We start from the raw sequence: 51,130 nt of genomic DNA, 5'->3' as shown, positions 1-51,130 counted from the left end.
CTCTCCCACTCGGGTGCTGACACACCAGTGCTGGCTACGGCCTTTGCCCCGCACGCGTTCTATAACCTTACGATGAACCAGTTTGATGCGCGACAGCGCTACGTCGAAGATGTAGTGGGGCCTCCCACATTTTCTACCGCATTTATTCAGTTACAGCTGACCGTCGCGATCGCGGAAGCCCAGCAGATACAACACCCCATCCAACCCCAGGGTCGAAATCGCCTGCTTCGCCGACTGCTTCACCAACGGCTTGGCGCGGAACGCCACACCTAACCCGGCAATCGCCAGCATCGGCAAGTCATTCGCCCCATCGCCCACCGCAATGGTCTGCTCCAGACGCAAACCTTCCTTGTGAGCCAGCTCCTTCAGCAGATCTGCCTTGCGCTGTGCGTCGACAATCGGCTCCACGGCCACGCCAGTCACCTTGCCATCCACCACTTCCAACTCGTTGGCGAACACGTAGTCGATGCCCAGCTTGGCCTGCAATTGCTTGGCGAAGTAAGTGAAGCCACCCGACAGGATGGCGGTCTTGTAGCCCAGGCGCTTGAGTTCGGCGAACAGGGTTTCTGCGCCTTCGGTCAGGCGCAGGGACGCACCGATGGAGTCCAGCACGCTGACGTCCAGACCTTTGAGCAGCGCCAAGCGCTCCTTGAAGCTGGCGCGGAAGTCGAGTTCACCGGCCATGGCGCGCTCGGTAATTTCCGACACCTGCTCGCCGACGCCAGCAGCCTTGGCCAACTCGTCGATAACTTCGGCTTCGATCAGCGTGGAATCCATGTCGAACACCGCCAGGCGACGGTTGCGGCGGAACAATGAGTCTTCCTGGAAAGCGATATCCACGTTCAGTTCCTGCGCCACGCTGAGAAACTCGGCGCGCAGAGCTTGCGGGTCGGCTGGCTCACCGCGTACGGAGAACTCGATGCAGCCCTTGCCCTTGTCAGCGGGCGTGTCCAGCGGCATGCGACCCGACAAACGGTCGATATGGTCGATATTCAAACCATACTGCGCAGTGATCGAGCTGACACGCTGCAATTGCTCAGCGGTGACCTTGCGGGTCAACAGGGTCACGATGTGGCGCTTTTTGCCCTGGCCGGCCACCCACTGCTGGTAATCGGCTTCGGACACTGGGGTGAAACGCACCTGTTGATCCAGCTTGTACGCCGTAAACAGGATGTCCTTGAGTACCGATGACGCCTGTTCAGTGCTCGGGATCTCAACCAGAATGCCGAACGACAAGGTGTCGTGGATGACCGCTTGGCCGATGTCGAGAATGTTCACACCACCCTGGGCCAGCACACCGGTAATGGCTGCGGTCAGACCTGGGCGGTCTTCCCCCGTGATGTTAATCAGGACAATTTCGCGCAAGGCGCACCCCCAGGCTGGAAAAAAACCGCATTCTACCCACTTTCAGTGACCATCGGGCACAGCCAGCGCTTTGCCGGTCCTAGGGCTGTCGCTATACTGCGCGTCAACTTCACGGACCAAGAGCCGAGCGCAAGTGAACCGGCCCACGCCAGTAAAACCCGATAACTTCTTCCTGCTGATCTTCCGGGCACTGCGCCACCGCCGTGTACCGATCGCATTACGCATCGCCAGCCATAACGTGATCCTGGTCGCCCTGGCCCTGGTGATCTACGCCTGCGTGATGGGTTTGCAGTTCAAACAGGCCATGCACGAGCAAGCCGACGCCCTGGGCGAGAGCCTGACCACCCAGACCGCGACCTCGGCGACTGAGCTGCTGGTGTCCAACGACATCCTCAGCCTCAACGTGCTGCTCAACAACCTGACCAAAAACCCGCTGGTGGCCCATGCGGCCATCTATAGCGTGGACAACCGGATCATGGCCGAAGCGGGGCAACGCCCGAAAAACGGCCTGCTGGGTGAAGCCGAAGGGCTCTACCAGAGCAATATCACGTTTCAGGATGTAAAGGCCGGCCAACTGCGCATCAGCCTGGACATGCAGCAATTCCAGCAGCCGATGACCATCAGCCTGCAAAGCATGGGCATCCTCAGCGCGATCCTGCTGGCATTGGCCCTGGCGTTGAGCCTGCGCCTGGGCCGGCACATCTCTACGCCGCTGATGCAACTGCGCATCTGGCTGCGGGACATCGATGAAAACACCCCGGCCACTGATCGCCAGGATGAAATCGGCGACCTGGCCCGCCAACTGCACGCCAGCTTCGCCCCGGAACCGATAGTGCGTGAGGTTGAACCTGAGCCTGAGTTCGACGATACGGACTACGACGACGAGCCCGAATTTGAAGTGCAAGACGCTCCGGTAGCTGGCTTGAAGCCTGCCACCCGCCGCGCGTTCAAAGCTGAAGAAGACGATCTGGACGACGAAGACCCGTTCGCCGACCTGCGCGACACCTCGGCAAGCGCCCCGGCCATGGCGCCAAAACCGGCCCCGATCAAGAGCAAGGAACCCCAGTACAGCGCCGTACTGGCTGTGCAACTGGGTGCGCAGGACCAACTGCGTCGCCTGCCCCGTGCGCGCCTGACCGAATTGCTGGAACGCTACCGTGACTGTCTCGACCAGGCCGCTTCGCTGTACCAGAGCGAACTGCACACCCTGAACGATGGCAGCACGCTGATGTTGTTCCACAGCGAAGACAGCGGCGAGGACTACCTGACCAACGCTATCTGCTGCGGTGAACTGCTGCGCGCCCTGGGCCACGCCCTGCAAATCGAAGTGGCTGACAGCGGCATTACCCTGCAATTGCAACTGGGCCTGACCGTAGGCGACGACCTGTTCGGCATGAGCCAGATCGACCTGTTGCTGACCGAGATCGCCCAGGACGCCTTGGCCTTGTCGCAACATAGCCGCAATTTGCTGCTGGTGGAGCGCAAGATCAGCGAAGACACGCTGATCCGCCAACGCGCACGCATCCGCCCGATTGCCAGCCCAGAGGGCGCCAGCTGCGTGGAGCGGTTGATGGAGCCGTATCCGTCGATGCTGGAGCGGCAGTTGGCGCGGATGCACGAGACCCGCACCAAGAACTAACGCGCTCAGTCAAATCGTGTACAAACAAAAGGCCCGCTGAGTCAGCGGGCCTTTTGTTTGTGCGCGATTCAGATCAGAACCTGAACACTTCCATATCTGTACGAATCGGCACCGCCATCGGCATCTTCGGCTTCTGCGGCTCTGCCGGTTTGGCCTGTGCAGGGGCACTTTGCTTGCGGGGTGCCTCGGCGATCGGCGGCTGGTTGGCCAACGGCTTGAGCGCCACCGACAATTGCTGCGCCAGATGCTGCAGCAGCACACCCTGGGCCTGGACCTGGGACGCAGTGGTGCCGGCGTGTTCTTCCTGCAGATGCACGATGCGGTTATCGCGCACCTGGCCACGACGGTCGATCAAGCGCCATTGCGCATCGAGGATCGCCGGTTGCGATGTACCAGAGTCAAGCCGGGTAATCGTCAGCAACACCTGCACATCCGGGCTAAAACCGGTGGGCGCAGGCGCGAGTACAACACGCTGGCTATCCAAATGCCCCGCCACCTGGCGCAGCATCAATTGGCTGATGTCGGAGGACAAACTGCCCGCCCAGCGACCATCGGTGGAACCTCGCAGGCTGCCGTCGTTTTGACGTTGCAGCAGTGTTTCGCGTTGCAGGTAGTCGGCTACGACCACCGGCCCCAACAAAACGGCCAGGCCAGCGCTCTGTGCTGGCTGAGCCGGACTTCCGCTGTCCAGTTGGTACAGCGACACAGGCTGATGTGTGCTGCAACCCGCCAACCCCAAAAGGCCAGCGAGCACGAAAATAAAAGGAAGGCGTGGAGCAGTCATCATCCCATCCAGGTGGCTGCCACAAGGCGAACCACAATGTAATACTAAAAATAACCTAAACACGCTCGGCCACGCCGGCGCTGGAAAGGCCATATCATCCGTGAATATGCGCCATGACTCCAGCGCCAAAGCGTCGATCTACGCTTTAAATCGTAGATCGAGGGCTCTAAACCGCCTTAAACAGGCGTTTCCACCAATAAAGCATCCACTCGCTGGAAGCCACGTGGCAATTTGTTACCACGACGACCGCGCTCGCCCTTGTAATGTTCAAGGTCGTCAGGGCGCAGCGACAGGGTGCGTTTACCGGCTTGCAGCACCAGCGTGGAGCCTTCTGGTATGACAGCAATGTCGGTCACGTACTCTTCGCGGCTGGCAACCCGCTCGCCGGGGATACCAATAATCTTGTTGCCCTTGCCTTTACCCAGTTGCGGCAGGTCGCTGATCTTGAACACCAGCAAGCGCCCTTCGGTAGTGACCGACGCCAGCCAGTTGCTCTCGCGGTCGTCCACCGGCCGCGGGAGGATCACCTTGGCGTTGTTCGGCAGGTTCAGCAGGGCCTTGCCCGCCTTGTTCTTGGCCTGCAGGTCTTCACCCTTGACCACAAAACCGTAACCCGCGTCAGACGCAATCACGTATAGCGCATCGTCGTCCGGCAGCAGCACGCACTCGAAATTCGCCCCAGGCGGCGGTGTAAGGCGCCCAGTCAACGGCTCGCCCTGCCCCCGTGCGGATGGCAAGGTGTGGGCCGGCACCGAATAACTGCGCCCGGTGGAATCGATAAACACCGCAAACTGGTTGGAACGCCCGGCCGCAGCGGTCTTGAACCCGTCGCCAGCCTTGTACGACAAACCAGTGGCGTCGATATCATGCCCCTTGGCAGAGCGAACCCAACCCTTTTCCGACAGAACGACGGTGATTTTCTCGTTCGGCAGCAGCTCGGTCTCTGTCAGAGCCTTCGCTTCGGCGCGTTGCACGATCGGCGAACGGCGGTCGTCGCCATAGGTTTCGGCGTCTTTGATCAGCTCGCTGCGCACCAGTTTCTTCAGCTTGGCTTCACTGCCAAGCAGCGCTTGCAGCTTGGCTTGTTCCTTGAGCAGCGCGTCTTGTTCGTCGCGCAGCTTCATTTCTTCCAGTCGCGCCAACTGGCGCAAGCGGGTGTCGAGGATGTAGTCAGCCTGGATCTCGCTCAGCTCGAAACGCGCGATCAACTCGGCTTTCGGGTGCTCGGCGGTGCGGATGATGTGGATCACTTCATCCAGGTTGAGGTAGGCGATCAGCAAGCCGTCCAACAAGTGCAGGCGGCGCTCGACCTTATCCAGGCGGAATTGCAGGCGGCGGCGCACAGTGTTGACGCGGAATTCCAGCCATTCCACCAGCAGATTGCGCAGGTTTTTCAGCTGCGGCTTGCCATCCAGGCCAATGATGTTGACGTTGACCCGATAGCTCGACTCCAGGTCCGTGCTGGCGAACAGGTGCTGCATCAGCACTTCGTGGTCGACCCGGCTATTGGTCGGGATGATCACGATGCGGCATGGGTTTTCGTGGTCAGACTCGTCACGCAGGTCGGCAACCTGCGGCAGTTTCGACGGTTTCGCCTGCATCAACGCGGCGATCTGCTCCAGCACCTTGGCGCCCGACACCTGGTGCGGCAGCGCGGTGACAATAATGTCGCCGTCTTCAATGTGGTACACGGCGCGCATGCGCACCGAGCCTTTGCCGGTTTCGTACATCTTCAGCAGGTCGGCACGCGGCGTGATGATTTCCGCTTCGGTCGGGTAGTCCGGGCCCTGGATATGCTCGCAGAGCTGTTCGACCGTGGCTTTCGGCTCATCGAGCAAACGCACGCAGGCCGTGGCAACTTCGCGCAGGTTGTGCGGCGGCACATCGGTCGCCATGCCGACCGCAATACCGGTGGTGCCGTTGAGCAGGATATTCGGCAAACGTGCCGGCAACACCAGCGGTTCGTCGAGGGTACCGTCAAAGTTCGGACCCCAGTCTGCAGTGCCCTGGCCCAGCTCGCTGAGCAACACTTGCGAATAACGCGACAGGCGCGCCTCGGTGTAACGCATGGCGGCAAAGGACTTGGGATCATCCGGCGCACCCCAGTTACCCTGGCCGTCCACCAGGGTGTAGCGGTAGCTGAACGGCTGGGCCATCAGCACCATGGCTTCGTAGCACGCCGAATCGCCGTGGGGGTGGAACTTACCGAGCACGTCACCGACGGTACGCGCCGACTTCTTGTGCTTGGAATCGGCATCCAGGCCCAACTCACTCATGGCGTAGATGATGCGCCGTTGGACGGGCTTCAGGCCGTCGCCGATATGCGGCAAGGCACGGTCCATGATCACGTACATGGAGTAGTTGAGGTAGGCATTTTCGGTGAAGTCAGCCAGCGACCGGCGTTCTACGCCATCTAAGCTGTCTGCGAGGATGTCACTCATGCGGGCCTCATCATTGTCGGGTAAGGCGCAGCGGAACTGCCGCTGCGCCGGGTCAATTCAAAAAAACAGCGGTTCATGGCTGGGCGCTCCAACCACCGGCAGGGGCGGCGAAACGATAGACCACGGGGCGCTTTTCACCATCGGCACGCGGGCCGAAATTGTTGTCGATGCCCAGCCAGGCACCTTCTGCGTCCACCACCAGGGCTTCAGCCAGGCCGTAAGGCTGGGGATAACGCCGCTCGGGCGTCAGGGTTTCGTCGGCAAACGACCAGCACCGCTCGACCTTGGCCGTGACCGCATCACGCCGGCAAATCTGGAACGCATTGCGCTCCAGCGTGAACAGCTTGCCGTTGAACAGCGCCAGGTCGGCGAAATCCTTGGACACCGCCTTGGCGTTAGGGAACTGCGCCGGTTGTACTTCCTGGCCGGCCTGGCTCAACAATACACAGGGGCCGTCACAGTCCCATAAGCTTTGCGGACGCTTGATCGAAATCAGGCCGCGTCTTTCACGCTCGGCTGCCAGCCAAACCTGATTGCCCTCGGGATTGATCGCCAACCCCTCGAATAACGCATTAAAGTGCAACAACATGCCGCTGGCTCGCGCTTCACGCACCATGCCCGGCGCGATCTTCAACCACTCAGGCGCGCCCGTCACTGGCACTTGCAGCACCGCCGCATGGGCTTCACTGACAATGTAACGATTACCCACGGCATCGCAGGCAATGCCTTCAAAATCCAGGTCGCCGCCACGAATGAACGAGGCGGCCTTGGTGCGCGAACGCAACCCCCACGGCAACCCGGATTCCGGCACCGGTGGCACGTCGATCTTCACAACCTCGGCTTGCCAGGTCGGTGCGCTGATGTCCAGGCGGTAGATCTGGTCGTCATCGCGGTCGGAAACTGCCCACAGCTCGTGACCGCAGATGGCCAGGCCCGACAGGTTACCGCCGCGCATGCCGTCCACTGGGTGTTCGGAGAGAAGCTTGAGCTCTGCAACGGGCGCGGCGACCACCTTGGTGGCCGCCAGCCCGCTCAACATCAGGATCGCCAGGGCGAAACCTGTGCGCATCAGCCCAGCACCTCGGCCAGGTTGCCTTTGGATTCCAGCCAGGACTTGCGGTCCGGCGCGCGCTTCTTCGCCAGCAGCATGTCCATCATTTCGGACGTGGCGGCATAGTCTTCCAGGGTCAACTGCACCAGGCGCCGAGTGTTCGGGTCCATGGTGGTTTCGCGCAGTTGCGGTGGGTTCATTTCACCCAGGCCTTTGAATCGCGTGACCTGCGGCTTGCCGCGCTTCTTCTCGGCCACCAGGCGGTCGAGGATGCCATCGCGCTCGGCTTCGTCCAGGGCGTAGTAAATCTCCTTGCCCAAGTCGATACGGTACAGCGGCGGCATGGCGACGTAGACGTGGCCGGCATCCACCAACGGGCGGAAGTGCTGGACGAACAGCGCGCACAGCAACGTGGCGATGTGCAAGCCGTCGGAGTCGGCGTCGGCGAGGATGCAGATCTTGCCGTAGCGCAGCTGGCTGATATCGGCCGCGCCCGGGTCGACACCGATGGCCACGGCGATGTTATGCACTTCCTGGCTGGCCAGGACTTCGCTGCCATCGACTTCCCAGGTATTAAGGATCTTGCCGCGCAACGGCAGGATCGCCTGGAACTCCTTGTCCCGCGCTTGCTTGGCGGAACCACCGGCGGAGTCACCTTCCACCAGGAACAGCTCGGAGCGCATCGGGTCCTGCCCCGCGCAATCGGCCAGCTTGCCCGGCAGTGCCGGGCCCGCCGTGACGCGCTTGCGCTCGACCTTTTTACTGGCCTTGAGACGACGGCCGGCGTTGTTGATCGCCAGTTCCGCCAGGGCCAGGCCCAGCTCAGGGTGCTCGTTGAGCCACAGGCTGAATGCATCCTTGACCACACCGGAGACAAACGCTGCCGCCTCACGGGATGACAGACGCTCTTTGGTCTGGCCGGAGAATTGCGGCTCCTGCATCTTCATCGACAGTACGAACGCAATGCGCTCCCACACGTCTTCCGGCGCCAGCTTCACGCCGCGTGGCAGCAGGCTGCGGTACTCGCAGAATTCGCGCATGGCATCCAGCAGGCCTTGGCGCAAACCGTTGACGTGGGTACCGCCCTGGGCCGTCGGGATCAGGTTGACGTAGCTTTCCTGCACGCTGTCGCCACCTTCCGGCAGCCACAGCAGCGCCCAGTCGACGGCTTCTTTATTACCGGCCAGGCTGCCGCAGAACGGCTCGTTAGGCAGGCGCTCGAAATCGCTGACGGAATCTTCCAAGTAGGAGCGCAGGCCGTCTTCGTAGTGCCACTCGACCTTCTCGCCGGTGCCTTTGTCTTCAAAGGTCACCAGCAGGCCTGGGCACAGAACAGCCTTGGCTTTAAGTACGTGCTTGAGGCGGCTGATGGAGAACTTCGGCGAATCAAAGTATTTCGGGTCCGGCGCGAAGTACACGCTGGTGCCGGTGTTGCGCTTGCCAACGGTGCCGATCACCTGCAGGTCGGTGGCTTTGTAGCCATCGGCGAAGGTCATCTCGTACTCGTTGCCGTCGCGCTTGACCTTGACCCGGACGTGGTTCGACAGGGCGTTGACCACCGAAATACCCACACCGTGCAGGCCACCGGAGAATTGGTAGTTCTTGTTGGAGAACTTGCCGCCAGCATGCAGCTTGGTGAGGATCAGCTCGACGCCCGACACGCCTTCTTCAGGGTGAATGTCCACCGGCATGCCGCGACCATCGTCGGACACTTCCAGGGAGTGGTCAGCGTGGAGAATGACGTGCACCGACTTGGCGTGCCCCGCCAAGGCTTCGTCGACGCTGTTGTCGATAACTTCCTGGGCAAGGTGGTTCGGCCGACTGGTGTCGGTGTACATGCCGGGGCGTTTGCGCACCGGGTCGAGGCCCGAGAGGACTTCGATGGCGTCGGCGTTATAAGAGCTAGCGCTGGGAGTGGCCATGGGGTCTCGTCGTGAGTCGTTCGATTAAAAAATGACCTGCGACTTTACAGTGCTGCAAAGTCGAAGGATTGATACTGATCTGCGCCAATCCCGGCAAAGCTCAGCAGCGCCGGTAATTGCTGGGCGAACCCCTGGTAACCATGGTCGCCACCGGCCTGGATGCGCAAGGCACAGGCCCGGTAATACTGTTGGGCGAGGCGATAGTCCAGGGTTTCGTCCCCGGTCTGCAACCACACCTGATAACGCGCGGCGTCCTGGGGCGCCGGGACTTCCAGCTCCGCCAGCGCCGTCACGTGGTCGTGGGTCAGTTCCCAGGTTTCGTCGGTGTAGAGGTTCTTTTGGGTGCCCAAATAACCGTCGAACATCCGATGGGGGCTGACCGCAGGGTTCACCAGCAGCGCCTTGAGGCCATGGCGTTCGGCAAGATGGGTTGCATAGTAGCCGCCGAGTGAGCTGCCGACCAGCAGTGGCCGCCCCAGCTCAGCGATAGCGGTTTCCAACTGGGGAATCGCCTGACGGGGATGGTGATGCAGCGCCGGAACCCGCAACTGGCCGGAAAGGCCGATGGCCTCCATCACGGTGATCAACTGGCTGGCCTTGTTGGACGCCGGCGCGCTGTTGAAGCCGTGGATATACAGGATCGAAGCGGACATGCCGGGCTCTCCGTGACGTGGCCAAAGAGGCGCAGTTTACAGGGATCGGGGTGGTGTGTGAGTCCCCTATCGTCCAGCCGCTGCAGAACCAATGTGAGAGCGGGCTTGCTCGCGAAGGCGCTGGGTCAGCAAATACAGATGTCGACTGTTACACCGCATTCGCGAGCAAGCCCGCACACATTTTTGATCAGCGTTTACCGCTTTTAATAGCCGTTGCTGCCGTAGTCCACGGTAAATGCAAAATCCTGGACCCGCTCCACCCCCGTTTCCAACCGTCCGTCGGCATGCAAGCGCAACCAGCGATACCCCGGCGCCTGCTCGCTGACCTTGAAATCCTCGCTGCCCGGCGCGAACTGGATGCAAGTGGACGGCGACGCCAACAGCCGCACGCCGTTGCGATCGCGGTCGATCTCCTGGTGCACATGGCCCCAGAGCACCGCCCGTACCTGTGGAAAACGGTCGAGCACGGCAAATAAAGCATCGGGATTGCGCAGGCCAATGGGCTCCATCCAGGCGCAACCGATAGGCACCGGATGATGGTGAAAGCACACCAGATGATGCCGATTCGGCGCTTCGCTCAGGGCCTGGGCGAGCAATTGCAGTTGCTGGTCTTGCAGATAGCCCGGTACCGAACCGGGTACCGCCGAGTCCAGCAAGGTAACGCGCCAGTTACCGATATCCACCACCGGCTCCAGCAAGTCGCTGTGCATGGCGGCGTCGGCCATGATCTGCGGCTCGTCGTGATTACCGGGAATCCAGCGGGCCGGGGCACCGATGGGCGCGGTCATGTCGCGAAATTGCTGGTACGACTGCAATGTGCCGTCCTGGGACAAATCCCCCGTGGCCAACACCAAATCAATCCGGGGCTGCTGCGTTTGCACCAGCTCGATCACCCGTTGCAGGCTTTCACGGGTATTCATGCCCAGCAGCGTGCCATCGGCCTCGGCAAACAAATGGCTGTCGGACAGTTGCACCAGCAAGGCTGGCGCATCAGGACTCACAGTGGATACGCTCGGCAAGGCGCTCTCCCAAGGCAATCACAGGAATGGACGTTTGGCGTGATTATGCTGGGGCAGGACACAAAGAGGAAACCCATGAAGCGGACGCAGTTCACATCTACCGCACAGCTTCGAACTCATGGCCCAGGGCCAGGCAGTGGCTCAACCATTCACCGAGGAACACATTGAGCTGTGCTTTCTCATCGGGCTGGTGCATGAACACGTTGGGGTAAGGATAGATGCTGCGAAAGCGTCGCGCATGTTCGGCGCTGATCACTTCGGCCATGCGCGCATCATGGTAGACCTGCACTTCCAGCTGCGGCACCGGCAGCCATGGCAGGCTGTGTTCCTGGCGCACGCGCAGGGTGGTGGTGTACGGGCAGTTGACGATGACGTCCAGGGCCAGCACGCCAAGCATCTGGTCGCCATGGGTCACGCCGATGCGCCGAGCCGCAGGGGCGTGGCGCATGTCGGGGAGCAAGCGCATCAGCCGCGCATAGTTGGCCTCGCAGGCGGCTTGCAGCCCGATCAGGTCGACTCGATAACGTTCCCGTGCCTTTACTGCCATAACCCCCTCACTTCCGCGCGATTAAGCGCAAGCCATTGCAGGGCGATGATGCTGGCTGCGTTGGAAATTTTGCCGTCACGCACCGCTTGCAGGGCATCTTCGAAAGCCCATACGGTGACGCGGATATCTTCAGCTTCTTCTTCCAATCCATGGACGCCGCCTACACCGGCGCTGTCGCAACGGCCCAGGTACAAGTGCACATATTCAGTACTGCCGCCGGGCGAAGGGAAATATTTGGTGATCGGCCACAACGCAGAGAACGTCAGCCCAGCTTCCTCTTCGGCTTCGCGGTGTGCAACCTCCTCCGGTTGCTCGTCCTTGTCGATCAGGCCGGCGACCATTTCGATCAGCCAGGGGTTGCCGGTACGGCCCATGGCGCCGACGCGAAACTGTTCGTTCAACACCACTTCGTCGCGCTGCGGGTCGTAGGGCAATACGCACACGGCATCATGGCGCACAAAGACCTCGCGATTGATCACTCGGCTCATGCCACCATCAAATTTCTCGTGACGCAGCTGCAGGCGGTCGAGCTGGTAGAAGCCCTTGAAAGCATTGTCGCGCTGAACAATTTCAATCTTGCTCGGCGTCGATTTCGCAATGTCCGTCATATCCTTCCTCATTAGCCTGTGCAATTCGCGCCATCCTAACGCGCTCACGCCGGTTGGTGCAGCCCCTTTCCAGTTGCCGGGATAGACGGCGAGCGTCAAACTCAGGGGGGCGTTCTCAATTAGTTTCCCCGTCGCGCCGGGGAAACTAACTGAGAGCGCCCCCCTGATCAGCTTAGTGGCGAACTGACTGCCTTGCCGGTAGTCGAAGCTCCACAAATTTCGCTCTTATCGTTAGACGAAGGACATCCATGTCGCTTTTAAAAATCGCCTCCGTGGCCTGCATAGCATTGACCCTGGGTGCCTGCCAAAGCCTGTTCCAACCGAGCTTTAGCACACCGCTGGAAGCCACCCGCGACGCTACCGAGCAGAGCAAGCCGGGCTGCGCCAGCACCGATTGCCCGCTGGTGAATATCGACACCGTGCACTTTGCCAAGGAACCCAAGCTGGACGCTTTGATTGAACAGCGCCTGCTGGAAATGACCCAAACCGACCCGCTGCCGACGAGCCTTGCGACGTACAGCGAGCAGTTCCTGCGTACCGCTGCACCGCGCAATAGCATGTATTTGCAGGCCAAGGTACGGGAGCAGCATGACGGTCTGGTGATCATCGAGCTGTCCAGCTACCTGGACCAGGGTGCTACCCACGGCGAACCAGGCCGTGCGTTCATCAACTATTCGCGCCAGCAGCAAAAGGTGCTGACCCTGACCGACATGCTGTTGCCGGGCAAGGAGGACGCGTTCTGGAAAGCGGCCCAGGTGGCCCACAACAGCTGGCTGATCAGCACCCGCCTGAGCCTGGAGCCGGAGTTTGTGAAAACCTACCCCTTCCAGAAGACCCCGAACGTGGCGCTGACCTATGGTGGCGTGATCCTCAAGTACCCGACCACCACGATCGCCCCCTATGCCCTGGGCCATGTCGAGCTGCAGATCCCCTACTCGCGCCTGGACGGCATCCTCAGGCCTGAGCTGGTGCCCGCACGCCGCTGAAGATCCGACTCAGGATCAACTGCAACAGCCCTGCCAGCACCAGTGCCGGCAGGGTCGCGCCGATGTCCGGATACAGATTGGCCAGCAGGTGGTAAGTCGCGATGCCACCCAGCCAAGCCAATAACGCCGACCAGCGCAGGTTGGCGATTGCGCCCTGGCCACGGCGGCGCAGGATAAAGTGATCCACCAGCACCACGCCAAACAGCGGCGCAAACACCGAGCCGATCAATAGCAGGAAATTCTGGTACTGAGCCAACGGTGCAAAGCAGGCGATCAGGGTGCAGATGACGCCAATGGCCAATGCCAGGTGCTCGACCTTCAAGCGCAACAATATCCCGCTGGAGACTGCCGCCGAGTGAATATCGGCAAAGGCGTTTTCCGACTCATCCAACAGAATCAATAAAAGCGGAATGCCCAGGCCCGCCCCGGCCAAGGCCAGCAATAGCGCATTCACTTCACCGCTCGGCGCAAATGCCAGGGTGTACGCCACGCCCAGGCTCATCAGCCATAAATTACCGATAAAGAATCCAAGCGCAGTGCCGCCGAACACGCTTTTTGCGCGTTTGCCGAAGCGTGAGTAATCGGCGATCAGCGCCAGCCATGAGAGTGGCATGGCGATGGCGATATCGAAGCCCACGGCAAACGGCATCGAGCCGTCTCCAGCCTGGGCCCAGAGTGCAGCGAGGTCGGCTTTGGCGAACAGGTTCCAGGTGAGCCACACGCAGGCGGCAAGCAACAGCCAAATGCCCCATTTGCGCAGGATTTGCCGCACAAAAGTCAGTGGGCCGCTGACGGCCAGCAGGGTCGCCAAGCCGCCGAAAAACAGGGTCCATAACAAAGGACTGGCTAGCAGGTTGCCGTCGCTGAACGCCCGCGCGCCCAACAGGCTGGCAGCGTCGCGCATCACAATGATTTCAAACGAGCCCCAGCCGATCAGTTGCAGCAGGTTGAGCAGCGCCGGTAGGCTGGCGCCTTTGGTGCCGAGGCTGAGCTTGAGGGCGGCCATGGCGGACAGGCCGGTGTCACTGCCGATCACGCCGACGGCGGCCAGCAACAGCACACCGACCAAAGTGCCGAGGAAGATCGCCACCAAAGAGCCCGACAAGCCCAGGCCAGGCGCAAGCAATGCGCCGGTTTGCAGGACCATCAGGCCGATGCCAAGGGAGAACCAGAGGGAGAACAGGTCGCGGGCGCCGAAGACGCGCTTGTCAGCGGGGACTGCGATGTCCGGGGAGTAGGTGCTGGGTTGAATGCTCAAGGGGGTTATCTCTGAGGGACACTTTGTTGTTTGGGAGATCGCTATCGCGGGCAAGTCGAATCATCGCACCCACACTGGAATGCATTCCAAATGTGGGAGCCGGTCTTGCCCGCGATGGCGGCGGCACAGTCACCGCCGCCTCTGGATCAGACCTTCTTGTACAACTGACTGCCTTCCTGCTTGAACCGCTCCGCCTGCTCCGCCAACCCCTTGGCTACATCGACATCCACCGCTTCAATGCGCTGGTTGGCCGCGTACTCACGCACTTCCTGAGTGATTTTCATCGAGCAGAACTTCGGCCCGCACATCGAGCAGAAATGCGCGACCTTGGCCGAGTCCTTCGGCAGCGTTTCATCGTGATACGAACGCGCGGTGTCCGGGTCCAGGCCGAGGTTGAACTGGTCTTCCCAGCGGAACTCGAAGCGCGCCTTGCTCAAGGCGTTATCGCGGATCTGCGCACCTGGATGGCCTTTGGCGAGGTCAGCCGCGTGCGCAGCGATCTTGTAGGTGATGATCCCGGTCTTCACGTCATCCTTGTTTGGCAACCCCAGGTGCTCCTTGGGCGTGACATAGCAGAGCATCGCGCAACCGAACCAACCGATCATCGCCGCACCGATGCCGGAGGTGATGTGGTCGTAACCCGGCGCGATGTCAGTGGTCAGCGGGCCAAGGGTGTAGAACGGCGCCTCGTCGCAGCACTCGAGTTGCTTGTCCATGTTTTCCTTGATCAACTGCATCGGCACATGGCCAGGGCCTTCGATCATGGTCTGCACGTCGTGCTTCCAGGCGGTCTTGGTCAGTTCGCCAAGGGTTTCCAGCTCGCCGAATTGCGCGGCGTCGTTGGCGTCGGCAATCGAACCGGGACGCAGGCCATCGCCAAGGGAGAAGCTGACGTCATAGGCCTTCATGATTTCGCAGATTTCGTCGAAATGCGTGTAGGTGAAGTTCTCTTTGTGGTGGGCCAGGCACCACTTGGCCATGATCGAGCCGCCACGGGACACAATGCCGGTGACGCGCTTGGCGGTCAGCGGCACGTAGCGCAGCAACACGCCGGCGTGAATGGTGAAGTAATCGACGCCCTGCTCGGCCTGCTCGATCAGGGTGTCGCGGAACAGCTCCCAGGTCAGGTCTTCGGCGGCGCCGCCGACTTTTTCCAGGGCCTGGTAAATCGGCACTGTACCGATCGGCACCGGCGAGTTGCGGATGATCCACTCGCGGGTTTCGTGGATGTGCTTGCCGGTGGACAGGTCCATCACGGTGTCCGAGCCCCAGCGAATGCCCCAGGTCAGTTTCGCCACTTCTTCTTCGATGGACGAACCCAGGGCGCTGTTGCCGATGTTGCCGTTGATCTTCACCAGGAAGTTACGGCCGATAATCATCGGTTCCAGCTCGGTGTGGTTGATGTTGGCCGGGATAATTGCACGGCCACGGGCGATCTCTTCACGCACGAATTCGGGGGTGATGATCTTCGGCACGCTAGCGCCAAAGCTGTAGCCGGCGTGTTGCTGGTCGAGCAGGCCACTGGCGCGGGCTTCTTCAAGCTTCATGTTTTCGCGGATGGCGACGTATTCCATCTCAGCGGTGATGATGCCTTTGCGCGCGTAGTGCATCTGCGTGACGTTGGCGCCGGCCTTGGCGCGGCGCGGGTTCTTCACGTGGGCGAAGCGCAGCGCGGTCAACTCGGCATCGCTGAGGCGCTGTTGGCCGAAGTGCGAGCTCAGGCCGGGCAGGCGCTCGGTGTCGCCACGCACTTCGATCCACGGCGAACGTACATCGCCCAGGCCTTTGCGCACATCAATGATCACGTTAGGGTCGGTGTAGGGGCCGGAGGTGTCGTAGACGACGACGGGCGCGTTGATTTCACCGCCGAAATCGGTGGGGGTCACGTCCAGGCTGACTTCGCGCATCGGCACGCGGATGTCCGGGCGAGTGCCCTGCACGTAAATTTTTTGCGAGCGGGTAAAAGGTTGCACGGAGCCGGAGTCGACCTTGGCCGATTCACTCAGGTGCACGGTGTTTTTCAGTTTTGTACTTTTTTGTTCTGTGCTCATCACGGGCTCTCCAACTTATCCAGGCGGTGGATTTTTGTCGGAGCGAACCTGTGACGGATGGACGCACTGAAACCAGTGCTGTGCTTGGCGCACGAGGGCTGTTCGATTGTCGAACAACATCCCGGACGAAGCACAAGAGGACTCGCCGGGTGACGAGAAATCTTGTTCCCTACGCAGGCGCTAACCTGATCAGGTTCAACGGGATCCGGTATTTACCGATCTCAGCCTTCCAACAAGGCACCCCGACAAGAACGCAGCCAGTCTAGACCATGCCGTGGGCAAATTGCCAACACCCGAGCATTCAGCGTGATGAATGGCGCAATTACAGGATTGTTGTGCAGTGACAGCGCTACTACACTCGGCAACTGCCTCAAGGCTTGACGCTAGGGATTACTCGTCTTAGCTTTGAGCACCAAATTATAATCGTAATATTCAATCTAGGGATTGCCCATGCTGCGCAAACTTTCACTGGCGCTCGCCGTGTCTTGTGCAACCAACGGAATGGTCTGGGCAGCTGAAGCGCCCCTGTCGACCAAAACCGACTTGGTCAGCGTCTACCAGGAAGCTGTAGACAACAACGCCGACTTGGCCGCCGCCCGTGCTCAATATGGCGCACAAAAGGAAGTGGTGCCCCAGGCCCGCGCCGGGCTGCTGCCTAACCTGTCGGCTGGCGCCGATTCCAATAATGTGCGCAATGAATTTGATCAACCCGCCGCCAAGATCGACCGTGACGCTCATTCCTGGCGCGCGACCTTGAGCCAACCGATATTCCGTGCCGACCGCTGGTTTCAATTGCAAGCCGCTGAAGCCGTCAACGAACAGGCCGCGCTGCAACTCTCAGCCACCGAACAGAACTTGATCCTGCAAAGCGCCGAAAGCTACTTCAGTGTGCTGCGAGCCCAGGACAATCTGGCGACGACCAAAGCAGAAGAAGCAGCGTTCAAGCGCCAATTGGACCAATCCAACGAACGTTTCGACGTGGGTCTGTCGGATAAGACTGACGTACTGCAATCCCAGGCCAGCTATGACACGGCGCGCGCCAATCGCATTGTCGCCCAGCGCCAGGTGGATGATGCTTTCGAAGCGTTGATTACCCTGACAAACCGTCAGTACAACTCGATCCAGGGCATTGTCCACACGTTGCCGGTGCTGCCGCCGGCACCGAACGACGCCAAAAGCTGGGTCGAAACGGCAGGTCGCCAGAACCTCAACCTCCTCGCCAGCAACTACGCCGTCACCGCCGCCGAAGAAACCCTCAAGCAACGCAAGGCCGGGCATGCTCCAACCCTTGATGCGGTGGCGCAATACCAAAAGGGTGACAACGATGCCCTCGGCGCCAGCAACCCCAACGCTTTCGGCCCGGACTATCATGGCGACGCCTCGCGCCGGACCATCGGCTTGCAGTTGACTATCCCGATCTACAGCGGCGGCCTGACCAGCTCGCAGGTGCGTGAATCCTACTCGCGCCTGGGCCAGACCGAGCAGCAACGCGAAGGCCTGCGCCGCCAGGTGGTGGAAAACACCCGCAATCTGCACCGTGCGGTAAACACCGATGTGGAACAAGTACAGGCGCGCCGCCAGTCGATCATCTCCAACCAGAGCGCGGTGGAAGCCACGGAAATCGGCTATCAGGTGGGTACGCGCAACATCGTCGACGTGCTGGAATCACAGCGCCAGCTCTACGCCTCGGTGCGCAACTACAACAACAGCCGCTACGACTACATTCTCGACAACCTGCGTTTGAAGCAGGCAGCGGGCACCTTGAACCCAGGGGATCTGCAGGACCTGGCGCGCTACCTCAAGGTTGACTACAACCCGGATAAAGACTTCCTGCCACCAGACCTGGCCAAGGCCGCAGCCGAACAGCTCAAGGCCCGCCCGAATAATTAAGCACACCGCATGACCCATTTGCGAGCTGGCTTGCCTGCGATGCAGACGCCTCGGTACTTCTGGTACACCGAGGCGATGCTATCGCAGCCAAGCCAGCGCCCACATTTGATTGGTGTTGTCAGCGGGCAAGCAGTTTGTCCAAACCATCCAGCAAACGCTTGAGCGCGCCCTGATTGGCCTGCATCACCTTAAGGCCAGCCTGGGCCATCTTGCGTGCATCCTGCGGTAGCTCGAACAGCTGGCGCACGGCTTCGGCCAGTCCTTGGGCATCATCCACCTCTAGCAACGCCCCGGCTTCCCGCATCATCGCGGTGATTTCGAGGAAGTTGAACACGTGCGGCCCCATGATCACGGGTTTGGCCAACGCTGCCGGCTCCAAAGGGTTGTGCCCACCGGTCGCCACCAGGCTGCCGCCAACAAACGCGCTGTCGGCCAACGCATAGAGAAACAGCAGCTCACCCATGGTATCGCCGAGCAACACTGACGTTTGCGCGGTAACCGGTTCGCCGCTGGAACGGCGCACGGTAGCAAAGCCTTGCTGCTCGCACAGTTCAAACATCGGACCGAAGCGTTCCTGATGGCGCGGCACCAGAATCAGCAACGCGTTGGGATAGCTGTCGAGCAGCTGGCGATGGGCAGCCAGCACCACCTCATCTTCACCTTCGTGGGTGCTGGCGGCGATCCACACCGGACGCTCGCTGGCGCCCCATTGTTCGCGCAACGCAGCAGCTCGCACCGGCAACTGGGGGTCGATGGTCAGGTCGAATTTGATCGAGCCGGTGACGTCGACGGTTTCCGGACGAGCCCCCAGGCTAAGGAAACGCTGGGCTTCGGTTTGCGTCTGCACGGCGAACAGGCTCAGCTCAGACAGCATCGGCGCCGTCAGCTTGGCGAAGCGCCCGTAACCCTTGGCCGAACGCGCCGACAATCGCGCGTTCGCCAACGCCACCGGGATCCCGCGCTGGGCGCAAGCGTGGATATGGTTGGGCCACAACTCGGTTTCCATGATCACCGCGAGTTTCGGCTGCACACGATCAAGAAAACGCTTGGCCGCATACGGCAAGTCATACGGCAAGTAGCAGTGCTGAATGCGCGGCTCGTTGGCGAACAGCGCCTGGAGGCGCTCGGAACCGGTGGGCGTCATGCAGGTGACGGTGATTGGCAGCTCTGGATAACGCGCAAGCAACCCCCGAACCATCGGCGCAGCAGCGATGCTTTCGCCCACCGACACCGCATGCACCCAGATCCCGCCCGGTTGCATCACCGGCAAGCCATAGGAAAAGCGCTCGCCGACGCGTTTGGCATAGGCCGGCGCCTTGCGCGCACGCAACCACAGACGTAAAGCCACCAACGGCAGCGCCAGGTAAAACAGACAGCTGTAGAGAGTTCTATTCATGGCGCCGGAGTTTATCGGCTTTTTCAGTCGATCGCCTGCAAGCACTCAGCAAAACGTTTGGCCAGGAAGCGCGCGGCGGGCCCCAAGTGCTCGTCGCGGCGCCACACCAATTCCACCACCAGGGCCGGCGGCGTCCATTCGCTGTCCAATTCGACCATTTGTTGCTGATAAGTCGGGTACTGCACGATATGCCGGGGCAGCCAGGCCCAGCCAAGGCCACTCATCAGCCATTCGGCCAGCACGTAGAAGCTGTCGGCGCGCCACACCAGCGGGCTGGCGGCTTCACTGCCGGGGTAAACGCTGGTCTGGGTCGACATCAGCAGTTGGCGAAATTGCGCAAGGCGCTGGCAATCCACGTACTTTTCCTTGGCCAGCGGGTGATTGACACCGCATACCGTGACCATCTCCACACTGCCGACTACTCGCCGCTCGAGTGCTTCGGGGATCTGGTCGTGATAGAACAACAGGCCCAGGTCCGCCTTGCGCTCCACCAACTTGCGCGCGACATCACCCTGGGCGGCGCTGGACAGTTGCACTTCCAGGAGCGGGTACTGCCCCGCCAGCGCCTCAAGGCTATCGAGGACCGGCTGGAACAACATGGCTTCATCCTGAGCCAGGCGCAAGCAAGCCTCCTCGCCGCGCGTCAATGACAGCGCCCGGCCATTGAGCCGCTCGCATTGGCGCAGCACTTCGCGTGCTTCTTCCAGCAACACGCTGCCGGCTTCAGTCAGCCGCGGTTGGCGGCCACTGCTGCGCTCGAACAGGCTGACGCCCAGGTCCGCCTCCAGCATGGCAATCGCGTTGCTGACTGCCGATTGGGCCTTGCGCTGCTCACGCGCCACCGCCGAAAACGAACGCTGCTCGGCGACGCTGACAAATAGGCGCATCTGCTCCAGATCCCACTGCACGCTCATGGCTCAACCCATCTCTAATTCGGATAGGTAATGACTTTACCCCATCTGATAAAACTCTAAAATGCCAGCCTTATCTGATTGCTTTACCCCGAGGATTGACCCATGAACGCCGCCTACTATTACTTGGCAATCGCCATTTGCTCGGAAGTGATCGCCACCGTTTCGATGAAGGCCATCAAGGGCTGGAGCACGCCAATTCCCCTGCTGCTGGTGATCGTCGGTTACGGCGTGGCATTCTGGATGCTGACGTTGGTGGTGCGCACGGTACCGGTCGGCGTGGCCTACGCGGTGTGGGCCGGGATGGGCATTGTGATGGTGAGCATCGCGGCGCTGTTTATTTATGGGCAGAAGCTGGATATCCCGTCGGTGCTGGGAATGGGCCTGATTGTGCTTGGGGTTGTGGTGATACAACTCTTTTCGAAAACAGCAGGGCATTGAGGCGATAGCCAGCGGCAAGTTTCAAGCTACAAGCGGCAAGAAAAAGCAACGCGGTTCGCTTCTAACTTGCCGCTTGCAGCTGATAACTACCAGCTGCGCGCTATACTAGCGCTCCTTTTTCTACGCCAGAGGTCCCGCGCGCATGCCTATTTCCACCGACGTTCTGATTGTCGGCGCCGGGGTTGCCGGCCTCTGGCTGAATGCGCGCCTGCGCCGCCAGGGCTTTTCCACGGTGGTCGTGGAAAGCGCCACCCTGGGTGGCGGGCAAAGCGTGAAGTCCCAGGGGATCATTCACGGGGGTGCGAAATACGCCCTGCACGGTGCCCTTACCGGCGCTTCTGAAGCGATTGCCGATATGCCGCGCCGCTGGCGTGAAGCGCTGGCAGGTAACGGTGAGCTGGATTTGTCCGGCGTACGCTTGCTGTCCGAGGCCCATTACCTGTGGTCCCCCGGCACGCTCGCTGGCAACCTCACCAGTTTCTTCGCCAGCAAAGCAGTGCGCGGCCGTGTCGACCAGGTCAAGGGCGATGACCTGCCACCCGCCCTGCAAGACCGCCGCTTCAAAGGCAAGGTCTATCGCTTGGCCGAACTGGTGGTGGATGTACCGAGCCTGATCGAACGCCTGGCACAACTGGCCGGCGACGGGTTGCTCGCCGGGCAACAGATTGAACCGTTGCTGGAAGGCGACGCGCTGGTGGGTTTGAAGGTCGACGGTCGCGACATTCGCGCCCAACGCATCGTGTTGAGCGCCGGCGCCGGCACGGCAGATTTGCTGACCGCGCTGGGCATCAGCCAGCCAGCCATGCAAAAACGTCCATTGCACATGATCATCGCCAAAGGGCCCGGCCTGAAGCCGTTGTACGCCCACTGCCTCGGCGGCGGCACCAAGCCACGCATCACCGTCACCACTCACCCGGCGGCTGATGGCAATTGGGTGTGGTACATGGGCGGCGACATTGCCGAAGCCGATGGCGTGGCGCGCACCCCACAAGAACAGATCGCCACCGCGCAGAAAGAGCTTGCTCAGCTGTTGCCATGGATCGACATGAGCCAGACCCAGTGGACCACCCTGCGCGTCGACCGTGCCGAACCATTGCAATCAGGCTTATCCCGCCCCGACAACGCCTTCATCGCCGAGCAAGGCCGGCTGCTAGTGGGCTGGCCGACCAAGCTGGCGTTGGCGCCTGACTTCGCTGATCGGGTGATCGACAGCCTGGCGCGTGATGGCATCCGCCCAAGCGCCAGCGAGCCACTGCCCGCGCTGCCAAAACCCGCCATCGGCGTACCTGCCTGGGAGCAACTGTTGCCATGAGCCTGCCAACCCTGCACGACCTGCATCGCCCCTTGGGCAGCACCGGCCTGCTGGTCTCGCCGCTGGGCCTGGGCACCGTCAAGCTGGGTCGCGATCAAGGGGTGAAATACCCCAGCGGTTTCCAGATTCCCGGTGACGACGAGGCCCGTATGCTGTTGCGTCAGGCCCGTGAACTGGGCATCAACCTGATCGATACCGCACCGGCTTATGGCATGAGTGAAGAACGCCTGGGGCCGCTGCTGCGGGATCAGCGCAAGGACTGGGTGATTGTCAGCAAGGTCGGTGAAGAGTTCGAGAATGGCGCGTCCAGCCACGACTTCAGCGCGGTTCATACGCGGATGTCGATTGAACGCAGCCTGAAACGCCTTGAAACTGATTTTATCGACCTTGTGCTGGTGCATTCTGACGGTAATGACCTGCATATCCTCAACGACTGTGAGGTCTACCAGACCCTGGCCGATCTGAAAAAGGAAGGCAAGATTCGCGGTTTCGGGTTTTCCGGCAAAACCGCCGAAGGCGGTGTGAAGGCTCTGGAACAGGGCGATTGCGCGATGGTCACCTACAATTTGAACGAACAGGCCGAGAAAGCCGTCATTGAGTATGCGGCGGCACACGGCAAGGGCATCCTGGTGAAAAAGGCCCTGGCCAGTGGTCACGTATGCCTTGCGCCTGGAGTGGATCCAATTCGCGCCAGTTTCACGTTGTTGTTTGCGCAAACCGGCGTCGCCAGTGCTATTGTCGGGACCATTAATCCGCTGCACCTGGCCCATAACGTGGCGACCGCTGCCCAAGTCATTCGTCAACTCTGATGCCGCCGACGCGGCCGACCCCGTCGCAAGAAGGAGCCGACATGGCGCGTACGCTCATAAGAAAAAACCCCAGCAACTTCAAAACACTGCCGCTGCACGTCGAAGCTACCCCCGAAGGCCTGAGCTACCAGAGCGTCGGCATGCCGCTCAACTTTGCCCAGACCCTGCAGCGGCGCAAGCCGGTGGAGGTGGCAGACCCCGAGCGCTTCGCGCTCGAACTGGCCAACCTGGGGGTTTCGGTACGCCTGACCCTGCATTGGCAGAACCGCGATTACTGGGTGCTGGTACGCCAACGCCGGCAGGACCGTGGCGATGTGGTGCTCAAGCTGATTTCCGGCTACGTGCCCGCCCATGAACTGAACCTGCCGCTGCACACTGCCATCCAGGAAATTGCCGAAGAGTGCCTGCTGGAGACGCCGGAAGGCTGGCTCAGCGGGCGCTTCAATGACACCTGGCTGCCGGCGCCCTACTCGGCCGCGCTGCGTTACCGCGAAGCGCTGCCGTTTCGCCTGAGCCCCTTGTCCGGCGCTGCCCGCCCGGTGCGTTGTGCCACAACCCAGTTGATCGAACGCCCGCGTGCCTACGTGCACTTGCCCACCGCATCGCTGCAATTGATTTACGACCTGCGCCTGGAAGTGCCCAAGGAAGCCAAATCCCTGAGCCTGTTCCATGTGGACGAGCGCCTGGAAGGTGATCAACTGGTCGCGCGCCTGGACCGCAAGCGGCCGGACCTGTACCTGATGCCACTCAAAGACGGCCAACCCTTGGCCGAGCTGTACACCGTCAAGAAGGACCAGCTGTATCCAGCGAGCACCCGGGGGTTGTACCTCGCAGAAAGCTTCGCCCAGCAGGAAGGCTGGGTGGTGCGTGAGGAGCGGATTCGCTGGAAGGATTGGCTGCGCCAGCAAGGGCTCGCGGTGCCGGAGAAAGAATCGAAATTGAAGCGCTTGGCAAAGCGGGTGCTGCGCAAAATCGTGCCGAAGAAAAAAGCCAAGGCTTAACACGAACCAAATGTGAAAGCGGGCTCGCCTGCGATACACACCTCGGTGCATCAGGTAGACCGAGCTGATGCCATCGCAGGCAAGCCAGCTCCCACAATTGGTTGCCTTCAGCCTTTGAGCAAGCGCTCCAGACCGACCTTCAACGGGGTAGGCTCCGGCAGTGTGAAGCTCGCCAACAACCGCTGGTTGTTCGCCCGCGAATGCCGGATATCCCCGGACCGCGCCGGCCCGTAAGTCACCGCCGGCAAGTTGCCGACTATTTCTTCCAGGGCGTGCAGCACTTGGCTGAGGGTGGTGGTGCGGTTCCAGCCCACGTTGATTGCGCCCAAAGGTGCGGCGGGCGCTTCTACGGCCTGGACCAATACGTCCACCAGGTCTTCCACGTACAGGAAGTCACGGGTTTGCTCGCCATCGCCAAACACGGCAATCGGCACGCCTTGCTGCACGCGCTCGCTGAAGATACTGATCACGCCCGAATACGGCGATGACGGATCCTGGCGCGGCCCGAAGATATTGAAGAAGCGCAAGACCACCGGCTCCAGGCCATGCTGGCGGCGGTAGAAGTCGAGGTAATACTCACCGGCCAATTTGTCGGACGCATAAGGCGTCAACGGCGCCTTGGTGGTTTCTTCGTCAACCGAAGCGCCCTCGCCATTGTTGCCGTAGACGGCAGCGCTGGAGGCATACACCACACGCTTGACGCCAGCCTTGCGCATGGCTTCGCAGACATTCAAGGTGCCGACGAAGTTGCTCTGGTGCGTGCTGACCGGATCATCCACCGATGCCTGCACCGAGGCCACCGCCGCCAGGTGCACCACCGCTGCCGCGCCGACAGCGGCACGCGCCACCAGCTCGGCATCGGCCACATTACCTTCCAGCAGTTCGACGCGCGGATCGTCCAACGGCAGGTTGCTGCGCTTGCCGGTGGAGAGGTTATCCAGCACCCGCACGCTGTAGCCTTTAGCGAGCAGCCCATCGACCAGGTGCGAGCCGATAAAGCCTGCACCACCGGTGATCAGTACCCGTTTACTCATTGTTGCGTATCTTCTCGACGATAGCCGTAGTCGAGCTGTTCTCAACCAGGCCCAGCACTTTGACCGTGCCGCCGTAGGCGCTGACGATATCCGCCCCCACGACCTGGTCGACGGAGTAGTCGCCCCCCTTGACCAGCACGTCCGGCTTGACCTGGGCCAGCAGGTTTTCAGGGGTCGCTTCAGGGAAGCTGATCACCCAGTCCACCGCGCCCAAGCCTGCCAGCACCGCCATGCGACGGTCGACACTGTTGATCGGGCGGCCAGGGCCTTTGAGGCGGCTGACCGACGCGTCGTCGTTGACCGCGACGATCAGGCGATCGCCTTGGGCGCTCGCCTGCTCAAGGTACGTCACATGACCAGCGTGGAGGATGTCGAAGCAGCCGTTGGTGAACACAATGCTTTCGCCGTGGGCACGGGCATCGTCGATCGCCAGCAGCAATTGCTCAATCGTCAGCACACCGCGTTCCGAGCCTTCGGAGCGCTGGATCGCGCGACGCAATTCCGGTGCACTGATAGCTGCCGTACCCAACTTGCCGACCACGATGCCCGCTGCCAGGTTGGCCAGGGCCACCGCATGGGGCAGTTCTTCACCGGCCGCAATCGAGGCGGCCAGGGTGGAAATCACTGTATCGCCGGCGCCGGTGACGTCGAACACTTCACGCGCTCGCGCCGGCAGGTGCATCGCCGGGTGGCCCGGACGCAGCAAGGTCATGCCGTGCTCGCCACGGGTCACCAGCAAGGCGCCCAGGTCGAGATCGGCCATCAGCGCTGCGCCCTTGGTCACTAGGTCGTGCTCGTCGGCGCAACCACCGACGATGGCTTCGAACTCGCTGAGATTCGGCGTGATCAGGCTGGCTCCACGATAAATCGAAAAGTCCTTGCCCTTGGGATCGGCCAGCACCGGGATGCCTTTGGCCTTGGCGGCCTGGATCAATACCTGGTGATTCTTCAAGGCGCCTTTGCCGTAGTCCGACAACACCAGCACCTTGATGCCTTCGAGCAGCTCGTCAACCTGGCCACTGAGGGCCAGGGCGTCGGTGGTGAAGGGTTCTTCGAAATCAATACGCAGCAATTGCTGGTGACGGCTCATGACCCGCAGCTTGACGATGGTCGGCTGATGGGCAATGCGCTGGAACAGCGCGCGCACGCCAGCACCGCGCAGGCTGTTGGCCAGGCTGTCGGCGGCTTCATCGTCACCGGTCACACCCACCAGGGAGGCCGGGGCGCCGAGGGCGGCAATATTGAGGGCAACGTTGGCAGCGCCGCCTGGGCGGTCTTCGATTTGCTCGACCTTGACTACCGGTACCGGCGCCTCAGGGGAAATCCGTGAGGTACCGCCATGCCAGTAACGGTCGAGCATGACATCGCCGACCACCAAGACAGGGGCTTGATCGAATCGCGGCATGGACAACTTCATGGAGCAACCCACATACAAAATGAACAGGGGCGCGATATTAGCACAGGGTGAGCGCCGCCTAGTTCGAGAGCTTTATCCGGGAGGCATCACAGGCTACATCTGCTCATTTTTTAAACAAAGCAGCCAAGATGTGGTCCACCGCATCGGCCAGTTCGACCTCATCGGTGTTGACTTCGCAGTCGGCTGCAAGCGGCGCTTCGTAAGGGCTGTCCAGCCCAGTGAAGGCCTTGATGCGCCCGTCCAGCGCCGCACGGTACAACCCCTTGGGATCGCGCCGCGCGCACACGTCAAACGGCGTGCTGATGTAGACCTCGAAAAACTGCCCCGGGCCGAACAGTGCCTTGGCAGTCGCGCGATCGGCGCTGAACGGAGAAATCGCCGAGACGATCACGATCAATCCCGCGTCAACCATCAGTCGCGCCACCTCGCCAATGCGCCGGATGTTTTCCTTACGCGCCGCATCACTCATGCCCAAGTCATTGCACAACCCCGTGCGCAAGTTGTCGCCATCGAGCACAAAGGTATGCCGCCCTTGCTCATTGAGCTGCACTTCCAGGGCGTTGGCCAGGGTCGACTTGCCGGACCCGGACAACCCCGTCAGCCACAGGCAGCAAGGCTGCTGGTGCTTGAGCGCGGCGCGCGCGGCGACCGACAACGACAAGGCAAAGGGGCGAATGGAGGCAGAACCACGGGAGAGCGACGGACTATTCATAACCCAGGACCTCGTAGTCACGTTGATAAGCACGCCGGACCAAGCGGCGCGTACGCAGGGTGCAGAAGTCCCTGACCGGCTCGCTGCGCCGCCCGAGTGAAACATTGAGATGGGGCAGCGAAGACGTTACGCCGAGGCGGTCGCACAACTGCTGGAAGTCTTGCTCCAGGGACTCTTGGCGACCCAGAAAATCCATGGCCATTTGCCCCATGTGATCGACCAGGAAGTCGGTCTGGGGAGCAAAGTGCAGCTGGCGGCGCAGGTTTTCCGAGCACAGCCAGTGGGCGACGAAATGGTCAAAGTCGCGGTAGCTGCATATCAGTGCCTGTGCCTGCAGGTCGCGGCGGCCCAAGTGGTTGCTGCGCAAGTAGGTGTAGGCCGAGTAGGCGCGCTCCAGCGGGTCACGCACAAAGGCAAATTTGAAACTGCGTTGGCAATGTTCGGGGAATTGTTGCTGATACCAGTAATACGGCAAATGCCCTGGCCAGCGCCCATCGAGCAACGCCGAACAGACGCTGCTGCCGGCGCATTTGGGTACATGGATAAACACGCAGTTGTGTCGTTCGAAAGCAGGCGGAAGTGCCGTCACCCCAGACAACGATTTGTTCACCGCCTGGCGATCCACCACTGACAAACGTCCCAGCAAAAACACCCGTTGGGGTTTGGGAAGCAGTTTCCAGAACAGACGTTGCAACATTCCATTACCCACGCAAGAAGGTTAGCCCTCTCGTTCGTCATTCGAATCGAGAAGGCCAACATAACAAACGATAGGCTGCGAATTATTTGGCTTTGGTCAAGCCGTGTAAGGGGCTTGATACAAACGCCGGGGCGCATTGCGCGCCCCGGCACATCAGGTGATGTTAGCCGTGACGGGCTCATCCAGGCCCATGGCGTGCAGCCGCGAGTAATAGCCGCCCAGGGCCAGCAGTTCCACATGTGTACCACGCTCGACAATTTCACCGTGGTCCATCACCAGAATCTTGTCGGCTTTCTCGATGGTGGACAGTCGGTGCGCGATAACCAGGGTGGTACGGCCCTTCATGACTTTGTCCAGCGCAGCCTGAATGTGGCGTTCGGACTCGGTGTCGAGCGCCGAAGTCGCTTCGTCCAGGATCAGCAACGGGGCATTTTTCAGCAGGGCGCGGGCGATGGCCAAGCGCTGACGCTGGCCGCCGGAGAGCAGCACGCCGTTTTCACCGACTTCGGTGTCCAGGCCTTTGGGCAGTTCGGCGATGAAGTCCATGGCATAGGCATCGGCGGCGGCTTTTTCGATGTCGGCACGCGGTGCATCCGCCAGGTCGCCGTAGGCGATGTTATTGGCCACGGTATCGTTGAACAGGGTCACGTGCTGGGTCACTTGGGCCACATGCCGGCGCAGGTTGCGCAGGCGGTAGTCTTCGATCTCCACCTCATCCAGCAGGATTTCGCCGGTTTCGTGGTGGTAGAACCGCGGAATCAGGCTGGCCAGCGTGGACTTGCCACTGCCTGAGCGCCCTACCAGCGCAATCATCTGCCCAGGTTCCGCCGTGAAGCTGATGTTCTTCAGCACTTCGCGCTCAGCACCCGGATAGGTGAAGCTCAGGTTGCGCACGTCCAGGCGACCGCTGACGCGATCACGCTCCACGGTACCGCTGTCGACTTCCGGCTCTTCATCCAGCTGTTCGAAGATGCTTTCGGCACCGGCGACGCCTTTCTGGATCGTCGAGCTGACTTCCGACAACTGACGGATCGGCTTGGGCAGCAGGCCCGCAGCGGTGATGTACGCCACTAGATCACCCGCGGTGGCGTCGCCGCGCAGCAACAGCACCAGGAACATTAAGGTGGCCATGGCCGTGTAGATCACCAGTTGCAGCATGGGCGTGTAGACCGCACCGGTCTTGTTCATGCGCAGCTGTTTGTCGGTGTTGCTTTGGCTGGCGGCGGCAAAACGGCGTTCCTCGTAGCTTTCACCACCGAAGCTGCGCACCACGCGGTAACCCTGGATGGTCTCCGAGGCCACGTGGGTGACATCGCCCATTGCCACTTGGATCTTCTTGCTCTGCTTGCGGAATTTCTTGCTGGTGCTGCCGACCATGATGGCGATCAGCGGCAGGATCGCCAGCATCACCAGGGTCAGCTTCCAGTTCATCCACAGCAGGTAACCGAACAGGAACACCACCGTCAGACCTTCGCGGATCACGACCTTGATCGCATCCGTGGCGGCGCCGGTGACCATGGTCACGTTAAAGGTGATGCGGGAAATCAGGTGCCCTGAGTTATGCGTATCAAAATAGCGATTCGGCAGTACCAGCAGTTTGTTGAACAGCTGGACCCGCAGGTCATGCACCAGGCCAAGGGAGACCTTGGCCAAGTAGTAGTTGCCGAGGAAAGAGCCGAGGCCTTGCCACGCGGCGATCAGGATGATCAGCAGCGGCACGGCCATCAGCAGCTTGAGGTCCTTGAACAGCGGGATCTTGGGCAGGAACACCACGTCGGGATTGCTCAAGCCATCCACAAAGTACTTGAGGATCCCGGCGAGCATCGGCTGGGTGGAAGCAAAGATCACGAAGCCCAAGATACTCAGCATGAACATGCCGATGTACGGTTTCACATAGCCCAGCAGCCTGAGATAAATTTTCAGGCTGGATTCCTGGTCCGCTTTGGGCGGTGCGTCACTCATGTGTCGAGCTCACTGATTGGGTAGGACGCGAACTTTATCACATGCATCGGGGTTGGCCCGAGCCCAGACCAAGACACTGGCCAGCGCAATCGGCAGCCACGAGATAAACCACTCGGCGCGCGGGGTGCCCGTTAGGCTGGCCGCATCGAACTGCATGGCCAGGAACGAAAACATCCACATACCGATGATGCCTTTGCCATAGAGCGTGTCGCGGGCCTTCCAGGCTTGCCAAAACACGCCAAACCACAGCCCGCACCACAACAGCAGGCCGGGCAGGCCCAGTTCGATCGCGACGTGGGAGAACAGGTTGTGGGCGTGATCGAAATAAAGACCGTCGGCAAATACCTTGTAGTCGCCACCCAGGCCCAAACCGGTCCACGGGCGCTCGGAAATCATCTGGACGGCCGCCATGAAGATCTGCGGCCGGTAGGACACACCACGGTCCAGCATCAGCGACTTCAGGGCGAAGAAAATCGCCAGCGCCGCCACGACTGCCGCAATTGCGGTCACCGTTGTCCGTCGGTCGCGGCACCAAGCCGGCATCGCCACGACGGTCAGCAGCAAGGCCAGTGCGGCACCGCGGCTTTGGCTGAGCACCACAAAGAGCCCGAGCAGCGCAATGGACACCGCCCACGCCACCTGCATCCAGCGCCCACGCGGCAACCAGTGCAGCAACCAGATGGCGGCCAGGCCAATCACATAGGCGCCCAGGATCGGATGGGACAACTGCCCCAAGCCCTCGATGCGCGCACTCCAGGCGTTATGCTCAAGGCCATAGAACTTGATGATCGTCACCAGCGAAGACAGGGCCAGGCCGAAACCACCCCACTGCATCACGCGAATGACTCGCTCGGTCTGCCCGCAGGCAAACACCGGGAAAAACAGCAGGAACACGCCGATGTATAGCAAGCGCTTGGCCTCGCGCGAAGGGTCTTCGGCATTGGTCCACGACAAACTGACTGCACCCCAGACGGCAAGCGCCGCAATCATCAGGCACATCCAGCGCTGTTCACGCCAGACGTCCTTGAGGCGCTCACGCGCCGACCAGGCAAACACCATGGCGGGCAACCAGAGAAACAACGTCAAACCTTGTTGATAGATCTTGTTGGTCGGCGCGAAAGCAATCGCCAGCAAAAACCAAAGTAACCCGAAAATCATCCATACCTGCGCCCAACGACTTACTTGCATCACCCGCTCCTGAATACGTACAACCCGCCAACCTGGCATGGTTAAAACCCAAAACTTTCGGCATTATTACCGATCACTGTGCCCGCGACTCCCACAAGGCTTTCCGACGATGCAATGTTCAAGGCTTCCCCAAGCCGATTTAAACGCGATGATTGAAGGTGCCCGAATCCTCGAACAGGACAGCTACGGCCCCAAAGTCTACCTGTTGGCCGACGGGAATATCCTAAAACTGTTTCGCCGCAAGCGTCTGCTTTCGTCAGCGCTGTTGCGCCCCTACTCCAAGCGGTTCATTGACAACGTGGCGCAATTGCAACAGCGTGGCATCCCCACCTTGACCGTACTCGCGTTCTTTCAACTGGCCGCGCCCGGCATGACCGCCGTGCTGTATCGCCCGCTGCCGGGTGAAACGCTGCGTCAGATTTCCAACAAGGAAGGCTATGACTGGCAATCGAACCTCGATCCGCTGGTGGCGCTGATCCGCCGCTTGCACGGTACGGGGATTTACTTCCGCTCCCTGCACCTGGGCAATATTGTTGTCACACCGGATAACGAAATGGGGCTCATCGATGTGGCGGATATGCGCTTTTTGCGCGCGCCGCTGAGCCCGGAACTCGCACGGCGCAACTTGCAGCACTTTGCACGTTATATTGCACGCGAGAAGCTGAACGAACGCTTTCCAATGCAGGCACTGGAGCAGGCGTTGCTAGCGGCATGAAAACAGGCGCTGGGAGGTTTCACTGAAATCTTTCCAGGCTTGGTCCGGGGCCAGCGCTTGCGCCTGAGCCTCCAGTACTTCCTGGATTGATGTGGCGAACGCACGCTCCATCAGACTGCCCCAGGCCTGCACATCGTCTGACGGCGCGTACCAGCCCGCATTCGCCAGTTGCTCGCGAAACACGGCCAATTCGCTGGTCAGAACGGGCACGCCCGCCATCACCGACTCTTGCAGGATCAACCCCAAGCCTTCTTGCGTCGACGGAATGGCGACCCAGTCGAAGGCCCGGTAAAGCGTCGCGGCGTCCGGCAGATGGCCCGGCAACGAAACCTTGCCCTGCAAGCCGAGCTGTTCGATACGCGCTTCCAGGGTCTGCCTCGCAGCGCCCTCGCCGATAATCACCAGCCGCGCATCCGGCTGCTGGGCCGACACGCCGGCAAACGCGTCCAGCAAACAGCCAAAACCCTTGCCGTCTACCAGCCGGCCTACCGCCCCCAACACGGGCGAGGCGTCCAAAGACAGGCCCAGGCGAGACCGCGCCTGCGCTCGAGAAAGCGCAGCCGCACGGAAAGCCACCGGATCGAAGGCGCTGCGCAGCACTGTCACGGGCCGCTGCAGGTAACGCTCAAGCGAGTGAGCCAGGGTTTGCGAAACAGCCGCCAGGGTTAGTTGCGTAGCCGGAAACTGTTCGAAGAGCTTCTGATCCGCCCGGCGCATGCGCGTGACGCCATGGAACACGACGACGGCGCGCACATGTGGCAAGTGCTTGAGCACCGGCAACATCACACGGGCCACACCAACCCCGTCCAGCAGCACAACTTCCAGATCGTCAGGCAGCGCCTTCTGAAAACGCGCGCGCATCCAGGGTGCCAGCAACTTCCACAGGTGCCGGCCCTTGAGCTGGGCTGAGGAGAAGTTCCATTCCAATGCCGGCGCGCTCTCGTCCGAACCGCCTTGAAGCAACCAGGTAGCGATCGGTGCCCGGCAAATGGCGTGGGAAAGTATCTGTTGGTGAACCTTCTGCACCGAAGCGAATGCAGAACCACCGGCCCACATGATGTTAAGGATACTCATCTGAAAAATGACCTTTTGCGGCGTTGTGGTGGCTTGCTGCATGTACTTAATGGACCAACCAGCCGATACCGACACCCAATACCAACATGACTGCCAGCTTAATCCGCTCTCGCCGCTTGCGCCGCGCCTTGGTCAAGCGCTCTTCTGCCGTCGCCACATGCAAACCGAAACCCGTGTGCAAAACCGCATCGCCTTCCAGTGTCACGGCCGCCAGGTTCAGCTGCGCGTAACGCTTGGATAACCCCTTCTCACCCTCGAATCCGGCGTAGGGCGCGCACAAGCGATATTCCTTGATACGCCGCAACCCGGGATTCAGCGAAAAACCCTGCCACTCAGGCTTGTCGGACAGCAGGGGATAACACGGCACCCCGCCAATAACCTCACGTGGCCCCAGATGGATATAAGGGCTGTGCACCTGCAAGTCATAAACGTAGTTACGCAACCACACCTGCAAAATATCGGGTCGCTGCTCCAGTACCGCCTTGGAGTCTTCGACAAAGCCTGGTCGATAAAACGCCCAATCATCCTCGCAATGGAATATGTAGGGGGTCTTGACCGACGCGTAGGCCAAGTCGACGGATGCCAACTGCCCAAGCTTCGGGCGGTTGATCAGGAAATGGCAATGGCAGTGCCAGTGCGGCGGCACCGCAAGGCGCACGGCTTCATCGCCAGAGTCTTCGGTAATGAAAACTTCGCGGATATCCGCCGTATTGAACAGATCGAAGCTCTCGAGCGTCCGCTTCAATAAATCGAAGCGACCACAACTGGTCACCACGAGCGTTATGTCGCTTTGATCGGAGAACTGCATTCAAGCCTCGATAATATCATATAGCCACTATTTGCGGCCATATCTGACCGATATTAAACGCCCACCTTCAGACGCAACCTTTCCAGCACATTCAATGGCGCACGAGGCCGCAAGGGCGGCTCGAGGACTTCGACAATACGCTGGCCGATACGGGCGAAACCGAACTGGCCGACGGCCAAGTCCTGCCCACTGCGCGCGATGTCTGCCGCCAACTGCGGGTTGGCCCGCAGCACGGCCAGTTTTTCCTGCAACTGCGGGATGTCCTTGTAGAACACCACATTGACCATGTCTTCGAACCCGAGGGCCGCGTTTTCCTCGGCTCCCTGATCGAAGGCCAGCAACACGCAACCACAGGCCATGGCTTCGAAGTTCTTGATCATGTACTCGCCCATGCCCACATCGGCACTGACGAAAAAACGAATCCGGTTGAGGGTCGCGCAGTATTCCTCACCCGATTTGGTGCGCGTCACCACCAAAGGTTCAACCCGCGCCAGTTCATCGAGCAGAGCCTTGCGACCACTATAGGCCACGCTGTTGGTACTACCGACAAACGCCAGTTCGATATCTCGTTCACGATCCTGGGGCTGTAGCAGTGCCTGGTCATAGCCCTTGGGCACGAACACCGCATCGAAACCTTCGGCGCGCAGGCGCTCGGTCACCATGTAGCCTGAACTGATCACGCGAACCCACGGCAAGCGACGGTAGTGGGCGCTGAATTTGCCGGTGTACTTGCAGGGAATGTAGTTCTGGTAAGCGTCGTGCTCGAGGATCACCAGGTTTGGGATCGTACGGATAAACCCGGCCTGGCGGATTTCCTGCTTGAAGCGCAGGAAGAACACAATACGGTCGTAACGGGTCACGTCGACTTCGCGCCGAAAGTAACCGCGCAGGTTGCGCTGCTCATCGCTGCTCAACCAGCGGATATCACATTCGCAGTGCTCGGCCACACCTTCGTACAAGCGGTCGAGGATGGCGCGCTGCTCTTTCTGCACCAGAAACAAGACTTTCATTACTTATCCTTTCCCAAACGCCAGAACAACTCATGCCGTCGTACGGCCTTACGGAAAAATTCGTTCTCACCGTAGGGCGATTTCGCGCGACCTGCCAACACCCGCTGCAACCAGCGTCGCACACGGCGCTTGAACGGCGGTGCCGGCTGCAAGTCATGCATCATGCCCAGCGCCATGGCCTTATCACGCTGCTGCGCCAACGTCAGCGGCAGGTTGCACGGCAGCAACTCCACGGTCGCGTCGAACAACGGTGGCAACGCAATACCGGCTCCGGAGGCGCCCATTGGCCAACGATCATTGTCATGCAAGTGGTTGGCATAGCCCAGCACAGTGGTCGGCTGCCACTCCAGCCCTTGCAGCGCCTCCATCACGGCTTGCTGCGCACAGACATGGTCTGGATGCGGGTCCAATACCGGATGCGGCAACACGATCACTTCCGGGCGCGCCATTAACAGTACTTGGCGCAGGTCGGCCAACAGGTTGTTCCAGGTGGGCAGGCCGTCGCTGTCCGCCGGTAATGGAAAGGGGTTGAACTGACGGAATGGCCGCACGTCCGTCAGCTCTGCCTCGCGGGAGGCGAACGGCAGGTCCGGCGCGGCCTGCATCGCCTGCAATTGCAGGCAGAAATAGCCCAGCTGCACGCAGTGGGCCTGGGGCACTCCCGCCCAGAGCGGCACGGCGATGCTGTCCCAGGCACGCAGGCGGCCTTTGATGCGCGAGGCTTCGACCGCGTCCAGGCCCATCTGCTCATAATGCTCGGCTTCGATTTCACCTGCCGTCAGGGTGACGATCCAGGGATTTTCAGCCTGGCTGTACAGGCCGAAGGCCGCCAATTCAGCATCGTCGGCGTGGGGCGCGATCACCATTACGCGCTGTGCGCGGTAGTCCGGATGGGTCCAGGCCCACAGACGGGGCGTGCCGAGCAATCGGCAATGGCGACCGCGCAACGTTAAGTCGCTCAGCGCCAAACCGCTGAGGTTCAGGTAACGCACGCCGTTGACACCACGCTCAAAGGTTTGCCGATCGCCCGCCAGCTCGACGCTCGGGTCAAAAAACCGCCCCAGCCAAGTGCTCTTGACCTTGATCGCCAGCACCACCGTCGCGTCCGCGTCCACCGCCTGATCCAGCAGCAAGCGCCCATTTTCCAAGCGCACGCCCGCCAGCTCGGCATCCGCCGCGAAACGGTACTGGTAATCTTCGTTGGGCGCGTAGAACAGGTGGTCGGCAAACCACGCTTCATGGGCCACCCAGGCCAGCAGGGCCAACAGCAACGGTAACCACCAGACCACCAGTATGCCGACCAGCAACAGCAGCAACACACCAATGATCAGCGCCGTACGCTTGTTGCGCCGGTGACGTTTGAGCAATTGCTGCTTGCGGGTCATACGCTGAATACCTGCACAGGGTTGCACCAACGGTCCTTGTATTCGCGGTCGGCGCGGCCAAAGGAAAAGCGCAGTGGCTTGCCGACTTCGCGTGCCTGCTCCCAGGCGTTCTGGGTATTGAGAAAGCTCAGCACGCTGCCGGGGCTAAAGGCGCGAGTTTCAGGATCGACCCCACCGTTGACGTACTCCACACTGATCCATTGCGGCGACTCGACCCGATACACCAACTGGATTGCGATGGGTGCGTCATTCAGAAAAATCACCGAGCCGATCAACCACTCGCGCATCAGCTCGATCACCTCGGCCATGCGCTCGGCGCCTGTGGCGGTGAAGCCCCAGCGGCGCAGGAACAGGTCACAGTAGATGGACGCCAGCTCCGCACTGGAAAACTCACTGACCGACCGCACCACGCCGCCCGCCTCTTCCAGCAAACGCAGTTCGCGGCGCTGGTTGTAGCGAAACTTCTTCGACAGTTCTTCGGGCGTGCGCGCCATGGCCAACTGCTCGGCCTGAAGCTTGAGGCCGCTGAAACGCCCTTCGTTCAGCGCAGACAGGTAGCGCGCACGCTGCCTCAGCGGCGCCTGCGCGTCGGCGGCGGCCGGCAGGATCAGCTCGGCATTGCCCAGATCGAACAGGCCTTTCTTGCCACGGCGCTTAAGTACATCCTTGGACAGCGCCAGGTCGCGCCCCCAGGTGGCAATGCACGCTTTGAGCTCACCCGCCTGCTCCCAGGCCAAGTAACGCACCGGAATCTGCGCCAACCCGGCCAGGCGTTCGATCACTTGCGGATGCGTCGCGACGCTGCCGCCAAAACGCTGCCAGGCCTCGCTGTATGCAGGCGCATCGACGACGGACCAGCCGCGCTCGCGCCAGCCTTGAAATCGATTGAGCATCAAGCCCTCGCGGTCAGTTCAATGACATGCGGCAGTTGCCAGAAAGTAGCGCGCACCGCCTGATCCGAGAATCGTGCGTGCAGGCGCTCCAGCATTAACTCGGCGCACTGGCGCTGCTGCTGCTGATCCATCGCAGCCAAGTGTCCCAGCCCTTGGGCCAGGTGCTCGCCGTCGCCGAAGGGAAACAGGATACCAACGCCCTCAACCACTTCCCGCGCGCCGCCACAGGCGGTGGCGAGCAAGGGGACGCCGGCCGCCATGGCTTCCAGCAACACCATGCCAAAGGGTTCGTGGTCGGAGCTCAACGCAAACACATCAAACGCACGGAAATAGCGACGCGCCTCCGGCACCTGGCCGAGAAACACAACCTTGTCGGCAATCCCCAGCTCGCGCGCCAGCTCTTTCAGGTCCTGCTCCAGGCGCCCGGTGCCGAGGATCGCAAGACGACTTTCAGCCGGTAACGTTGGCAATGCCAGGGCAAAACCTTTGAGCAACGTGGCCTGATCCTTGTCCGGGTGCAGGCGGCCGACATTGCCGACCACCCACTCATCCGGCGACAAGCCAAGGGCGTCGCGCGCCTCATCCTTCGAAACCTGCTGGGCCTGCAGGTTTTCGACATCAATGCGGTTGTACAAGGTCTGGATACGCGCCGCCGGCCATTTCGGCAGGCAGCGACGGATGTCATCGCGCACGGCATCGGAGACGCCCAACAAACTCAGGCGCTGGCGGAAAATCGTTGCAAACAGCCGACGCCCCCGGCGCTGGTAGTCGCCAAAAGCGTGATGCACGCCAATCACCTGCAAGCGCGTGGCGAGCAGCGCGATGTAGATCGGCTTGGCGCGGTGCGCGATGCAGAAACTGAAGTTGCGCGACGCGGCAATCTTGCGCATCTCGGCGATGGCGCCCAGCTTGAGGCCACGGATGGCCTTCGAGCTGTACTCCATGAACAACACTTCATCACTGGCGCAACCGGCCGCCACCTCAGGGTCGGCGACCCCGGTGAGAAACACAGTGGTCACCTTGTAGCCTGACCCTGCGAACAAACTGGCGTACTGCCGCGCACAATCGAGGAATGGCCCGTCATAGCCGTGGCAGAACTGCAGGACGTGGCGGTCAGCCGAGCGCGTCATAAGCGTCCACGCCGTCCTTGACGACCAGGATATCTTCCATGATCAGGTACTGCAGGTCAGAGCCGAAGAACATGTTCAGCGCGTCGGTCGGCGAGCAGATCATCGCTTCGCCACGACGGTTGAGCGAGGTGTTCAGGGACACGCCGTTGCCGGTGAGCACTTCCAGCTCTTTCATCATGTCGTAGTAGCGCGGGTTGTATTCGCGCTTGAGCACCTGGGCGCGGGAGGTACCATCTTCATGGACCACTTCCGGCACGCGGGTCTTCCACTCTTCGGACACTTCAAAGGTGAAGGTCATGAACGGCGCCGGGTGATCGACCTTGATCATCTGCGGGGCCACGGTGTCGAGCATCGACGGGCAGAAAGGCCTCCAGCGCTCGCGGAACTTGATCTGGTGGTTGATGCGATCCGCCACACCGGTGGCGCTCGGGCAACCGATGATCGAACGACCGCCCAGGGCACGCGGACCAAACTCCATGCGGCCCTGGAACCAGGCCACCGGGTTGCCGTCGACCATGATCTTGGCGATGCGCTGTGGCATGTTCTCGATCTTGCGCCAGTTCGGCTTGCTCTCGTGCTTGGCGCACGCGGCAATCACGTCTTCGTTGCTGTAGGACGGGCCGAGGTAGACGTGTTCCATCTTCTCGACCGGCACACCACGGGCGTGGGACACATATGCCGCCGCACCGACCGCAGTGCCGGCATCGCCCGACGCCGGCTGCACGAACAGCTCTTTGACGTCGTCACGGGCGATGATCTTCTGGTTCAGCTTGACGTTCAGCGCGCAACCGCCGGCGAAGGCCAGTTTGCCGGTGTCCTTGAGGATGTCGCCCAGGTAGTGGTCGATCATCTGCAGGGCCAGTTTCTCGAACAGCGCTTGCATGCTGGCGGCGTAGTGGATGTACGGCTCGTCGGCGATATCGCCTTCGCGCTTTGGGCCCAGCCACTCGATCAGTTTTGGCGAGAAGTAGAAGCCCTTGCCCTTCTCTTTGTAGCGGCGCAGGCCGATGACGTTGGCGTAGTCGGTGTTGATCACCAACTCGCCGTTCTCGAAGGAGGCCAGGCGCGAGAAATCGTACTTGCTGGCATCGCCGTACGGCGCCATGCCCATGACCTTGAACTCACCGTCGAGCATCTCGAAACCGAGGAACTCGGTGATCGCGCCATACAGGCCGCCGAGGGAGTCTGGATCGTAGAATTCCTTGATCTTGTGGATCTTGCCGTTTTCGCCGTAGCCGAAGAACGTGGTGGCGTACTCACCTTTACCGTCGATCCCGAGGATCGCGGTTTTCTCCTGGAAACCAGAGCAGTGGTAGGCGCTCGAGGCGTGGGCCAGGTGATGTTCAACCGGTTCGATCTTGATTTTCTTAGGATCGAAGCCCAGTTGCTCCAGGCACCAGACGATCTTGTTGCGGTAGCGCTTGTAGCGACGGTTGCCCATCAGGATCGCGTCGAGGGCGCGGTCGGGGGCGTACCAGTAACGCTTGGCGTAGTGCCAGCGCGCCTCGCCGAACAGGCTGATCGGGGCGAACGGGATCGCGACCACGTCAACGTCGGAAGGCTTGATACCGGCCTGTTCCAGGCAGAACTTCGCCGATTCGTAAGGCATGCGGTTCTTTGCATGTTTGTCGCGTACGAAGCGCTCTTCTTCGGCGGCCGCGATCAGCTTGCCGTCGATATACAAGGCTGCGGAAGGATCATGGCTAAGGGCGCCGGACAGGCCAAGAATCGTCAATGCCACAGGGGTCTAGCCTCTTTTAGTCTGCATGCAGGCGGGTTACGCCTGAAAAAAGTGTGCCCCCTGCCTGGGCAGGAAACAGCTAAAGGGCGGGATTATAGCTTAAAAGCAGTGGGGAGCTGTTAGCGACAAGCGTCAAGAGGGATCAGCGGAAGGTCTCGATGCTGCCGTCCCTATTCTGGCGGTAAATGGTGTAGGGCAGCACCAGGGTGTCCAGCACGCCGGAGGCGACGAACTCCACGGCGAGGATAGGCAACACGCTGCCCCCATGGTCTATCAGGCTCTTGTCCTTAAGGCTCTTGTCAGACGCTGGCTCGCCATTGAGCGTGCAAAACCCGTAGATCACCCCGCTGTAGATGCGCGGCACGTTTTCGCAATGGCTGCGTGAGTCCTTGAGGTTCTGGCTGGTCACGGCGTCGGGTCGGAAGACGGTATTGATGGTGCCGCAACCGGCCAGCGAAAAAGACACCGCAACCCACAAGACTTTCGACGTAATCCTCATGACCCCACCCTTTTGACCCTTCAGCCATTGTTACTGCCAAGGCTGGCCACGCTAACATCACAACGGATGGCGACCCAGGGCGGGAACACCGATTCGCTGCGTAAGACGATTCCTAAATGATAAAACTCGCCTGATTCACTAAACTCGCGCCCCTTTGCGCGTTTACCTCCCATGCGCGCCACGGATTCCGGCTGACTGATGAACACCCTCGCCCGCTTCACCCTGTTGCTGCCAGGCCTGCTCACGCTGAGCAATACGGCACTGGCCGATGACACGCCTTTGGTCCTCGACCCGAGCGTGGTCAGCGGCTCACGCAGCGCCAGCCCGACCTTCGACCTGCCCTACTCGGTGGACGGCATCAACCGTGAACAGATCAGCGACGGTCAACTCGGCATCAATGCCTCCGAAGCCCTCTCCCGCGTGCCCGGCCTGGTGGTGCAGAACCGCCAGAACTATGCTCAGGACTTGCAGATTTCCTCCCGAGGCTTTGGTGCCCGCTCGGCATTCGGCGTGCGCGGCATCAAGCTGATCGCCGACGGCATTCCGGCCAGCACGCCCGACGGCCAGGGCCAGGCTGCCACCTTCAACCTCGACACCGCCGAGCGCATCGAAGTCCTGCGTGGGCCGGCAGCCACCCTGTATGGCAGCAATGCCGGCGGGGTGATCCAGATGTTCTCCCGCGACGGCGAAGGCCCGCCGCGCATCGGCGCCGAAACCCTGGTGGGCAGCAACGGCCTGAACAAAAACCACCTGACCGCCGAGGGCGCCACCAACGGCGCAGGCCTCGTGATCGACGCCTCGCGCATGGACACCAACGGCTACCGCGACCACAGCAGCGCGCGACGTGACCAGACCTTTGCCAAGCTCAACTTCCAGCCGGATGACGACAGCAAGCTGGCGCTGATCTACAGCAGCCTGGAGCAGAATGGCACGCAGGACCCGCTAGGGCAGACGTGGTCAGCGTACAAGGCCGATCCACGCTCGGTGAGTGCGAATGCGCTGACGTACAACACGCGCAAAAGTATCGATCATCAGCAATTGGGGATGAATTACGAGCGCTATATCGGCGATGCGACGTTGCAGGTGAATGGGTATACGGGACGGCGGAGTGTGATTCAGTATTTGTCGATTCCTGACAAGTTCGCCAGTGGCGTGAAAAACCCCGCCAATGCTCGCGGCGGTGTGGTGGCTTTCGACCGCAAGTTCTACGGCGGTTCCGTCCACTGGCTGCAACCCATCACCAGCACACCCGGCGACCTGACGCTAATCGCCGGCCTCGACTACGACCGCAGCGAGGATGATCGCCAAGGCTATTCCAACACCGTCAACGGTGTGCACGGCGTCAAAGGCGCACTCGGCCGTGATGAAATCGACACCGCCACCAGCCTCGACCCGTTCGTGCAAGCCAACTGGCTACTGGGGGACTGGACCCTGCAAGCCGGCCTTCGCCACAGCACCATGAAGATGGACGTGGACGACCACTTCCTCAGCGACGGCAACGACAGCGGCAGCAAGACCTACCAGAAAAACACGCCATCGGTCAGCGTCATGTACGCGTTTACGCCTGACTTGCACGGCTACGTGAGCGCCGGCAAAGGTTTTGAAACGCCGACGCAAGCTGAATCCGCCTATTCAAGCAACTCGAACAGCTTCAACTTCGCGCTCAAGCCATCGGTCAGCAAACAGTATGAAGTCGGCTTGAAAGCACGTGTCGGCCAGGACACCCGCATCAACGCTGCCGTGTTCCAAATCACCACCGAAGACGAGTTAGTGGTTCAGCAATCCAGCGGTGGTCGCACGACTTACCAAAACGCCGGCCGCACCCTGCGCCGCGGTTTCGAACTGGGCCTCGAAAGCCAGCTCAGCGAACAGTGGAGCAGCAGCCTCGCCTACACCCGCCTGCAAGCTACTTACGACAGCGAATTCGTCAGCGGCGGCAGCACCGCCGTCGACAAGGGCAACTACCTGCCCGGCGTGCCGCAAAACACGCTGTTCGCCGAACTGAACTGGAAGCCCCGCGACTGGGTCAGCACCGCCATCGAAGGCATTTACCGCAGCAAGGTCTACGTCGAGGACACCAACAGCCAACACGCCGCACCGGCCTACAGCGTGCTCAACTGGCGTGCGCGTTTCGAGCAGAAGGTCGAACACTGGACCTTCCACCAGACCCTGCGCCTGGATAACCTGCTCGACCGCCAGTACGTCGGCTCGGTGATCGTCGGCGATGGCAGCAACCGCTACTACGAAGCGGCACCGGGTCGCTCGTGGTATGCGGGTGCGGGCGCGGAGTACCAATTCTGATCAGCCCGCCGCGCACAAGCCGCGATGCGGGCGGTCGAAAGGCCCTGATCCCCCTCTAGCCTGCAAGGAACGCTCATGAAACACATCGCGATTATCGTCGCGCTAGGCTGGGGTTCAAGGTGAAGGAGCGCAATCGCACTACCGCCGAAGAGGAGCGCCTGCTGTCCCGCGATTCGACCTGCGTCGTGGAACGCGAACTGGCGGCCAGTACACTCAACTCGGCGCTGAGCGGCAATGCCAAAGCGCTCAATTGCACCGCCGCTGGCGATCAATACCACGCCACCAGCACCGTCATGTACCTGGAGGACTACGGGTACTTCTTCGCCAGCCAGGACAATATTCAGAACAAGTTCGACATTCGTACGACGCTGGTCAAGGCTCAGTAACCGGCCTTCAGGCCTCGAGCTGTTTGGGCAGGCGCTGATCAATCAGTTGATACAACGCACTGTCCTGCGGCCAATTACGCATGAACCGCGCGCGGTCCCTGGCAAACGCCGGGGCGAAGCTGGCTTGGGTGCTGTGTTGGCGCATGGCATCCAGGTCGATCAACGACCAGCGATCCTTGTCCCAGAACAGGTTATGCCCCTTGAAGTCGCCATGGCTGATGCGCTCGCGGATCAGCTCGGCAAACAGGTGATCCAGGGCGAGCAATTCGTTTTCCGGCGCGTCACCGTTCTCAACGTAAGGCGCAAAGCGCTCGATGATGTCCGGCCCCGGCAGGAATTCGGTAATCAGGTAAGCGCGACCGCGCAGGCCGAAAAAGCGCTTTTCCAGCACGGCCAGCGGCTTGGGCGTAGCGATACCGAGGAACACCAGGCGATTGCCTTCACGCCAGGAATGCCAGGCACGGCTTGGGCGCCAGAAGCGCTTGAACCAGTGGGCGAAACTCTTGATGTTGTAACGCTTGATCACCAATGGGCGACCCGCCACTTCGGCCTTGGCCACCGTGGCGGTTCCACCGGCCTTGTACAAGTGGCCCTGCTCGAGCAAGGCATCGGCCTGTTCCAGCACCGGCAGCATCGCGACTTCTTCCTCGCGACGGGTTACACGCAGGGCAAACGGCCCGCGCAGCACACTGAACAGCGTGCATTCGCGACCGACCTTGTTGAGAAAGTCCTTCAGGCGCCAAGCGCTGACCTTGCGCACCTGTTTCTCCAAGGCCTCCAAGGGCAACGCGTGCTCGCCGTTGCCCAGCAGGTAATACACCAGCAGCTCTTCGTTAAACGGCTCGAGATGCTTCGGCAATTGGGCGAAAAACACCCCAAGGTTTTCCAGTACGCGGTTGCGCGACAGGGGCTTGCCCGCCTCTTCCACGCGAATCCCGGCACCATCGATCAAATACAGCTTTCCGTCCCGACGCAGCAAGTTGTCCAGGTGCAGGTCTTCCTGCCACAGGCCTTTGGTGTGCATCAGGGCAATCGCACCCAATGCCTCGGCAAGCACCGCCGTTTGCTCGTCGGCCAAGGGCGGCAGGCCTTCGACCGCGTGCCAGGCATCCGCCAAGCTCTCGGCGCCTTCGATAAATTCGAACAACAGCCAACCGCCCTCGCCGTCCTGCAAGCCATCGGCCAGCAACAACGGAGTGGTCAGGCCTTGCTCGGCGAGCAGGCGCACCCCGTTGAGTTCACGCTGAAAGTGCCGCGCCGCCTTGCTGCCCACCAGCAACTTGGCCAGCACCGGACGCCCGCGCCACACCGCTGCGCCTACGTAGCGCTCGCCCGGCAGCACACGCAACAGGCTCAGCAGTTGCAATTGGCCTGGGCCCGCCGCATCGACCAGCTCAATCGTCAGCGGCAGGGTGGGAGTACGGCCGGCGGTTTTCAGCTCGGACAAACGCATCAACGGTTTTCCTTATGGCTACGACGGGCGCCAAGGCGCTGGAACCAAGTGGCGACCAACTCGCTGCCCTCAGGCTGTTCCAGATACGCCGCCAACAGTTGGCAGACCTGAGCATCGGACCATTGTGGTGCGCGACGCAACAACGGCTCCAGATCCTTGACCCGATCACGCCAGCCGAACAGCAGCGGGCGGGTTTTCTCCAGGTCGATCAACTGCGCGGCATAACCGTCACCGGTGGCCCGCAGGAAAATATGCTTGGGGTAGAAACAGCCATGCACCTGGCCGACGCTGTGCAGTCGGCGTGCGAGTTGGCCACAGGCCAGCAGGATCGCACGGTGCTGGGCATCGCTCAGTGAAGGCCACTGCTCCAGCAACGAATCCAGGTCATTCCAGCCGTCCAGGGCGCGGGTCAACAGCATCGCGCGGTGTTCGCCAGCGACTTTGCGCTCCCCATAGAACGCCGCTTGCAAGGCCGGAATACCGAGCTTGCGGTAACGGCTGATATTGCGGAATTCGCGGGAGAAACTCGGTTCGCCAAAGGGGCGGTGCAGGCTGCGCGTCAGGTAATTGCTCTGGCGCTTGAGGTAGTAACCGTGGCCGTCGAGCTCCAGGCGAAACACGCTGCTCCAGCCGCCGCGACTGGTATTCGGCTCGTCCACCGCATCCAGTTGTTTGGCCCATAGGGCATCGAACGTCGCCAGGCCGTTGCGCTCCAGCAGCGCACGGTCTTCAGCCGCCAGGAAATCACTCATTCACGTCCCTCGAAAAACTTCACCACGTGGCGAATACGCTGCTTGTCCGAAGCGCTCAGGTGCCGGCGCTGACGGTACTGCATGTAGAAGCGCAGGCGCTGAGTGGCGGACAGGTGATACTTGGCCACCTTGTCCAGGCAGGCCAGGTCTTTGGTAATACGGTACTTGAGCCAGAAGCCGCGCCAGAAATCGCCGTTGGGGCAATCGATCAGGTACAGGGTGGTCTGGTCGTCGATCAGCAGGTTGCGCCACTTCAAATCGTTATGGGTAAACCGATGATCGTGCAGGGTGCGCGTGTATTCAGCGAGCTGGCGGCTCACCGCGTCGACCCACTTCGGATCGCGCAGGCGTGCATCATTACGCTCGGCCAGCACCGACAGGTCTTCCGTCCTCGGCAACTCGCGGGTGATCATCGCACCACGGTCGTAGGCCAGGCCTTTGCGTTCCAGGCCCCAGGCAACCACGTCGGCAGTGGGAATGCCCCACTTGGCGAAGCGCTTGAGGTTCTGCCATTCGGACTTGACCCTGGGCTTGCCCAGGTAACGCCGCAAGCCCTTGCCGGCGCCGACGTAGCGCTTGACGTAGTAATTGACCCCGCCGCGCTCCACCCGGACCACCTCCGACAGCGGGTCGTGGGTCAGTCGCTCGCCTTGCAGGGCAAAGACGGCTTCGAGGCTTCCAAAATCATCCGCCAGGTGGGCGTAGGCAGGCTCCAGAATCCAGCCCGCCATCAGATTGCATCCCCGTAACGTTGCTTGCGCGCATAGAGCTTGTCGGCCTTGCGCTGCATCAGGCTCAACGACGCCGATTGCTCGGCCAGGATCTGGCGCAGCGGTTGGCGGAAGTAGCCCTTGAGAAAGCGCAGCTTGTCGCGGCGGGTCAGGCCGATTTCCAGCGCTGAGTAGTACAGCGCCGACAGGTCCTTGTCGCGCCAGCGCAGCGGCAGATGGGCCCGCAATTGGGCACGGTGCAGGTCGATCACCGACAGCTTGATCGTGCTGGCATCAATGGGCTTCGAGGTGTCCAGCAGAAAGTGGCACAGGTAGCAGTCGCGGTGATTGACGCCACCTCGGTGCATATCACCGACCATGCGCGCCAGCTCAGCCGTCAGGGCGTGGCGCAACGCAGGCGCAGGCGGCTCGGCCACCCAATTGATCGTCAGGTCTTCCAGGCTGATCGTCGGCGCCAGCTCTTCGGTGATGATGAACGAATGCTGGTCCGCCGGGTTGCTGCCCTTTTCGCCGAACGCCACGCCGGTCATGGTCGGCACACCCAGTGCCTGCAAACGGTGGATGGCGTCCCACTCCAGGCCGGCGCCGAGCACCGGCAACTTGGCGGTGATCAGGTTCTTGAAGATTTCCGCCCAACCAATGCCGCGATGGATTTTCACGAAAAACGGGCGGCCATCGACCTCGGTGCGCAAGGTGCGACGCGCCGCCAGCTCACGGAATACCTGGCCTTGCAGTTTCTCGACTTCGGCAAAGGCATCAAGCCCGGCCCACAACGTCTTGAACGGTTCGGCAAGAATCAATTTCATCGTTTTGGCTCCGCCAGAATCACATCTGCCGCGTGCTGCGGCATGCTGTAGAGGTCGGCCGTCTCGGCGAAGGCCAACCCATTGCGGCTCCAGGCCGCGCGCTGTGCAGTGTCGGTGAGCATCTGGGCCAAATACTGGTTCAGCTGCGTTTGTTCAAACGGCTCATCCAGTACCAGGCCGCTGTCGGCCTCATGGATGTAGTGGGCATAACCACACACCGCCGAGACCAGCACCGGCAGCCCGGCCACCAGGGCTTCGAGCAATACGGTGCCAGTGTTTTCGTTGTACGCCGGGTGGATCAACAGGTCGGCGCCCAGCAGGAAGCGCGGGATATCGCTGCGGCCTTTGAGGAACTGCACGTTATCGCCCAGCCCCAACGTGGCGCTCTGCAACTGGAATACTTTGGGGTCGTCCTGGCCAATTACAAACAGGCGCGTGCGTTTTTTCAGCTCCGATGGCAAGGCGGCCACGGCCTTGAGGCTGCGGTCGACGCCCTTGGTCTTGAAGCCGGAGCCTATCTGCACCAGCAACAGATCGTCTGCGCCCAGGTTGAATTCCTGGCGGAAACCTTCGCGAATCTCGGCGGCGTTCGGCGGCGCGCGCCGGTCCTGGGCAATGCCCGGCGCCAGCAAGTGGAAGCGTTCCAGCGGGGTGTCGTAATGCTTGATGAACAGCGGCTGCTGCACTTCGGAAATCATCAGGACTTCGGTCTTGGCATCCTTGGCAAACACCGCGCGCTCGTACTCGGCAAAGTGGCGATAACGGCCAAAGCTTTTGTACAGCGAATGGCGCAGGTTTTGCGCCTTGTCTTCAAAGCAGCCGTCGGCGGCGTAGTACACGTCCAGGCCAGGCATTTTGTTGAAACCAATCAGGCGGTCCACTGGGCGCTTGGCCAGGTCGGCCTCCATCCAGGCGCTGAGTTTCTCGTTGCGCCGATGGTTGAAGAACGCCTTGACCGGCGCCACCAGCACTTCGAAACCGGGTGGGATATCGCCTTCCCAGATCAGCGTGTAGACACGAATCTGATGGCCGCGCTGCTGGCATTCCAGGGCGATGCGCATGAAGTCACGCTGCAGGCCGCCGAAGGGGAAATATTTGTACAGAACAAAAGCCAGTTGCATCAGTGCAGCTCCTCAGCCAATAACAACGTGCTCAGTCGGCTTGCCACACGCTCAGGGTTCAGGCGCGTGAAGCACAGGGGCGACTCGCGCGTGATGTCGAACCGACGCAGGTCGTCGGCCGTCGGTTGATAGGTACAGTGCTTTTGCAGGCAGGGCGCGCAGGGGAAGTCGCTGGCCAGGTGAATCTGGCCCTTGCCATAGGCACCCGTGAGGCCAGGGTTGGTCGGGCCGAACAGGGAAATGGTCGGCACGTCCAGCGCAGCAGCCAGGTGACCGAGACCGGTGTCCACCGCAACGCAGGCGCGGGCGCCGGCCAATACGCGGGCGACACCGGCCAGGTTCAGCTTGGGCAGCACTTCGGCGTTTTGCAGGCCCTGGGCCAAGCGTTCGGCGCGGGCTTTTTCGGCGGCGTTGCCCCAGGGCAATTTCACGTCCACACCCAGGCGCCCCATGCGTTCGGCCAGCTCGCGCCAGTAGGTTTCGGGCCAGTGCTTGGTGTCCCATGTGGTGCCATGCAGCAGCAGGACGAAGGGCTTTTTCGGCGGCAGGCCGAGCAGCTTGTCGACGCTCAGGCCATAGTCGCCCAAGCCTTTGGGCAAGTCATAACCCAGCGCCACGGCGAACAGTTGGCGCAAACGCTCCACCGCATGTTGCCCGCGGGCCACGGCCAGGCGCCGGGAGTAGAAGCGTGCTGCGAACGGCTCGCGGGCCGAGTGCTTGTCGAAGCCGGCTACCGGGGCACGTACATAGCGGGTCAGCCAGGCGCTTTTAAGCAGCCCTTGGGCGTCGATCACCAGGTCGTACTTGGTCGACTGGACCTGCTGCTTGAAGCGCCGCCATTCGCCACTTTTGAGGGTCTGCCAGATGTTTTTGCGCCAGCGACGAATTGCCACCGGGATGACCTTGTCGACCGCCGGATGCCAGGTGGGAATCTCGGCGAAGCCTTCTTCCACGACCCAGTCGAATTGAATGCCGGGGATCGCCCGCGCTGCGTCGGTCAGTGCCGGCAACGCGTGGATCACATCGCCCAGGGATGAGGTCTTGATTACCAGTACGCGCAAACTATCGGACCTCGACCACAGAGCCCTGCAACCGCTGCAAGGCTTCGTTCACCGGTTGCGGCAGCAATTGGCGCATGCAGTTGTAGTGACCGAAACGGCAAGTGCGCTCAAAGCACGGACTGCACTCCAGGCCCAGGCGCACTACTTCGACCTTATCGGCCAAAGGCGGGGTGAAACCAGGGGAAGTGGAGCCGTACACCGCCACCAATGGGCGGTTCAGCGCGGCGGCGACGTGCATCAGGCCGGAGTCGTTGGACACCACCGAATCGGCGCAGGACAGCAGGTCGATGGCCTCGGCCAGGGACGTGTCACCACTGAGGTTGACCGACTCTTCGCGCAGGCCGGGAATCAGGCGCTGGCGAATATCTTCACCCACCGGGTGATCCTTCTTCGAACCAAACAACCACACCTGCCAACCTTCGCGGATCTTGGCCTCGGCGACCTTGGCGTAGTGTTCCGACGGCCAGCGCTTGGACTCGCCAAACTCGGCCCCTGGGCACAGCGCCAGGACCGGGCGGTCGAGTTGCAGGCCGAACTTGGCCAGGGCGGCGTCGCGGCTGACCGGGTCGATCTGCAGGCTCGGGCGCGGATACGGCTTGGGCAACTCGGCACCCGGCTCATACGCCAGGGCCATGAAACGCTCGATCATCAGCGGGTAGCGGGCTTTGTCCAACCTGCGCACATCATTGAGCAGCACGTAGCGAAACTCGCCGCGCCAGCCGGTGCGTTTGGGGATGCCGGCAAAATACGGCACCAGCGCCGACTTGAGCGAGTTGGGCAACAGGATCGCCTGGTTGTATTCGCCCGCCAGGGATTTACCGATGCGGCGGCGGGTCGCCAACTCCAGGGCACCGTGACCGAGCGGGAAGCTCAAGGCCTTGCGCACCTCGGGCATGCGCTCAAGGATCGGCCGGCTCCACTCAGGGGCGAGCACGTCGATCTGGCAGTCTGGGTAGCGCATGCGCAGGCACTGAAACAGTGTCTGCGCCATCACCATGTCACCGACCCAGCTGGGCCCAACGATCAGAATATTCATGTAGTTTCCACAAACGATGCGGGGAGGCTTATGCCTCCCCGCCTCGATAATGACTATAAGACCGGGTTTGTGTGAACACCGGTTTGTGTGGGAGCGGGTTTGCTCGCGAAGGCATCACCGCGGCCCGATAGACAGACCGCAGCGCCTGCTCCGCGAGCAAGCCCGCTCCCACATAAAGCCGGTTTCCACATCAGATCGGCGTCGCTCAATTCATCAAGTTTCAGCTTAACCCCAGTTCTTTCCAGATTCGCATCACCTGGCGCCGCTCGTCGGCGAACTGATCCCCGGCCACCGTACCGGCCTCGTTTTGCAAGGCCTGGCGGTGCGCGGCGGAACGGTAGGCCTTATACACCTCACGCAGCAGGTGGGCATCGGCGGCGGGCATCAAGCCCACCTGCTCCAGGCCTTCCAGAATGCGGATATTGTCGGTATAGCGCAGCAACGATGGATGTTGCGCAGACCATGCCAAAGCCGCGTATTGCACCATAAATTCAATATCGACGATACCTCCGGCGTCCTGCTTGAGGTCGAACGCCGCCGTGGCTTCGAAGGCATTGGCGCCAGTGCCGGCCGCCGTGGTCTTGGTACCCAGGTTGTCACGCATCTTGGCGCGCATCTCGCTGACCTCCTGGCGCAGCTTCGCCAGATCCCGCTCCCGACCCAACACTTTAGCCCGGACCCGTTCGAACCCATGCCCCACATCCTGGCTACCGACCAGCACCCGCGCACGGATCAATGCCTGGTGTTCCCAGGTCCAGGCTTCATTTTGTTGATAGCGATCAAACGCTCCCAGTGAACTGACCAACAGCCCGGAGGCGCCGGAAGGCCGCAGGCGCATGTCCACTTCATACAGCTGGCCGGAGTTGGTCTGGGTGGTCAGCAGGTGAATGATCCGCTGGCCCAGGCGCGTGAAGAACTGCGCGCCATCAATCGGCTTGGCGCCATCGGTTTCGGCCTGCGGGTCGCCGTCGTGGATAAACACCAGGTCCAAGTCCGAACCATGCCCCAGTTCGATCCCGCCGACTTTCCCGTAACCGACAATAATGAACCCAGGATCGCACAGCGTACCGTCCAACCGCTGCGGCGAGCCGTGGCGCGCGACGGTCTGGCGCCAGGCCAGGGCCAGCACTTGCT

General features: G+C 61.2%; 45 protein-coding genes and 1 riboswitch (1 of these 46 running past the window's edge). Of the genes, 10 read left to right on the top strand and 35 right to left on the bottom strand.

Going from position 1 to position 51,130, the window contains the following annotated elements; genetic code table 11:
• Window positions 1-150 precede the first annotated feature (150 nt).
• Window positions 151-1,365, bottom strand: coding sequence for a phosphoserine phosphatase SerB (gene serB, locus AACY08_RS10150; RefSeq protein ID WP_027604912.1), 1,215 nt, complete (start codon window positions 1,363-1,365; stop codon window positions 151-153).
• A 133-nt stretch (window positions 1,366-1,498) separates the two neighbouring features.
• Here serB and AACY08_RS10145 point away from each other — a divergent pair, with 133 nt between their 5' ends.
• Window positions 1,499-3,004: an AhpA/YtjB family protein gene (locus tag AACY08_RS10145; protein WP_339469307.1), complete on the top strand. Its 1,506-nt coding sequence runs from the start codon at window positions 1,499-1,501 to the stop codon at window positions 3,002-3,004.
• A 73-nt stretch (window positions 3,005-3,077) separates the two neighbouring features.
• Here the strand turns inward: AACY08_RS10145 and AACY08_RS10140 are convergent, their stop codons facing one another.
• The 8 genes from AACY08_RS10140 to AACY08_RS10105 form a co-directional block, all read right to left on the bottom strand.
• Entirely contained in the window at window positions 3,078-3,788 is a 711-nt protein-coding gene (locus AACY08_RS10140; RefSeq protein ID WP_339435810.1) for a PqiC family protein, read from the bottom strand.
• Window positions 3,789-3,964: 176 nt separating this feature from the next.
• The gene (parC, locus tag AACY08_RS10135) at window positions 3,965-6,229 is read right to left on the bottom strand and encodes a DNA topoisomerase IV subunit A (protein ID WP_339415637.1); all 2,265 of its coding nucleotides are present in this window, start codon (window positions 6,227-6,229) and stop codon (window positions 3,965-3,967) included.
• A 73-nt stretch (window positions 6,230-6,302) separates the two neighbouring features.
• Window positions 6,303-7,298, bottom strand: coding sequence for an esterase-like activity of phytase family protein (locus tag AACY08_RS10130; protein ID WP_339469305.1), 996 nt, complete (start codon window positions 7,296-7,298; stop codon window positions 6,303-6,305).
• Window positions 7,298-9,202 (bottom strand): DNA topoisomerase IV subunit B, encoded by a 1,905-nt coding sequence (gene parE / locus AACY08_RS10125; protein ID WP_339469304.1) that lies wholly within the window; start codon window positions 9,200-9,202, stop codon window positions 7,298-7,300. Before parE ends, AACY08_RS10130 begins: the two co-directional genes overlap by 1 nt.
• A 44-nt stretch (window positions 9,203-9,246) precedes the next feature.
• Window positions 9,247-9,855: a YqiA/YcfP family alpha/beta fold hydrolase gene (locus tag AACY08_RS10120; RefSeq protein WP_339415634.1), complete on the bottom strand. Its 609-nt coding sequence runs from the start codon at window positions 9,853-9,855 to the stop codon at window positions 9,247-9,249.
• A 203-nt stretch (window positions 9,856-10,058) separates the two neighbouring features.
• A complete protein-coding gene (gene cpdA / locus AACY08_RS10115; RefSeq protein WP_339469302.1) occupies window positions 10,059-10,874 on the bottom strand; it encodes a 3',5'-cyclic-AMP phosphodiesterase in 816 nt (271 codons plus the stop codon).
• Window positions 10,875-10,971: 97 nt separating this feature from the next.
• Window positions 10,972-11,421 carry a DUF1249 domain-containing protein gene (locus AACY08_RS10110; protein WP_339415632.1) on the bottom strand — a complete coding sequence of 150 codons (450 nt, stop codon included), beginning with the start codon at window positions 11,419-11,421 and terminating at the stop codon, window positions 10,972-10,974.
• Complete coding sequence (locus AACY08_RS10105) at window positions 11,412-12,029, bottom strand: NUDIX domain-containing protein (protein ID WP_339469310.1); 618 nt, start codon at window positions 12,027-12,029, stop codon at window positions 11,412-11,414. The genes AACY08_RS10110 and AACY08_RS10105 overlap by 10 nt, the downstream gene beginning before the upstream one ends.
• Before the next feature lie 248 nt (window positions 12,030-12,277).
• Here AACY08_RS10105 and AACY08_RS10100 point away from each other — a divergent pair, with 248 nt between their 5' ends.
• A complete protein-coding gene (locus AACY08_RS10100) occupies window positions 12,278-13,015 on the top strand; it encodes an RsiV family protein (protein WP_339469301.1) in 738 nt (245 codons plus the stop codon).
• On the opposite strand, the gene cytX is transcribed toward AACY08_RS10100, so the two are convergent.
• Both cytX and thiC read right to left on the bottom strand, forming a co-directional pair.
• A complete protein-coding gene (gene cytX, locus AACY08_RS10095) occupies window positions 12,984-14,273 on the bottom strand; it encodes a putative hydroxymethylpyrimidine transporter CytX (protein ID WP_339469300.1) in 1,290 nt (429 codons plus the stop codon). The genes AACY08_RS10100 and cytX overlap by 32 nt on opposite strands.
• Window positions 14,274-14,419: 146 nt before the next feature.
• Window positions 14,420-16,324, bottom strand: a complete 1,905-nt coding sequence (gene thiC / locus AACY08_RS10090) for a phosphomethylpyrimidine synthase ThiC (protein ID WP_339415628.1) — start codon at window positions 16,322-16,324, stop codon at window positions 14,420-14,422.
• Between the two features lie 149 nt (window positions 16,325-16,473).
• Window positions 16,474-16,579: riboswitch (TPP riboswitch) on the bottom strand.
• 195 nt (window positions 16,580-16,774) lie between these two features.
• On the opposite strand from thiC, the gene AACY08_RS10085 reads away from it, so the two are divergent.
• Window positions 16,775-18,214 carry a TolC family outer membrane protein gene (locus tag AACY08_RS10085; protein WP_339469298.1) on the top strand — a complete coding sequence of 480 codons (1,440 nt, stop codon included), beginning with the start codon at window positions 16,775-16,777 and terminating at the stop codon, window positions 18,212-18,214.
• 118 nt (window positions 18,215-18,332) lie between these two features.
• On the opposite strand, the gene waaA is transcribed toward AACY08_RS10085, so the two are convergent.
• The gene (gene waaA / locus AACY08_RS10080; protein WP_339469297.1) at window positions 18,333-19,610 is read right to left on the bottom strand and encodes a lipid IV(A) 3-deoxy-D-manno-octulosonic acid transferase; all 1,278 of its coding nucleotides are present in this window, start codon (window positions 19,608-19,610) and stop codon (window positions 18,333-18,335) included.
• A 23-nt stretch (window positions 19,611-19,633) separates the two neighbouring features.
• Entirely contained in the window at window positions 19,634-20,524 is an 891-nt protein-coding gene (locus tag AACY08_RS10075; RefSeq protein WP_065879892.1) for a LysR family transcriptional regulator, read from the bottom strand.
• A 102-nt stretch (window positions 20,525-20,626) separates the two neighbouring features.
• Between AACY08_RS10075 and AACY08_RS10070 the strand changes: the two genes are divergently transcribed.
• From AACY08_RS10070 to AACY08_RS10055, 4 genes are all read left to right on the top strand, one after another.
• A complete protein-coding gene (locus tag AACY08_RS10070; protein ID WP_339469296.1) occupies window positions 20,627-20,962 on the top strand; it encodes a DMT family transporter in 336 nt (111 codons plus the stop codon).
• A gap of 142 nt (window positions 20,963-21,104) precedes the next feature.
• Window positions 21,105-22,274, top strand: a complete 1,170-nt coding sequence (locus tag AACY08_RS10065) for an NAD(P)/FAD-dependent oxidoreductase (protein ID WP_339469295.1) — start codon at window positions 21,105-21,107, stop codon at window positions 22,272-22,274.
• Entirely contained in the window at window positions 22,271-23,083 is an 813-nt protein-coding gene (locus AACY08_RS10060; protein ID WP_339469294.1) for an aldo/keto reductase, read from the top strand. The genes AACY08_RS10065 and AACY08_RS10060 overlap by 4 nt, the downstream gene beginning before the upstream one ends.
• A gap of 41 nt (window positions 23,084-23,124) precedes the next feature.
• Complete coding sequence (locus AACY08_RS10055; RefSeq protein ID WP_339469292.1) at window positions 23,125-24,084, top strand: metal ABC transporter ATPase; 960 nt, start codon at window positions 23,125-23,127, stop codon at window positions 24,082-24,084.
• Between the two features lie 107 nt (window positions 24,085-24,191).
• On the opposite strand, the gene AACY08_RS10050 is transcribed toward AACY08_RS10055, so the two are convergent.
• The 6 genes from AACY08_RS10050 to AACY08_RS10025 form a co-directional block, all read right to left on the bottom strand.
• Window positions 24,192-25,118 (bottom strand): NAD-dependent epimerase/dehydratase family protein, encoded by a 927-nt coding sequence (locus AACY08_RS10050; protein WP_339469291.1) that lies wholly within the window; start codon window positions 25,116-25,118, stop codon window positions 24,192-24,194.
• A complete protein-coding gene (gene hldE, locus AACY08_RS10045) occupies window positions 25,111-26,535 on the bottom strand; it encodes a bifunctional D-glycero-beta-D-manno-heptose-7-phosphate kinase/D-glycero-beta-D-manno-heptose 1-phosphate adenylyltransferase HldE (protein WP_339415619.1) in 1,425 nt (474 codons plus the stop codon). The genes AACY08_RS10050 and hldE overlap by 8 nt, the downstream gene beginning before the upstream one ends.
• Window positions 26,536-26,638: 103 nt before the next feature.
• Entirely contained in the window at window positions 26,639-27,247 is a 609-nt protein-coding gene (cysC, locus tag AACY08_RS10040) for an adenylyl-sulfate kinase (protein ID WP_339427253.1), read from the bottom strand.
• Entirely contained in the window at window positions 27,240-27,944 is a 705-nt protein-coding gene (locus AACY08_RS10035; protein ID WP_339469290.1) for a sulfotransferase family 2 domain-containing protein, read from the bottom strand. Before AACY08_RS10035 ends, cysC begins: the two co-directional genes overlap by 8 nt.
• 153 nt (window positions 27,945-28,097) lie before the next feature.
• Complete coding sequence (gene msbA, locus AACY08_RS10030; RefSeq protein WP_339469288.1) at window positions 28,098-29,906, bottom strand: lipid A export permease/ATP-binding protein MsbA; 1,809 nt, start codon at window positions 29,904-29,906, stop codon at window positions 28,098-28,100.
• A gap of 9 nt (window positions 29,907-29,915) precedes the next feature.
• Window positions 29,916-31,094, bottom strand: coding sequence for an O-antigen ligase family protein (locus tag AACY08_RS10025; RefSeq protein ID WP_339469287.1), 1,179 nt, complete (start codon window positions 31,092-31,094; stop codon window positions 29,916-29,918).
• A gap of 148 nt (window positions 31,095-31,242) precedes the next feature.
• On the opposite strand from AACY08_RS10025, the gene AACY08_RS10020 reads away from it, so the two are divergent.
• Window positions 31,243-31,809 (top strand): toluene tolerance protein, encoded by a 567-nt coding sequence (locus tag AACY08_RS10020; protein ID WP_339469286.1) that lies wholly within the window; start codon window positions 31,243-31,245, stop codon window positions 31,807-31,809.
• Here AACY08_RS10020 and AACY08_RS10015 read toward each other — a convergent pair.
• From AACY08_RS10015 to AACY08_RS09980, 8 genes are all read right to left on the bottom strand, one after another.
• The gene (locus tag AACY08_RS10015; RefSeq protein ID WP_339469285.1) at window positions 31,798-32,883 is read right to left on the bottom strand and encodes a glycosyltransferase; all 1,086 of its coding nucleotides are present in this window, start codon (window positions 32,881-32,883) and stop codon (window positions 31,798-31,800) included. The genes AACY08_RS10020 and AACY08_RS10015 overlap by 12 nt on opposite strands.
• Before the next feature lie 46 nt (window positions 32,884-32,929).
• On the bottom strand, window positions 32,930-33,691 hold the full coding sequence (locus AACY08_RS10010; RefSeq protein ID WP_339469284.1) for a glycosyltransferase family 2 protein: 762 nt from the start codon (window positions 33,689-33,691) through the stop codon (window positions 32,930-32,932).
• 53 nt (window positions 33,692-33,744) lie between these two features.
• Window positions 33,745-34,701 (bottom strand): glycosyltransferase, encoded by a 957-nt coding sequence (locus tag AACY08_RS10005; protein ID WP_339469283.1) that lies wholly within the window; start codon window positions 34,699-34,701, stop codon window positions 33,745-33,747.
• Complete coding sequence (locus AACY08_RS10000) at window positions 34,701-36,086, bottom strand: PIG-L deacetylase family protein (RefSeq protein WP_339469282.1); 1,386 nt, start codon at window positions 36,084-36,086, stop codon at window positions 34,701-34,703. Before AACY08_RS10000 ends, AACY08_RS10005 begins: the two co-directional genes overlap by 1 nt.
• Window positions 36,083-36,979 carry an antimicrobial resistance protein Mig-14 gene (locus AACY08_RS09995; RefSeq protein WP_339469280.1) on the bottom strand — a complete coding sequence of 299 codons (897 nt, stop codon included), beginning with the start codon at window positions 36,977-36,979 and terminating at the stop codon, window positions 36,083-36,085. The genes AACY08_RS10000 and AACY08_RS09995 overlap by 4 nt, the downstream gene beginning before the upstream one ends.
• Window positions 36,979-38,109: a glycosyltransferase gene (locus tag AACY08_RS09990; RefSeq protein WP_339469279.1), complete on the bottom strand. Its 1,131-nt coding sequence runs from the start codon at window positions 38,107-38,109 to the stop codon at window positions 36,979-36,981. Before AACY08_RS09990 ends, AACY08_RS09995 begins: the two co-directional genes overlap by 1 nt.
• The gene (locus AACY08_RS09985; RefSeq protein WP_339469278.1) at window positions 38,093-39,850 is read right to left on the bottom strand and encodes a carbamoyltransferase family protein; all 1,758 of its coding nucleotides are present in this window, start codon (window positions 39,848-39,850) and stop codon (window positions 38,093-38,095) included. The genes AACY08_RS09990 and AACY08_RS09985 overlap by 17 nt, the downstream gene beginning before the upstream one ends.
• Before the next feature lie 142 nt (window positions 39,851-39,992).
• Window positions 39,993-40,349 (bottom strand): YceK/YidQ family lipoprotein, encoded by a 357-nt coding sequence (locus tag AACY08_RS09980; protein WP_339469277.1) that lies wholly within the window; start codon window positions 40,347-40,349, stop codon window positions 39,993-39,995.
• Window positions 40,350-40,547: 198 nt separating this feature from the next.
• Between AACY08_RS09980 and AACY08_RS09975 the strand changes: the two genes are divergently transcribed.
• Window positions 40,548-42,650, top strand: a complete 2,103-nt coding sequence (locus AACY08_RS09975; protein ID WP_339469275.1) for a TonB-dependent receptor family protein — start codon at window positions 40,548-40,550, stop codon at window positions 42,648-42,650.
• 119 nt (window positions 42,651-42,769) lie between these two features.
• Window positions 42,770-43,036 carry a hypothetical protein gene (locus AACY08_RS09970; RefSeq protein WP_339469273.1) on the top strand — a complete coding sequence of 89 codons (267 nt, stop codon included), beginning with the start codon at window positions 42,770-42,772 and terminating at the stop codon, window positions 43,034-43,036.
• Between the two features lie 7 nt (window positions 43,037-43,043).
• On the opposite strand, the gene AACY08_RS09965 is transcribed toward AACY08_RS09970, so the two are convergent.
• The 8 genes from AACY08_RS09965 to glnE form a co-directional block, all read right to left on the bottom strand.
• A complete protein-coding gene (locus tag AACY08_RS09965; RefSeq protein ID WP_339469272.1) occupies window positions 43,044-44,489 on the bottom strand; it encodes a lipopolysaccharide kinase InaA family protein in 1,446 nt (481 codons plus the stop codon).
• Window positions 44,489-45,241 (bottom strand): lipopolysaccharide kinase InaA family protein, encoded by a 753-nt coding sequence (locus AACY08_RS09960; protein ID WP_339469271.1) that lies wholly within the window; start codon window positions 45,239-45,241, stop codon window positions 44,489-44,491. Before AACY08_RS09960 ends, AACY08_RS09965 begins: the two co-directional genes overlap by 1 nt.
• On the bottom strand, window positions 45,238-45,972 hold the full coding sequence (locus tag AACY08_RS09955) for a lipopolysaccharide kinase InaA family protein (protein WP_339469269.1): 735 nt from the start codon (window positions 45,970-45,972) through the stop codon (window positions 45,238-45,240). Before AACY08_RS09955 ends, AACY08_RS09960 begins: the two co-directional genes overlap by 4 nt.
• Window positions 45,972-46,778, bottom strand: a complete 807-nt coding sequence (gene rfaP / locus AACY08_RS09950; RefSeq protein WP_339415603.1) for a lipopolysaccharide core heptose(I) kinase RfaP — start codon at window positions 46,776-46,778, stop codon at window positions 45,972-45,974. Before rfaP ends, AACY08_RS09955 begins: the two co-directional genes overlap by 1 nt.
• Window positions 46,775-47,899 (bottom strand): glycosyltransferase family 4 protein, encoded by a 1,125-nt coding sequence (locus tag AACY08_RS09945; protein ID WP_339469268.1) that lies wholly within the window; start codon window positions 47,897-47,899, stop codon window positions 46,775-46,777. The genes rfaP and AACY08_RS09945 overlap by 4 nt, the downstream gene beginning before the upstream one ends.
• On the bottom strand, window positions 47,899-48,960 hold the full coding sequence (gene waaC / locus AACY08_RS09940; protein WP_339469266.1) for a lipopolysaccharide heptosyltransferase I: 1,062 nt from the start codon (window positions 48,958-48,960) through the stop codon (window positions 47,899-47,901). Before waaC ends, AACY08_RS09945 begins: the two co-directional genes overlap by 1 nt.
• Window position 48,961: 1 nt before the next feature.
• Window positions 48,962-49,996, bottom strand: coding sequence for a lipopolysaccharide heptosyltransferase II (gene waaF / locus AACY08_RS09935; protein ID WP_339469265.1), 1,035 nt, complete (start codon window positions 49,994-49,996; stop codon window positions 48,962-48,964).
• Between the two features lie 220 nt (window positions 49,997-50,216).
• Window positions 50,217-51,130 carry the 3' portion of a bifunctional [glutamate--ammonia ligase]-adenylyl-L-tyrosine phosphorylase/[glutamate--ammonia-ligase] adenylyltransferase gene (glnE, locus tag AACY08_RS09930; RefSeq protein WP_339469263.1) on the bottom strand. Its footprint extends 2,026 nt past the window's final position, so 914 of the gene's 2,940 nt are visible here — the last part of the coding sequence; its start codon lies beyond the right edge, outside the window — the gene reads right to left on this strand; it ends in the stop codon at window positions 50,217-50,219.

This window comes from Pseudomonas sp. EL_65y_Pfl1_R83 (assembly GCF_963970695.1).
Lineage (GTDB): Bacteria > Pseudomonadota > Gammaproteobacteria > Pseudomonadales > Pseudomonadaceae > Aquipseudomonas > Aquipseudomonas tritici.
The sequence above is the reverse complement of the archived record's forward strand: the minus strand, read 5'-3'. Positions and strand labels throughout refer to the sequence as shown.

Bases quoted from the DNA above. Each gene is read 5' to 3' on its own strand.
- AACY08_RS10140 (WP_339435810.1), bottom strand. From the start codon at position 3,788: ATGACTGCTCCACGCCTTCCTTTTATTTTCGTGCTCGCTGGCCTTTTG.
- parC (WP_339415637.1), bottom strand. From the start codon at position 6,229: ATGAGTGACATCCTCGCAGACAGCTTAGATGGCGTAGAACGCCGGTCG.
- AACY08_RS10130 (WP_339469305.1), bottom strand. From the start codon at position 7,298: ATGCGCACAGGTTTCGCCCTGGCGATCCTGATGTTGAGCGGGCTGGCG.
- parE (WP_339469304.1), bottom strand. From the start codon at position 9,202: ATGGCCACTCCCAGCGCTAGCTCTTATAACGCCGACGCCATCGAAGTC.
- AACY08_RS10120 (WP_339415634.1), bottom strand. From the start codon at position 9,855: ATGTCCGCTTCGATCCTGTATATCCACGGCTTCAACAGCGCGCCGGCG.
- AACY08_RS10110 (WP_339415632.1), bottom strand. From the start codon at position 11,421: ATGGCAGTAAAGGCACGGGAACGTTATCGAGTCGACCTGATCGGGCTG.
- AACY08_RS10105 (WP_339469310.1), bottom strand. From the start codon at position 12,029: ATGACGGACATTGCGAAATCGACGCCGAGCAAGATTGAAATTGTTCAG.
- AACY08_RS10100 (WP_339469301.1), top strand. From the start codon at position 12,278: ATGTCGCTTTTAAAAATCGCCTCCGTGGCCTGCATAGCATTGACCCTG.
- thiC (WP_339415628.1), bottom strand. From the start codon at position 16,324: ATGAGCACAGAACAAAAAAGTACAAAACTGAAAAACACCGTGCACCTG.
- AACY08_RS10085 (WP_339469298.1), top strand. From the start codon at position 16,775: ATGCTGCGCAAACTTTCACTGGCGCTCGCCGTGTCTTGTGCAACCAAC.
- waaA (WP_339469297.1), bottom strand. From the start codon at position 19,610: ATGAATAGAACTCTCTACAGCTGTCTGTTTTACCTGGCGCTGCCGTTG.
- AACY08_RS10075 (WP_065879892.1), bottom strand. From the start codon at position 20,524: ATGAGCGTGCAGTGGGATCTGGAGCAGATGCGCCTATTTGTCAGCGTC.
- AACY08_RS10070 (WP_339469296.1), top strand. From the start codon at position 20,627: ATGAACGCCGCCTACTATTACTTGGCAATCGCCATTTGCTCGGAAGTG.
- AACY08_RS10065 (WP_339469295.1), top strand. From the start codon at position 21,105: ATGCCTATTTCCACCGACGTTCTGATTGTCGGCGCCGGGGTTGCCGGC.
- AACY08_RS10060 (WP_339469294.1), top strand. From the start codon at position 22,271: ATGAGCCTGCCAACCCTGCACGACCTGCATCGCCCCTTGGGCAGCACC.
- AACY08_RS10055 (WP_339469292.1), top strand. From the start codon at position 23,125: ATGGCGCGTACGCTCATAAGAAAAAACCCCAGCAACTTCAAAACACTG.
- AACY08_RS10050 (WP_339469291.1), bottom strand. From the start codon at position 25,118: ATGAGTAAACGGGTACTGATCACCGGTGGTGCAGGCTTTATCGGCTCG.
- hldE (WP_339415619.1), bottom strand. From the start codon at position 26,535: ATGAAGTTGTCCATGCCGCGATTCGATCAAGCCCCTGTCTTGGTGGTC.
- cysC (WP_339427253.1), bottom strand. From the start codon at position 27,247: ATGAATAGTCCGTCGCTCTCCCGTGGTTCTGCCTCCATTCGCCCCTTT.
- AACY08_RS10035 (WP_339469290.1), bottom strand. From the start codon at position 27,944: ATGTTGCAACGTCTGTTCTGGAAACTGCTTCCCAAACCCCAACGGGTG.
- msbA (WP_339469288.1), bottom strand. From the start codon at position 29,906: ATGAGTGACGCACCGCCCAAAGCGGACCAGGAATCCAGCCTGAAAATT.
- AACY08_RS10025 (WP_339469287.1), bottom strand. From the start codon at position 31,094: ATGCAAGTAAGTCGTTGGGCGCAGGTATGGATGATTTTCGGGTTACTT.
- AACY08_RS10020 (WP_339469286.1), top strand. From the start codon at position 31,243: ATGATTGAAGGTGCCCGAATCCTCGAACAGGACAGCTACGGCCCCAAA.
- AACY08_RS10015 (WP_339469285.1), bottom strand. From the start codon at position 32,883: ATGAGTATCCTTAACATCATGTGGGCCGGTGGTTCTGCATTCGCTTCG.
- AACY08_RS10010 (WP_339469284.1), bottom strand. From the start codon at position 33,691: ATGCAGTTCTCCGATCAAAGCGACATAACGCTCGTGGTGACCAGTTGT.
- AACY08_RS10005 (WP_339469283.1), bottom strand. From the start codon at position 34,701: ATGAAAGTCTTGTTTCTGGTGCAGAAAGAGCAGCGCGCCATCCTCGAC.
- AACY08_RS10000 (WP_339469282.1), bottom strand. From the start codon at position 36,086: ATGACCCGCAAGCAGCAATTGCTCAAACGTCACCGGCGCAACAAGCGT.
- AACY08_RS09995 (WP_339469280.1), bottom strand. From the start codon at position 36,979: ATGCTCAATCGATTTCAAGGCTGGCGCGAGCGCGGCTGGTCCGTCGTC.
- AACY08_RS09990 (WP_339469279.1), bottom strand. From the start codon at position 38,109: ATGACGCGCTCGGCTGACCGCCACGTCCTGCAGTTCTGCCACGGCTAT.
- AACY08_RS09980 (WP_339469277.1), bottom strand. From the start codon at position 40,349: ATGAGGATTACGTCGAAAGTCTTGTGGGTTGCGGTGTCTTTTTCGCTG.
- AACY08_RS09975 (WP_339469275.1), top strand. From the start codon at position 40,548: ATGAACACCCTCGCCCGCTTCACCCTGTTGCTGCCAGGCCTGCTCACG.
- AACY08_RS09965 (WP_339469272.1), bottom strand. From the start codon at position 44,489: ATGCGTTTGTCCGAGCTGAAAACCGCCGGCCGTACTCCCACCCTGCCG.
- AACY08_RS09960 (WP_339469271.1), bottom strand. From the start codon at position 45,241: ATGAGTGATTTCCTGGCGGCTGAAGACCGTGCGCTGCTGGAGCGCAAC.
- AACY08_RS09955 (WP_339469269.1), bottom strand. From the start codon at position 45,972: ATGGCGGGCTGGATTCTGGAGCCTGCCTACGCCCACCTGGCGGATGAT.
- rfaP (WP_339415603.1), bottom strand. From the start codon at position 46,778: ATGAAATTGATTCTTGCCGAACCGTTCAAGACGTTGTGGGCCGGGCTT.
- AACY08_RS09945 (WP_339469268.1), bottom strand. From the start codon at position 47,899: ATGCAACTGGCTTTTGTTCTGTACAAATATTTCCCCTTCGGCGGCCTG.
- waaF (WP_339469265.1), bottom strand. From the start codon at position 49,996: ATGAATATTCTGATCGTTGGGCCCAGCTGGGTCGGTGACATGGTGATG.